Consider the following 57,671-nt stretch of genomic DNA (forward strand, 5'->3'; position numbering starts at 1 on the left):
TTTTATATTATATCAAAGTGTTTCATGTTTGTCAACAACTTTTTTAAATTATTTTTTGTCGCTTTTTATTTTTATCAGCGACAACCTCTATATAATATCATGTGTATTTTGTTTTGTCAACACATTTTTTGAGGTTTTTATTTTTATTTTCAAAGGCTACCTTACATTCCTTATTATAAATAAAAATCCATCACTTTTCCGTGACGGATTTTTATAATACCATTATCAGTTTCTATTGTCAAGCCTTTTATCTCAACATTGTTGCAATTTTCATAATTATATTATTATCATATAAAAAACTAAGGATCTGATCTTCTCTGATCATTCCCATTGCCTGCTTTCCTATCGTTGTTGTATACAGAAGCGTAATTACGATAAACAGGATCCCTACTATAATAAATGAAATCGTCGACCCTACCAGAACTCCTGCCAGCCTGTTCAGAATTCCCAGAACCGGAAGTGCTGTCACAAAATCAAGCGCAAACACAACCGCTCTTATCACAATGGTTGCAAACAGGAATGTTACCAGAAACGCGACAATCTCGATAACCAGCTTTGCAAAATATTTGCTTACATATTCCGCAAATGTCGTTACCCCAAGCTTCTGATAAACTTCACTGTTATTATTTTCCAGAAGAAGATTCTTAAATACATCCGGAAGATCTGCCCCCTCGATTGCCACTATCTGCATTTGCTTTGGAACCTCAGCCTCCATGATCGACTGCTCTACCTCTTCCGTTGACACATGTCCATCGAAGATATCTGGTGAAATTCCATACTGCTGCAGCATCTCATCTGACACATTACCATTTACAATATCTTCCACGGTAATTCCTGCTGCTTCCAATGTCTGCTCAGATACACCTGCCGCTGAGAGGATTCCCAGCACCTGCTCTTCCGTAAATCCCGAATTTGTATCCGCTTCTCCCGTGAAGGCTTTTGTCATCGTTTTTATACACTGCTGTTCTACCATCTCATCAATCGGTGTAAGCGAATAAATTGCTTTGCTGACATACGGCGTTGCAAAATACACAACCACCAGTGTAAGGATCGTCGCCCCAAGCGATACAGCAATCCTGACAGCACCTTTAGCAAATCCTACAATAGCTCCTATTGCTATAATGCCCCCGACAATTACCAATAAAATATTTACTTCCATACTCTACTCCTATTTTACAAGCCGTACCTCTGCAAGTCCGTCTGCATTCATCACAAGGTACTTATTGATTCCGAAAACCGGAATTACTTCTTTTATCTCATATTCTGTCGTTCCTTCAAATTGCTTCACACCAAGCTTGGAATAAATCAGGCAGGAAGTCCCATCATACATGATAACATTTCCATCTGCAATCTTTACATTTCCATATTCCCCGGTAAATGTTTTAGATAATTTCTGATTTCCTTCCATATCATATAGGCGAAGCTCATATTCTCCGCTTTCTTCTTTCAGTATGAACCCAAGATATTCATCGTCATGGAAAAAGCTTTTAATCTGCTTATCCAGCTTTACTGTTTTAGAAAGCTTCGGCTTGTCCGTTTCCTTATAGATCATAAACGACTGATCTCCGACCAGTACAGACTTCTTCTCATCTATAAAAAACGAAGTCGGAACAATTGTGTTTTTGTAAACATCATCAGCAACCTGATATTCTTTGTTTGCTTCTTCTGTATTATCAAAATCCAGGTATCCGACTCTTGTTGCCTCGACACCATCCGCTACACACAAATATGAAATCTGAAGTCTCGTTCCGTTCGGCGAAAGTGCGATTCCAATCGGGTATCCGGTTCCGGTAAGTGAAGCTCTGTGCTCTACCAGTACATTTCCTGTCGCATCATAGCACACAACCATTGGTGAATTTTCGTTATTTAAAATCGTACTGACAATTCCATTTTCCGCAACAGCTATCTTCTCGATCGGATAATTCGTATGGATTTCTCCCTTCGCACCTTTTTCATCCATAACATAAATATCATTTCCACCGCGCTCTGCGACCGCCATCGCTTTTCCCGACACATTGATAACCGGATCCTTAATCTGATAAGACTGGTTCCACTGCTCTACACCTTTTTTATTGATATACGCAATTCCATCCCGTCCGTATTTGAGCATTCCGTCTGCATATTGCAAATATTTCAGATCACTTGATTCTGTCTCTTTATTTTTATAGCTTTGCAGAGTCCGTAAGCTTGTATATGTCTGCAATTTCACAAGCAGATAACTGCTGATCAGTGCAAACACAAACGCCAAAATCGTTGCCGCCGTCTTTATTCTCTTTTTTACTTTGTACGCCTTTATCTTCTCTTCCAGGTTTTCTTCCGGATCACGTACCTTTACTATCACATCCATAACCTGTCCTTTTCCTGTCGTTAGTTTGTTGTTAGTATACCACAGTTTTTATTCATATGTACAGAAAACTACGGCAGAATCAATTTCTGTCCGATAAAAATCAGGTTTCCGTCCGACAACCCGTTCATTCTGCAGATCGCATCTACATGTCCACTGTCCCCGTATACTTTCTTGCTGATTTTGGCTAGCGTATCGCCTTTTTCTACAATATAAATATCTTCACTCATTTCCTGCATTGTGCTCATCGAAGAATCATCGACCTTTTCTTCCTCTGTCGAAGCAGAATCAGAGCCCTCTCCCTGCTGTGGCATCGGATCCTGCTGTTCCTCTGTCTGCGGATCATTCGTCTGCTCTGACTGAACGGTATTCTCATTTTGTTGCTCATTTGCTTCTTTTACTGTGCCACTGGTTTTCTGCGTTTTTTCCTCGCCCTGCTTCATGATCGAATTACGTATAAATTCTAGGGATGACTGGACACTTTTCATTTTCCCATAATTGTTCAGGGTTGTCACGCCCATGATCAGAACCACAATTACCAGAAACACGCTCGCCACATATGTCAGCCTGGAAGTTTTCTTCTGCTCCTGCGCCTCAAATCTTTCTTTTACAAGGTTGCGAAAGTCTTTTGCAGCCTTATCTTCCACAACTTCGCTGGGTGTCACGCCAATCTTTTTCCGTGCCGTAATCATATAACTCTGCATTGCAGCATTTTTTTCATAATAAACATAATGCCCGCCAATCTGCATCAGCTCTTTATATTTGTAACAATAATACTGTTCTTCCACCTCTGCATTATCTTTTAATATGAAAATAGTATTTTTTTCGGAAAAATATTTTTCATGGGTATTGAATATCTTCGTATCTATCACCATTCGCACGCCCGGTCTGCAGAGCATCCAGCCAATCATCGTACCCTCTTCAAAATATTCCTTTTTCTCCTGCTCTGCTTTTTCAAAATTCTCCTGTGAAATGATTTCATTTTCATCATCGGAAAATTCCATGCAGATCGCGCCAAAAATATAGAGACACTCCTGTCCTTCTGTTACTTCTTTTTTACCGACCAGAAATGCACCTGCCTGTTCCTTATCTGCTTTATCACAAATCTGATTCAGAAATGTATCTACATAATCTTCCACGTAAATCTTCGGAGTATCACTCACATTTCCTATCTGACGTACATTTTTTGGAAATTTGTTTTCCATAATACTCTCACCTCATTCTGCATATTTTGTAGTTTAGGCTATCGTATCATATGGAAAGCACACTTTTTATCGCTTTGTGTCTACTAAATAGGAAAATCGTTCGACAATCCTGTCCATTCCCCGTTTTTTCTTTACCGGATCGCTCTCCTTCCGCTGTGCAGTCTCAAAACTGCCGCAATACTTGTCAGCAAGTGTCGTAATCCATCCTTCTTTTGTCCGCGGCACAGAAAAAAGTGTAACCGGCCACATATGGTTGATGATAATATCCCGTTCGATGCTATTCAGATCAAAAAATTTCTCTGCGTTCATGAGCGCTCTTTTCGGATGCGTCATCCCATGAAAATGATCCCCTGTCCGCTTTGCATGGGTATGCCAGTCGTACAAAAACAAATCATGCAGCATTCCCGCACGCGCTGCTGACCTTGCATCCAGTCCAAGTGCCTTACACCAGATATAATTATAGTAAGAAACATGAAGGCAGTGCTGATAACAGTTTGTCACTCCATGATGCGGATAAAGCTTCATTCTCAGCACTACCGGATGGGTTGCGATATCTTTGATGCATTCATAAAACTGCTCAAATTCTTCATCCTGCTCCTCCGGTGTTTTATTTTCCTTTTTTAATTTATCATTTAATTCAGTTATCGTTTCCTGTAATTTTTCCATTTTGGGTATCCTCTTTTTTCTGCCGTGTTCCTTTTCCCGGCGTACTTTAAGTATACCAAAATTTCTTTTGTTCCACCTCATTCTTTTCTAAAGAATTCCTTATGATTTTGTGATGTTTCTGTGATTCATATTGTTTCTTTCAAATTCCTGGTATAAAATAGGGCGAAACAAAAATGAGGAGGCTGATTGTAACATGAAACAGATTTATGAAGACCTGTCAGACGATACTGACTTTGATATCATTGATCTGGATGACGTACCGGATCGGGATACCGTAAAAAGGCGTAAAAAGAAATCTCAAAGAGATGTAAATAAAACCAACAAAAGCGAGAAAGTAAAAAAGAAGGAACACTCTTCCTCCGAAGATCCTTCAGAGGATTCACGAAAGGAGCGGTCTAAAAAAGCCCGGAAACGTACTTCCGGAAACTCTGGAAACGGCAGTTCAAAAGCTTCCGGGAAAAAGCGTTCCACTCCATCCGCTTCGATCATCACCACTCCGGTGAAAAAGACCGTGCAGACAGGCGCAAAAATAACCGGCAAACTCCTGCAGACCGGAGCCCGTGGCGTAACGCTTCTGATGATCGCCGTAATTGCATTTAATATTTTCAAAAATTTCTGGAGCTGTTATCCGGTATATGGTTCACTTGCCACAGCGGTAAATGCCAAGAATTATACGCTCGGTGCCTTCCTTGGCGTCGCAGCATTTCTGCTGATTATGGAGATTATTTTCTTCCTGTGGGCGCTGACCGGACCATGTGCTTATGGAGACAGGGGAACAAAGCGTGTCGATACCGGACGGGGGCTTTTCTCTTTCCTGTTCATCGGTATAACTGTAATTGCTGCCGGAATGTTCTGGAATCTGATTCCTTCTTCTCCATCACCACTGACCGGTCTTGCCGGCGGTCTGCAGCTGTATGGAAGTCTGAAAGGAATCCTTCTTCCATTATGCGGAATTGGACTTGTAAGCTGTATTATACGGAAAATATTTTCCTAGAACGGGAAATATGCCACTCTCAAAATATAACTGGTTATAGTGCCACTGGTCTGGTGCTGTATTCTTCTCACTCCCACAGCGGATCAAGAACTTTCATCTATAACAAAAATGCCAGTCCCGATTTACACCGGTTCTGGCATTTTTATTATAGATTCTCAGAATCCTTTTTATTATTTTACAAATGCTTTTACTTTTTCGCAGATGCTGTCTGCATCAAGTCCGTACTTCTTGATCAGTTCAACTGCCGGACCAGATTCCCCGAACGTATCCATAACACCAATCTTCAGAACAGGTGTAGGAAGTTTTTCAGAAAGCACATCACATACAGCACTTCCAAGTCCACCGATAACAGAATGTTCTTCTACGGTAACAACTTTTCCTGTCTCTTTTGCTGCTGCAACAATAAGTTCTTCATCAATAGGTTTGATCGTATGGATATTGATTACTTTTGCATCGATTCCGTCTGCTGCAAGCTTTTCAGCTGCTGCAAGAGATTCGCTCACTTCAAGTCCTGTTGCAACGATTGTTACATCTTTACCTTCGCGAAGTACGATTCCTTTTCCGATCTCAAACTTATAATCCGGATTATCATTGATTACCGGCACTGCAAGTCTTCCGAAACGCATATATACCGGTCCCTGATGTTCATATGCTGCAAATACAGCTGCTCTTGCTTCTACATCATCTGCCGGGCTGATCACTACCATACCTGGGATTGTTCTCATAAGAGCGATATCTTCGTTGCACTGATGGGTAGCACCATCTTCACCAACGGAAATACCTGCATGTGTAGCACCGATCTTAACATTGTTCTTCGGATATCCGACAGAGTTACGAACCTGTTCGAATGCACGTCCTGCTGCGAACATTGCAAATGTACTTGCAAACGGAACTTTGCCTGTTGTAGCGATACCAGCTGCAACTCCGATCATGTTGCCTTCTGCGATACCACAGTCGATAAATCTTTCCGGGAATGCTTTCTTAAACATTCCTGTCTTTGTAGCTCCGGCAAGGTCAGCATCAAGTACTACTACATCATCATGCAGTTTTCCAAGTTCAACTAAAGCATTACCATAGCTTTCTCTTGTTGCGATTTTCTTTACTTCTGACATAATGCTTCACCTGCTTTCTCTAAATCTTCCATAGCGATCTTGTATTCTTCATCATTCGGAGCTTTTCCATGCCATCCAGCCTGGTCTTCCATGAAAGAAACACCTTTACCTTTTATGGTCTTGGCAATAATAGCTGTCGGCATTCCTTTTGTTTCTTTTGCTTCTTTGAAAGCAGCTGCAATCTGATCAAAATCATGTCCATCGATATTGATTACGTGGAAGTTAAATGCTTCAAATTTCTTGTCGATCGGGTATGGTGAGTTAACTTCATCAATACGTCCGTCAATCTGAAGGTTGTTATTATCTACAATTACTACCAGATTGTCCAGTTTTCTGAAGCCTGCTAACATAGAAGCTTCCCAAACCTGTCCTTCCTGAATTTCTCCATCTCCGAGAAGTGTGTATACACGATAGTCATCATTACTCAGTTTTGCAGAAATAGCCATACCTACTGCTGCTGAGATTCCCTGTCCCAGAGATCCGCTTGACATATCAACACCCGGGATGTGCTTCATATCCGGATGTCCCTGAAGGTAAGATCCTGTATGACGAAGTGTCTTGAGGTCTTCTACCGGGAAGAATCCTCTGTGTGCCAGCGCAGAATAGTATCCCGGAGCTGTATGTCCTTTGGAAAGAACGAAACGGTCGCGGTCTGCTTTCTTAGGATCCTTAGGATCGATATTTAACTCTTCAAAATATAAATATGTGTAGATGTCTGCTGCTGACAGAGATCCGCCCGGATGTCCGGATTTGGCAGCGTGTACTGCTGTCACGATGCTCTTACGGATTTCATTTGCAGTTTTCATAAGTTCTGACTTGTTCATGAAAATATGCCTCCTGAAATAGTTTATTTTTAGTCACTTTGTCGGAAGCGCAGATTGGTGCTCTTCCGACAGTAAATTATTCCGATTGTAAATTTTATTCTCCGAATACTGCTTTGTAATCAGCCTGGAATTTTGCGATACCAGCATCTGTAAGCGGATGATGTGTCATCTGTTCAATTACTTTGTAAGGAACAGTTGCAATATCAGCACCTGCAAGTGCACATTCTGTAACGTGCATTGGGTTACGGACGCTCGCGCAGATGATCTGTGTATCAATATCTCCGGCCGCTGCAAACATCTCAGCGATTTCTTCGATCAGTTCTGTTCCACGTACAGAAATATCATCCAGACGTCCAAGGAACGGCGATACATATGTAGCCCCTGCTCTTGCTGCAAGAAGTGCCTGGTTTGCTGTGAATACCAGTGTTACATTTGTCTTGATTCCTTCAGCTGTAAGAGCTTTACAAGCTTTCAGTCCTTCTACAGTCATCGGAATTTTAACTACCATGTTCGGATGGATCTTAGCGATTTCTCTACCTTCTGCAATCATACCTTCTGCATCAGTAGTTGTTGCTTTTACTTCTCCACTGATCGGTCCGTCTACGATAGATGCGATCTCTGCGATAACTTCTTTAAAATCACGTCCCTCTTTTGCGATCAGTGACGGATTTGTTGTAACTCCGCAGATAACTCCCATATCGTTAGCTTTTTTAATGTCTTCCACATTTGCTGTGTCGATGAAAAATCTCATTTCGTTTTCCTCCTTATGAACATGAAAATTCGTATTTCCCGTTATCAGGAATCCCTCTTTTTATCTGATTGCCTGACTTGGTTAAATTATATCGCAATTTACTCTGACAGGTCAATAGCCATATGTTTTTATTAGTAATTTTTCGCGTTAATATTAACTATTTTATTAGTAATTTTTTGATACCGTTTTTGGATAATCCTTTATTTTATAGCGTTTTCAGAGACATAAACTATGAAATATTACTAATATTTTTTGAATTTAAACTAATTTTTCCCTTTTTTTGTTTTCGCATAAGACGTCGTTCCACGCACGATCAGACGAGGTTCATATTCTACATGGTAGGTGCTGATCGGCTGGATCTCTGAATACTGGCTGTTCTGAGAAAGAATCTTTTTCATAATGATATCACAGGCATCCCGCCCTTTGAAAACGACAAAATGCTCGATCGTTGTCAGCGACACCTTATGCATCTTCGCAAACAGTGTATTATCACATCCCATTACGGAAATATCTGCCGGAACTTTATATTTTTCTTCGTGAAGTGCATCCAGGATTCCAAATGCGATCATATCATTTAATCCGACGATCGCAGTAATATCATTATGCTCTCTCAAAAGCTCTTTCGTCAGATCATATCCGATCTTATACTCCGAATCGATATTCGGGATGCTCATATCGATCGACTCATTTGCTGCCTTGATGATCACATTGTCTTTTAATCCAACAGCATCAAATTCTTTCAGAAATCCTTCCACCCTTTTGGAGCGCTGCTTCTGTCTGGTTGTAAGAGGTGGTGCAATATACGCTACTTTCCGATGTCCCAGATCCAGAAGATGCTTTGCCATCATCCTTCCGAGTTTGGAATTATCCAGTTCCACTGCATCTACATTCAGATGCTCATTCTGGTTATTGATAATTACGATCGGAATTTTTTCTGCCAACTCTTCTATCGTATCCATAAAGCAATGACTTGGATTGCAGGTATAGATAATGCCAAGCGGTTTCAGCTCATGCATCATCCTGAGATACCGCTCCTCCATCTTCAGATCCCTCTGGGTATTGCACACAAACAGTCCATATCCCTGCTCCTTTGCACGGGATTCAATCCCCTGAAGCAACATAACATAATAAGGGTTCGTGAGGTTGGAACAAAATACGACGATCAGTTTTTCTTTCCTGCTTTCTCTGCGTGTCTTTCTTTTCGGTACTTCGTATCCCATCTCTTCTGCGATCTGTTCCACTTTACGGATCGTTTCTTTTGAAAATGATACATTATATTTTTTATTCAGGATCATGGATACCGTTGCCTGCGACACACCTGCCGCATGTGCGATATCCGAAGAGGTTACTTTCTTCTTTCTCATATCTTTACTTCTTTCAAATGCATACGTTTCCGGCACTCCTCGCAGTCCTTAAGTCACGTTAAGTCACCTAAAGTGCTGTACGTCCTTCCAGTGCACGCAGAAGCGTCACTTCATCAATATATTCCAGATCGCCGCCGACCGGCACGCCGCTTGCGATCCGGCTGACCTTGATTCCTGTCGGCTTGATCAGTTTGCTGATATACATCGCAGTAGTCTCCCCTTCCAGGCTGGAATTGGTTGCGATGATCACTTCATCCACATCCCCCTGAAGACGCTCCATCAGCTCTTTTAGCCGGATATCTCCAGGTCCGATCCCAAGCATCGGGGAAATTGCGCCATGAAGTACATGGTACACACCATTATATTTTCCAGTCTTTTCATAAGCTGCAAGATCTCGGGAATTTTCCACAACCATGATCGTCTTATGATCCCGCTCCTCGCTGGCACAGATTGGGCATAATTCTTTGTCAGTAAGCGTGCAGCATTGCTTGCAGTATCTTACATTATTTCTTGCATCTACCAGTGTCGCTGCAAGCTGTTCTACCTGTTCCTTCGGCATATTAATGATATGAAAAGCCAGCCTTCCGGCTGACTTTGCTCCGATACCAGGCAGTCTTGATAATTCTTCGATCAGTTTACTGATCTGACTGCTGTAATAATCCATCTTTTACACTCCCGTTCTAGAACATTCCCGGCATTCCGCCAAGTCCGCCAGTCAGCTTGCTCATAGCGGAAGTATTTGCCTCATCGACCTGACGAAGTGCTTCATTGACTGCTGCCATAATCAGGTCTTCCAGCATCTCTACATCATCCGGATCCACAACTTCTTCCTGAAGTTTTACTTTCTGGACTTCTTTTTTACCGCTTACGGTCACTTCTACAGCTCCGCCGCCTGCAGTTGCTGTAAAACTTTTCTCTTCCATCTCTTTTGCCTGCTCTTCCATCTGCTTCTGCATCTTCTGAGCCTGCTTCATTAAATTTGCCATATTTCCCGGCATTCCGCCTCCTGGAAATCCTCCTCTTTTTGCCATAACTATAAATCCTCCTAATTATTATTCATCTTCAATCGTGATCTCCATATTGATCACTTTTTCTATATCCACAAAACTGTCTTCAAAATGGCGTCCGTTCTCCACCTGACGCACATCAATCTCCACAGTCTTGCCGATTTTTTTCTCAATCAGATCTTTTAATTCCTGCTTATGTTCTTCGCTTCCTACCACGCTGGCGCTGATCTCATCCGGCAGAACGATCAGAAGTCTGTCCTGATTGTCCACGCTGAGTCTTGCCTGCTTCAGATAGCCTCTAAGCATTCCTGATGCTTCGTTTGCAATCTTCCGGAAATTGGATGTCACCTGCTTTACATCTTCCTTCAGTGCTTTCGGAAGCTGCGGTTTTGGCTGTGGCTTCGGTGCTTCACCATTTACATAAACAACCCTCTCCTGCGGCTGCGCAACTGCAAAACTTCCTTCTTCTACCTGTTTTTCCAGTGCACGGATCCGGTCCAGAAGACTGTCCTTCGTACTCTCCATCTGCGGTTTGCAAAGCTTGATCAGTGTTACTTCCAGAAGCACTCTTTTCTGTGTTGCGTATTTGAGCTGATTTGTCAGCTCGGAAAAAATACGGATATACCGGAGCAGCACCCCGGATTCGATCATCTGTGCTTCCTCTTTCAGCTGCGCCAGATTCTCCGTCGATACATCCAGCACATCTTCCATATTATCCGAAGTTTTCACCAGAAGAAGGTTGCGCAGATACCAGGTAAAATCTGCCGCAAGCTGCGTCAGTTCTCTTCCCTGCATCACAAGCTCTTCTACAGTAGCAAGTACCTTTCCCACATCCTGGCTGATGATCTGTCTGAGAAGCCGGCTGAACACATCCGTATCCACCGCGCCAAGAACCTCAAGAACATGATCGTAGGTCAGCTTCTGTCCGAGGTAAAACGCAATGCACTGATCCAGAAGACTTAGTGCATCTCGCATGGATCCGTCCGCCGCTTTCGCAATATAGCGGATTGCTTTTTCTTCTACCTCAACTTGTTCTTTTTTCATCAGTTCATCCAACCGCGCTGCGATCGTATCGATCGTAATACGCTTGAAATCGTAGCGCTGGCATCTGGATAAAATCGTGATCGGAATCTTATGTGCCTCTGTCGTTGCAAGAATAAAGATTACATATTCCGGGGGTTCCTCCAAAGTCTTTAACAGAGCATTAAATGCACCTATTGAAAGCATATGCACCTCATCGATGATATACACCTTATATCTTCCCTCCGTCGGACGGTAGGATACCTCTTCCCTGATCTCACGGATATTGTCCACACCGTTGTTGGAAGCCGCATCGATCTCAATGACGTTCATGGAAGTACCGGCTGCAATATTTTTGCACATGGTACATTCCCCGCAGGGACTTCCGTCTACCGGATGCTCGCAATTGACTGCCTTTGCAAAAATCTTCGCTACTGTTGTCTTTCCGGTTCCTCTTGTGCCACAGAACAGATATGCATGTCCGATCCTGTCCGCCTTTATCTGATTCTTCAGCGTTGTGATAATATGATCTTGTCCTTTTACGTCTTCAAATTCCGCAGGACGGAATTTACGATACAGGGCAGTATATGACATGTTAAATTACTCCTTTACTCATCACCAAAACTGATTCCGACAATCTTGGCTTCTTTGATGATATCCGCTTTCGGATCTACCATCTTCAGCTTTCCGGCAACCTCTCCAAGCGGAACCTTGCGGATGTTGCCGTTCTTGATTCCTACCATATATCCGTAGTCCTCTTTTAAGATCAGGTCTGCTGCTGCTGCTCCAAGTCTGGTTGCAAGCACACGGTCATACGGACACGGGCTTCCACCTCTCTGCGTATGTCCCGGAACCGTGATACGAACCTCCTGATCCATACGGTTCTGGATCTTCTCTGCAAGCTCATATGCCACAGACGGATAGCCCTTCTTTTCCTGTTTTTCTTTTAATTTTTTCTTCGGAAGGGCTGCATCTTCTTTTGTGATCGCGCCTTCTGCAACCGCGATGATCGTAAAATGCTTTCCTGCCTCTGTACGGCTCTTGATCGCACGCACTACGTTATCCACATCATACGGGATCTCCGGGAGAAGAATAATATCTGCTCCGCCTGCGATTCCGGCATGAAGTGTTACCCATCCTACTTTATGCCCCATAACCTCTACAATAAATACACGGCTGTGTGAAGTTGCAGTTGTATGGATTCTGTCAATTGCTTCCGTTGCGATATCTACCGCACTCTGAAAGCCAAATGTCATATCTGTTCCCCACAGATCGTTGTCGATCGTCTTCGGAAGTGTAATCACATTCAGTCCTTCTTCTCTTAACAGATTCGCAGTCTTATGTGTTCCATTTCCTCCCAGTACTACCAGGCAGTTCAGGTTCAACTTGTGATAAGTATGCTTCATCGCTTCGACCTTATCGATTCCATCCGGTCCAGGTACGCGCATCAGTTTAAACGGCTGTCTGGATGTTCCGAGGATTGTTCCACCCATCGTCAGTATTCCCGAAAAATCTTTTGCTGTCAGCATCTCAAAGTTCGAATAAATAAGTCCTTTATATCCATCCTGAAATCCATAAATTTCCACATCGTTTCGTTTTGAACAAAGTCCTTTTACAACACCTCGCATGGCTGCGTTCAGTGCCTGACAATCCCCACCACTGGTAAGCATTCCAATTCTAAACATAATTGCCCATCCTTTCCCTGTTCATCTTTTCCAGATCAGTCTGTTATTTTCAGTTATAATCCCTTTGTATTATAACCGATTCCTGAGTCCTATACAAGCAATAGTTCTGCTGCAAAACTGATACATACCGCATCCTGGTCTGTCATTTTGAATCACATCTGGCGAAATGCACAGCACAGATTGACTTTTTGTTCCGGAATGGATATATTATAGAAGTGAAACAGTTAGTGCAGGCATACATCTGATTTTTTGTGATCACATCAGACTCTGCACGTAAAAATTTATAAAAGAAAGTCAGGTATTCTCATGGAAAGAAATGAATTGTGCTGGTGTGGCAGCGGAAAAAAATACAAAAAATGCCATCTTATGATCGAAGAAAAGATCGCATATCATGCAGATAAAGGAGAAATCGTTCCGACAAGAGATATGCTCAAGACCATTCCTCAGATTGAAGGAATCCAGAAAAGTGCAAATCTCAATACTGCCGTACTTGATCATGTAGCAGCCCATATCCACGCAGGCATGAGTACAGCCGAAATTGATAAATTAGTTTATGACTATACAACCGAACACGGTGGAATCCCGGCACCGCTTAATTATCAGGGATTCCCAAAGAGTGTGTGTACTTCTATTAACAACGAGATCTGCCATGGTATTCCGGATGAAAATATTATTCTGGAAGAAGGCGATATCATCAATGTGGATGTATCTACCATTCTGGACGGATATTTCTCAGATGCATCCCGTATGTTTATGATCGGCAAGGTCAGCGAACGTGCCGAAAAACTGGTTCGTGTCACACAGGAATGTGTCGAACTTGGACTTGCGCAGGCAAAACCATGGAATCATCTCGGAGACATTGCAGATGCGATCAATTCACATGCAAAAGCAAATGGCTATTCTGTTGTAGAGGAAATCGGCGGACATGGTGTTGGTCTTGAATTCCACGAAGAACCTTGGGTAAGCTATGTTACACCAAAGGGAAGCGAAATGCTTCTGGTTCCGGGTATGATCTTTACCATCGAACCAATGATCAACGAAGGCAGTCCGGAATTCTTTGTTGATGAAGACAATGACTGGACGGTTTATACCGAAGATGACGGACTTTCTGCTCAGGTAGAATACATGGTCCGCATTACGGATGATGGCGCTGTCGTTATGACAAAATAATAATGCATAAAAAGGATGCTGCAAAATCATGACCTGATTAAGCCGCATCCTTTTTATTATGCATATCAATAATGGAATCAAACTCTCTACTCCAGATCCCCTTCCCGGTAAACACGAAGCAGCATCTTCAGCCCTTCAATATCTTCTTTGATCTTCTTTCCGGTATCTGTATCTCTTACCATCAGACGTTCTTTCTCAGTCTCTACCAGCTCCGATTTTGACTCAATATCTTTATTTTCCGTCAATGCCGCAAATACACTCTGGAATGGCTGGTGTGACTTGATCCGGATTCCATGGGAATTAAAGATCAGCGTATAACCGGCAATGCCGGTCGTCTTGTGATAACTTTTGCAAAAGCCCCCATCGATCACCATCAGTCGTCCATTTGCACGCACCGGATGCTCGCCTTTTGAAGTCCGCACCGGTGTGTGTCCATTGATGATATGTGACCGCTCAGAATAAAGACCAAATTCATGCAAAATCATATTGCAGACCTTTTCTTCTTCATAGAACCGGTAATATGGGTTGGACTCCTCATGCCAGGTCGTTTCATCCTTCACATAAGTCCGCTCAAAAGTCTTGATATTTCTGCCTGACAGCGGTGATTTTCTTCCGCACCACAGATACCACATAAAGTCTTTGTCTTTTTCCTTCGCATCTTTTGACCATGCCCTTCTTGCAATGTGTTCTGCATAATCCAGATAATCTCTTCCGCAATAACGCTTCCTTCCAAATACAACGCCCTCAAAATTACCGCTTTCATCCAGTGGTACACAGCCATGATATAAAAGGTTATTGTTAAAGATCCGGTACATACTTCCTTTTTTGTACAGAAAATCAATGTGCTGGCGCAGACGGATGCTGTTCACAAATGCCATCTCAAGACCTTCGACTACCTGCTCTTCCTCTTCGGTGAGTTGGTATACATCCTCCAAATTTTCTGCCGCAAAATTGACTGTCGGGAAAGTCTCTTCTTTAATGTCATATTCCCTTCCGTCAATTTCCACCGTCTGACGTGCAACATCGACCTTGTGAAGCAGAAGCTTATCCTCCATTTTGTAATCCGGATTGCGCAGGATCACCTGCCCTTCCAGTTTGAAAAGAAGTACTGAAATCTCTTTTAAGGCGGCCTCCATTGGATCAATGTCCGGATAAATCTTCTCTGCAAATAAAGTCAGCTTTCGGAGACTGATTCCATAGCTGTTTTCAAGGATCTTCATGTTATCGTATTTCAGATTGTTCCGGATGACCGTTGCAATGCAGGCTCTGCTTCCTGCCGCTGCCCCCATCCAGAGAATATCATGATTGCCCCACTCAATATCGATGGAATGATAAGTCATCAGGAGATCCATGATCCGATCTGCGCACGGTCCCCTGTCAAAAATATCGCCGACAATATGTAAGTGATCCACCGCAAGACGTTTGATCAGACCTGCCAGTACTTCGATAAACTCGTCTGCATTCTGAAGCTCAAGAAGTGTATCCAAAATATTGCGATGATAGATAAGCTGATTGTCATCCTCATCCTTCTGCACATGAATCAGCTCGTCCAGGATATATGCATATTCCTTCGGCATCGCTTTCCTTACTTTCGAGCGGGTATATTTGGAAGAAAATAACCTTGCGATCTCAATCAGTTTTCCCAGAATCACACGATACCATTCTTCATTGTTCTTCCCTTCTTTTTTGATCAGCGCAAGCTTCTCAACCGGATAATAGATCAGGGTACAGATCTCTTCTCTGTCCAGATCAGATAAGGTATCTCCAAACAGCAGATCCACTTTTTCCCGGATCACGCCAGAACAGTTATTTAATATATGACAAAATGCTTCATATTCTCCGTGCAGGTCACTCATGAAATGCTCGGTTCCCTTCGGCAGACTTAAGATTGCCTTCAGGTTGATGATCTCTCGGCACACAGCCTGCTCTGTCGGGTACTTTTCTGCCAGAAGTTCTAAATATTTTTCATCTTTCATTTTCTTCCTCCATCCGGTTATTTTTTACTTTACATATCCAATAAATACATTTCCGCTTCCGCTTACAAGACCGTTCATCTCATCCGGCGTTGCGGAATGACGTTCTCCGTCTGCCGGATCCAGATAAGCATACTTCGCATCCGTGTATCCGATGACCAGTACCGCGTGATCCACACTGAGCATTGCGATCACCGGTGTCTCATGGCTGATCGTATAGCGGATTTCTTCCGGTGTACATCCGGTCAGATCAAACCCTTCTCCACCGGTTGCTTCTGTCAGGATTTCTGCCGGCGACTTTCCGTTTTCCAGCTCTGTTGATGCATTTATATCTTCTACGCCTTCTAGCTTCAGGATCCGGTTCAGGCACGCTGCAAGTGTACTCTCACCTTCTCCTGTCCGGAACTCATCCATATTATTTACTTCATAAATATCCAGCGTATTTCCGGACTCCCATACATATTCCTGTGATGAAGAAATGACCACACCTTTTATCTTCTCCGCTTCCTGGATCGCATAAGATGCTTTTTCATACACCCCCTGCAGACTGCCAAGTGCATATACATAATACTGATTCTTTACCTTCGGTTTGTCAAAGCTGACAACCATCGGTTTATCAAACAATACCTGCTTTGGTTTTAAAATTTTTGCTTTGCTGTCTTTGATCCCATTTTCATAAGTCAGACGAACCAGGGTTCCCCGCAGATCATCATTGTAGGTCTCAACTGTGATATTGCTCTCTTCCTTCTCCTGATTGTTGGTAATATAATCTGCCGTTGTTGAAATATAGGTATTCTCATTTCTGTTCACCCGATTAAGTGTCATCATATTGTCTGCCACATAGCCATCCAGAATGTAAAAATCCTGTACCTCATAGGTCTTGGCTATCTCCTGTTTCTGCGTGATGATATCCACTTTATACATCGGGTACACACTCTGTCCGGATATATTGGTTCCTGCATCGTTTCCACGCAGCGTGCCATAGGCAAAATCATTCCGGATAAATCCGATCGGTTTGACATATTCGTCTCCTTCGGATGTAATATCAAAGGATTTGCCCGTCTTCAGATTCAGCACGATAATTTTCTGCGACTCATTGATCTTTCCGCCCTCACTCTGGTAAGCAAGCAGATGTCCGTCTGGTGAAACCTGATACTGCCCTTCCTCCAGATCTTTCACCAGCACCTCTCTGGTGTTGTCCTTCAGATTCACAAGATACAATGTACCATCTATCATTACATAAAGATTTTCATCAGAATTGCTGTAATATACAAATTTACCCAGATCCTCTTTCATCAGATAATATCCGTCTTCGCTAGGGACAAATGCTTTTTCCGTAACGGAATTTTTTTCTGCGTCAAAATAATAGACTGCTACACCTACCTGCCCTTCATGTACACCGCGATTCATATAACCCACTACAGTAAATGTGGTATTGCCTTTTTCATCTACTGAAATCAGGCGGATATCATGCAGGTCGCATAATGTACGCACATCCATGTTTTCCGCATCTGCGAAGCCGAATACCAGTGACATTTCATCCTCTTTTTTATCATAATGCCAGAGCTGGTTATCCTCTATAAATGCTACAATGGTTCCATCTGTATTAGTCTCATACTCCAGGTCCGTCGGCGCAATCCCAACAAGAACACCCTTCTGGTTCAGCGCAGTTGTCTTACCATCAAATCTCTGATTCATCGTGCGATCATAATCAAGCAGATACTGTTGTGCATCTTCCCCGGTGCGGATCCGGAAGAATTCCTTTACACTGTAAAGCCGATCAGCATAATCAGTATCCCCGGTGCACTTTACCTGGTATTTGAGGACAAGTGATGTGTAATTCTCATTGCATTCCTTAATTTCCCAGTATACATTTCCCGATACCTGCGGTGCAAGCGAACCCCATGTCACCTGTGACTGTGTCGATGCAAGTGTGACCTCCTGATAGGTGGAGCTGTCCTCACTGGAATCTGTTTCCAAATAGCTTTCGACCTTATCACCCTGATTTTCGAGTGCCGCATTGTGGAAATCATTTGCGAAATCCAGGCTTTTCTTATAGTTGCAATCTGCCGAATTCTTGATCCTGGTATAAAAATAAATATTCTGATTATCCAGGTACAAGGTTACTTTCAAAATCCTCTCTTCTTTCAGGATCTTCGTATTCTTGAAATTTAAAGTTACTGTATCCTGAACATCTTTAATGGTTCCCTCCTGGATACATTTTTTCCCATTCAGTGTATATACCTGCCAGTAAACCTTCTGGATCTGGTTATCATATTTTGCAATGTTCATATCCAGCTGGTTATTTGTGACGGGTGTCAGTGTATCACGCATTGAAGTAAGCGTCATATCGCTTTTATATCCCGGCAGTGAGTTCACTTCATATCCTTCTGTCGTAAAGGATATTCTTGGCAATGTCGCACCTCCCATATCTGCACTCATATCAGTGTTGCCTCTGTTCGTCACATAACTGGATACGATAACTGCAAGAATAAATACAGTAGTCAGTACCCCTGTCTTTATTGCTATCTTTTTAAACATTGTAATTATAGTCCCCTTTATCTTAATCTGCTAAATTTATACTCCTTTTTCTCCCTCTTCATTCTGCTGATCCAATAATCTCCCCAGCATTGGATCGATGTGAAGCATTTCTTCACATGTGCGGATTGCCTCTGTATTTTTTCCTTTATTTCCCGTGTAAATGGCCCGTATCAAAATATTCTTCGGTGTATGCTCCATATCGATAAACTCCAGGATCTGTGTGTCATATCCCTCCCTCTTGAGATATTCTGCACGCATAGCATCCGTGACAAGAGCTGCCATTCGCTCTTTGATCAGTCCGTAAGAAAACAGCGGTGCAAGTGTTTCATTTGCAATCTGACGGTTCACTTCATGCTGACAGCACGGAACCGAAAGAATGACCTTCGCTTTCCAGCCAACTGCTTTTGCAAGTGCAAAATCGGTAGCGGTATCGCAGGCATGCAGCGTCACGACCATATCCACTTCATCAGAGCCGGTATAATCTGCAATATTTCCTTCCATAAACTTCAGTTTTCTATAGCCATATTTTTTTGCAAGCTGGTTGCATGCATAAATGACATCCGTTTTCAGATCCAGTCCGATGATCCGGATATCATAACCTTTTAACTCATGCAAATAATAGTAAATTGCAAATGTCAGATAGGATTTGCCGCATCCAAAATCCAGAATCGTTACTTCCCTGTCCTTCGGGAGCTCCGGAAGAACATCCTCGATAAACTCAAGGAAACGGTTGATCTGGCGGAACTTATCAAACTTTGTCCGCACGATTTCCCCTTCTTTTGTCATAACTCCCAGATCCTGTAAAAATGGAACTGCTTTTCCTTCCTCCAGGATATAATGCTTCTTCCGGTTGTGTGACAGATCAATCTCTTTGAACCTCCCGGTCTGAAGCCGTCTCTGAATCGTCATTTTCCCTTTTTTGCTGACCAGAACCTGATAGCGGAATTTTCTCGTCTCCATCTGCATCTGTTTGAATTCCTGCATGGCATTTTCAATATATCCTGCTGCTTCTTCTTCATTCAGATTGTGGTGAAATACCTGGTTGTTCCGGTGTTCTTCGCACTGGTACAAAATATTGTCTTTATGCTCCACAGGGCGGATCTTAATCTTTACAATTCCGCCTTTTTCACGTGGATTGCTGATTATTGCTGATAAAAATTCTTTATTTAAACTCTTTTTTAAGATATTATTCAATGATTCCATTTTAATTTCCCCTTACATTTTAGGTTATATGTACGAATCCAGTTTTTATTGTAAAGCGAAATAAAATAGAGCGCAAGGGAAATTTCCCTTACGCCCCATATTTACCTGTTACTGTTCGACTTCCTGATAGACATCTTCCGTTTCTTTTGGAACCGGGAAACGGATCAGTACCTTGAACAGATCTCCGTCGAGATATAACTCGAATTTTCCCCCTTGAAGCTTTGTCAGATTCTGTGCAATCGAAAGACCAAGCCCGCTTCCTTCCGTGCTTCTGGATACATCTCCGCGGATAAATCTTTCTGTCAGCTCATCTGCCGAAATATTCAGCGGCTGCTCTGATACATTCTTGATCGTAAACTGTACTTCCTCACCTGTCTGAACCAGATCCACGTAGACCCGGCTTCCCTCCATTGCATATTTTGCCGCATTGTTAAATACATTTGCAAGAACTCTCCACATTCGTCTGCCGTCTGCGTAGATTGTTGCCGGTTCGGTCGGAAGATTCATGATCATTTTCAGATTCCTTGCCTCAAATTTTTCTTCAAACTCTGCACTGGTCTGGTTAACCAGCTCAACCAGATTCAGATTCATCATTTCCAGGCTGATATTGCCACTGCTTACCTTGGAAGCTTCTACCACATCCTCGGTAAGTGTCTTCAGACGATATGCTTTTTCTTCCAGAACCTGAAGATAATTCCGGATCTTCGGATCCTCAAAATCCTCTCTCTTTAAAAGGTCCACATAATTAATGATTGATGTAAGCGGCGTTTTGATATCATGGGATACATTTGTGATCAGATCCGTTTTGAGGCGTTCATTTTTTACGCTCTCTTCTACCGCCCGGTCCAGTCCATCTCCGATCTTATTGATGCTGACTGCTGCTTCAAGCTGTCCGCCTTTGAGTCCATTTAACGGAATCTGATAATCAACCTGACCGTCTGCGATTGCTTTTACCCCTTTGATGATCCGCGCTCTTCCGATGGCTCTGCGCATCAGGCAGAAAAATGCCCCCGCCTCTGCCGCAAGCATTACGAACAGCCAGATTCCCGGCTCCCACATGGCGATCGCGATCCAGTGAACTACAACCAGTACTCCAAACAAAATCGCAGCTTTCCAGACCTCCCCCAGATGCCGGATTCCAATCCGGACGTATTTGATGATCAGACATAAAATACTGTTCTTCCACAAGGTCTTTGCCTTGATCCTTCTTACCATTCCAAGCCAGAAAGTAAGTCCTGTCATGCAAACGCTTACCGCAACAATCCCTGCAAAAATCAGTACCGATGTGCCATTGAAACCATCTCCGCTAAACCAGACTCCGTTCAGCAGACTGTAACTTAAACTGATTTCCCCGTAAATACATATCACCATAACTGCAACCGACAAAAGAATAAAGAGTTCTGTCTTCATTTTATCGACCCGATTTAACACAATGCCTTCTTCCCGGTTTGATCTGCCTGCAACAATTGTCAGCCATGCCAGAATTACAAGCATTGCAAATCCGGTTGCAATCGCAATCCAGAAGGTAAATCTTACCTGCGGTGCATACTCCTGATAAATCTTGCTCTCCTGATAAAAGTCATCCTGGATTGGATAGGAAGTATCTACCGCGAACACGCATTCGTAATTATCCATCCACATATTGCCACCGATCAGTGATTTCCACTGTGATCCGTCCATATCAATATCACTCTGGTACTCAGTAAGCTTTGGTGTGGCAACCGCATATACTCCCAGCTTTTTCATACTTTCCAGATTCTTTTCCCATTCATCAAATCTCTGATATGCAAGACGGTTGGTATAAACTTTTTTATTGTCCAGATCTACAATCATATATGCAAGATTGGTATTACCTTCTTTATATTCTTCCGTTACATACTGCCACGTCAAAAAATTATCCCGTACACTGTCCACAGTATTTCCAAGCATGGACATCGCATCACTTAACTTGCCGTTCCATCTGGAATCCTTGTTCACAACTTCCAGAAGATTCTTCGCGCCCACCGGTGCACAGTTTTCGGAAACTTTTTCTCCGTCATACCGCCAGCACTTTGTGTAGACCTGGCGATTTTCACTGTCCAGAATATTGCGGTAAATACTTGCGGAACTCTCGATCCAGTCATTGATCAGAGAATCGATCACTTCTCCGGTGCTTTCCAGTGAATATTCATCTTTTGCCTCATCCATATTACCAAACTGAAGGTTCCCGTTTTTAAATTCCCGACGAAATTCTTTTTCATAGTAATAATGGTAGGTTCCGTCATCCTTCTGGCAGACGATGATCTCATCATCATTGTCTCCATCTGCCATCTTGGTCCCGTCTGCGTAGTACATCTCCTGATCGTTTTCCCAGTAATTCACAAGATCACCAAGACGGTATGCAAGCCCATTTACATTTTCATTTGAAATCTTACGATCTGAATCATATTCTTTCAGATCTACAATTCTGTTTTCATCATATTTTCCTTCTGTTTCAAAATTGCTGTCGTATCCTTCCGCAGCCGCAATATCATTTGCAGCACTCATCAGCTTGTCGGTAAACCCTTTTGACTGTTCATACTTCTTATGTGGCTTTTCAAACAGGATTCCTGCCAGATTATCGCCCGGATAACTGAATGTAAAAACCAGACATGTGATCATCACCACCGCTAAAATATGCTCCAGTACGATCAGGATTCCTTTACATGGTGCGCTCTGATACCATTTGTTATTCATAAGACCTCCTAACCGATCTTCTCTACCTTATATCCGACACCCCATACTACCTTCAGGTAACGTGGCTCTTTCGGATTGATTTCGATTTTCTCCCGGATATGGCGGATATGTACGGCAACGGTATTGTCCGCTCCGATTGCTTCTTCATTCCAGATATTTTCGTAAATCTGATTGATAGAGAACACCTTTCCCTGATTTTTAACGAGTAACAGTAATATATTGTATTCAATCGGTGTCAGCTTCACTTTTTCGCCGTCCACAGTCACTTCTTTCAGATCATCCCTGATCACAAGTCCCCCGGTCCGGAACTCACTCTGGTTGTCAGATCTCGCCGTACTTCCAAGCTGGGTGTAACGTCTGAGCTGGGATTTTACCCTTGCTACCAGCTCCAACGGATTGAACGGTTTGGTTATGTAATCATCTGCACCGATATTCAGTCCTAAAATCTTGTCCGCATCCTCTGATTTGGCGGATAAAATAATAATCGGGAGGCTCATGTTTTCCCGGATCTTGAGTGTCGCCCGGATTCCGTCCAGCCGCGGCATCATCACATCCATGATCAGAAGATCAACTTCATTTCTTTTCAATACCTTGATTGCTTCGTCACCATCATACGCCTTCAGGACTTCGTATCCTTCCTGCGTCAGGTAAATATCTATTGCTTCTACAATGTCTTTATCATCATCACATACTAATATTTTCGCCATCTTTTTCACCTCCTCTATACTATACAAGATTAACAGAGATTTTTTAAGAGATAGGGCGGGATTTTCTTAAGAATTTTTTGAGATTTGAAAATGTGGTGCGAGATGATCTATATTTGTCAGATACAGATTCTTGTGCAAGCACCAATCTGCACCTGACTCATCATATAAACAAAAAAACTCCCGGCAAGTTTTACTTTACCGGAAGTTTTCTCTTGTGAGGTAATATTTATGATTTCTACTTTTCGTCTTCTCTGTGATCTGCTTTTATATTGCGGTATCCTGCGATCAGTCCAAACCCGATCAGTCCAACACCAACTATCAGAAACAGAATCGTCGCCACGATCATAACAAGCTGTTCATTACCATGACTTGTGGAAATCGCCTTGAACATCTGGTATGCCAGTGTCAGCAGATAAAACCCGGCCATTGCATAAATCGCCAGTCTTGCATTTTTCTTCCATCCGTCATTCTCCGGCATCTTATTCTCGTCCATAACATTTCCCAGCCTTTTCTTTTTATTTTCTTACCAGATATTTTCTCATATCAATTGCACATGCGATCAGAATAATCAGACCTTTGATCACATACTGCATATTCTGACTTACTGCCAGGAACTGCAGTGCAACGAAGATGATTCTCAGAATGAACACCCCTAAAACAACGCCGCTGATCTTACCGGTACCACCTACAAAAGATACACCACCGATTACACAGGCAGCAATCGCATCACACTCGTAGTTCAGACCTGTATTTGCCTGGTTGGAACCGATACGTGCAGATTCAATGAATCCAGTGATACCATACATGCATCCTGCAAGTGTATGTACCAGAATGGTTGTTCTCATAACATTTACACCAGATACATTAGCAGCTTCCGGGTTGGAACCAACTGCGAACATATTCTTTCCAAATGTTGTCTTATTCCACATGAACCACATGAATACAACTACAACACAAGCGTACCATACATAGTTCGGGATCGGAACGCCACGGATCTTTAAGAAACTTCCTGTTACAAAATTCTTAAAGGATTTGTCCAGTCCGGAAAGTGGCTGTCCGTTGTTACCGTTCAGCATAATGTACATCAGAAGAATTCCGTATACGATCAGCTGTGTTGCCAGTGTTACAATGAATGGATGTAAGTGGAATTTCGCTACGAAGAATCCATTTACCCATCCAACAATACCTCCGACTACGATTACGATCAGAATAACCAGTGGTATCGGAAGAACCGGAAGATCCGGGAAAATTTTGGTTGCATAAGTTACTGACTGCAAAAGTGATGCAGAAATACATGCTGTAAGACCTACAACACGTCCGGCTGAAAGGTCTGTACCGGTAAGTACGATCGTTCCTGCAATACCACACGCGATCGGAATGTTCGCTGCAGACAGCGAGATAATGTTAACAATAGATGCCACGCTCAGGAATCTGCTGTTCTGTGTGTAAGTGTAAATAACTGCGATAATGATCAGAAGATAAATCGCATTATTGATAAGTCCTTCTTTCCACGCTTTTGCCTTGTCTGCGGAATCCAGTGCTTTGTATTCTGCATAGCGTGATTTTATATTTGCAAATGCTTTCATCTGGGAAGCCTCCTTCTTTTTGTTTGAAAATTACACATACTTTGCTGCGTAAGTCATGATCAGTTCCTGCGTCGCCTCTTCAGCGTTAATCTCTCCGGCAAGTCTTCCACCGGACATAACCATGATACGGTCACAGATTCCGAGAAGCTCCGGCATTTCTGAAGAAACTACAATAACTACTTTGCCGCGGTTCGCAAGATCGATGATGAGCTGATAGATCTCATACTTTGCACCGACATCGATTCCTCTTGTCGGCTCATCCAGAAGCAGTACTTCCGGATCGGTAAGAAGCCATCTTCCAAGGATAACCTTCTGTTGGTTTCCACCGGAAAGTGCACGGATCTTTGTCTCCTGCGACGGTGTCTTTGTCCGCAGCGCATCAATATATTTCTGCGTATCTTCTTTCATGGATTTTTCACTCAGATAAAATCCTTTTTTGTGTCTCTTTAAGCTGGAGATAACGGTATTTTCACGAATGTTCAGGATGCCGAAGATACCGGTTGCTCTTCTCTCTTCTGTCAGAAGTGCAAATCCGTTCTTGATCGAATCCTGTGCATTCTTATTGCTGACTTGTTTTCCGTCAAGTTTTATCGTTCCTGATTTCCTGGTTGCAATTCCAAAAATTGTCTCCAGAGTTTCTGTACGTCCACTTCCGTCAAGTCCGGCAATTCCAAGAATTTCTCCTTTTCTCGCTTTGAAGGAAACATCATTCAGGATCGAATACATTCCGGAAAGGTGTTCCACTTCAAGCGCTACATCGCCCGGTTTATTTGTCTTTGGCGGGAACTGATTGGTAAGCTCACGTCCAACCATCAGACGGATGATATCGTCCATCTCCAGATCATCTGCTTTCTCTGTTGCTACCCAGGTTCCGTCACGCATGATCGTGATCTCATCTGAAATCCGTTTGATCTCTGCCATTTTATGTGAAATGTAAATGATTCCGCATCCTCTCTTTTTCAGCATCTCAATGATATCAAACAGATGCTCTACTTCCTGCTCTGTAAGGGAAGACGTCGGCTCATCAAATACGATGATTTTTGCATTCACAGATACTGCTTTTGCGATCTCTACCATCTGTCTCTGTGATACCGGCATCGTACTCATGATCCTTTTCGGATCTACATCAATTTTCAATTCTTCAAATACTTTTTTTGTGTCGTCATAGATTTTTTTCTCATTTACCATAACGCCGCCCACTTTCGGGTAACGTCCGAGCCAGAGATTATCCATGACGTTTCTTTTGAGCGCCTGGTTCAGTTCCTGGTGAACCATTGCAACTCCATTTTCAAGAGCTTCTTTCGAATTCTTGAAATTAATCTCTTTTCCCTCCAGCTCAATCTTGCCACTGTCTTTGTCATAAATTCCGAAAAGGCATTTCATCAGTGTTGACTTTCCGGCTCCATTTTCACCCATCAGTGCATGGACAGTGCCTGCTTTAACTGTCAGGGACACATGATCTAATGCTTTTACGCCCGGAAATTCTTTACAGATATCCGTCATCTGCAGTAAAACATCCTGTTTCATAGCTGTCCTCCTGTCTCTCATCTTCTAATCTCGCATACCTTTCGAACCTGCCACTATGCAGTTCCATCCGGCTGCGTCACAACTTTGGAAAAGGTGGCTGGCCAACCACCTGGCCGCCACCTTTATTTTTTACATTTTTATTTTCCTGAGTATTCCTGGTAAGGAATGAAGATCTTGTTGCTTACTTTATCAGAAATGTTGTAAGAATCTGTTCCATCCATCAGATCTTTTCCATCTGCTGCATTCTTAGCAAGATCTGCGATACAAGCTGCCATACCATCTGCATCCTGTTTAACAGTTGCTGTCATCTTGCCATCTCCGATCAGCTGTTTTGCTGCATCTGTAGCATCAACACCAAATACCGGGATCATCTTTCCGTCTTTGCCTGTTCCAAGGTTGTATCCCTTATCATTCAGAGCAGAGATTGCGCCTTCTGCCATACCGTCGTTGTTGCAGATAACAAGCTCGATCATGTTATTGCTTCCTTCGTTGTACTGGGAAAGGTTGGTTGTCATATAGTTGTTTGCTGCTGTTGCACTCCAGTTACCATCCTGGTCAACCTGGTATTTGTCACTGTTAGAAGCATCGAAATATTCCAGTGCCGGTTTGCCAGCTTCTGTGATGATCTTGTCTGCATCTTCTACAGCAAACTGTGTACGGTAAATAGCTTCTGCATTTCCAAGCTGTCCCATAAACATTGCATAAGAGATTTTTCCATCTCCGTTGAGATCCATTTCATCAAAATGTTCTACTACATAGTTACCGATCATTTCGCCCTGCATATGTCCTGCTTCCGGAGCGTCTGTTCCTACGAATGCACACTTGTCATAGCTTCCAAGTACATCTCCTTCTGTTTTGTCATCTTCGACTGCACGGTTAAAGAAGATAACCGGGATTCCTGCTGCTTCTGCTTTTTCAACGATCTGTGAAGAAGCATCTACAGAACCGGATGTAACGATGTTAACGATCAGTGCTGTAGCACCTGTCTGGATCGCTGTATCAATCTGTTCGTTCTGTGTTGTCTGGTTACTGTTTCCATCATAGTCCTGATATTCAACGCCCATCTCGTCAAGTTTTGCATCGAGTGCTGTACGGACAGATGCGATATAAGTATCAGAATAGGTATAGTAGAATACTGCGATATTAGCGTCTGATGATTTCTTATCACTGCTTCCACCATCACTGTCACTCTTACCGGAGCCCCCGCATCCTGCAAGCATTCCAAGTGCCATCACACCTGCGAGCATCGCTGCTACAATTCTTCTTTTCATAATTTCGTTCCTCCTTGTATAACGTTTACTTGATGATACGAGTATAACAAGAAGGGAATAAAATACCCATGTGAAAAACTACGAGGGGTTTGTGAATTTCAACGTTTATATAAATTTTTACTTAATTTCGTCCATAAATGTTTCAAATGCCCAATTCTTTAAAAAGCTGTAGTCCAAATATTTTTCAGACTACAGCTTCTATACTTCCGAGCAGCTACAAACATTCCACCCGTTACTTTTCTTCAAATGAAAACAGCGCCTTCTGGCTCTTATCATCATACATATTTTCTCTTGTCACCAAAATACTGCTGGTTGCCGTCTCTTTCTTTTCCGGCTTCTGACCATTCAGTAGTGTATTGATCTGCTCAATCCCCAGGTATCCCATCGCATATGGGTTCTGGACGATCAGCGCATCTACATTTCCTTTTTCCAGCATTCCAATGGATTTTACGTTACTGTCAAACGCAACAACCTGCGTCCGCTCTCCGGCGCCAAGTGCTTCTACTGCATCCCCGACTCCAAGTGTTGTCCATTCATTAAATGTCACGATCACATTGATCTGCGGATTGTCAAGCAACATCCTCTCGGTGCCCTCTCTTGCGTCGGTGATCGTAGACTTCACATTGATGGACGCCGTAATATTTGCCCGGTCATCATTAAGAACCGTATCCCGGAATCCCTTTTCACGAAGCTGCCCGTTCTCCGTACTCTTATCAAAATTTACGATTCCGATATTTAGATTTTCCGCCGGATTACCAAGCACTTCTTCTCCTGCCATACATCCGGCTTCATAATTGTCTGTACCAATATAGCATTCCACAGCCTCACTGTTTACCGGACTGTCCACAACCACAATTCTGATTCCTGCCTTTGCCGCACGGTCGATTGCTTCCGCATTCTTTTCAAAATCAATGGCAGAGAACAGAAGTGCATCTACCTGTTCCCGGATCGCCCGGTCTATCATTTCATTCTGCGCCTCATAATCTTCCTCACCGTCTCCATCCGGTCCTTCGCACACCAGATCCAGATTATATTCCGCACTTGCCGCACCGGCTCCCGCATATGCGGACTGCCAGAAAGAAGAATCCATGGATTTTGTCAGAAACACTACTTTTTTCTTCTCGATGACGCTATTTGTACTGCCTTCTTTTCCTTCCCAAAGTCCGTCACCCGTCAGGACAAAAAACAGAATTGCAAGTAGGATCACACCTGCACCAATTGCAATAAATGGTTTTCTTCTACTTTTTCTCATATTCTTCCTCCCTGACCTTCGGCATACGGATCGTCACACAGGTCCCTTCATCCAGCTCACTTGTGATATTCAGTCCATAATTGCTTCCAAAATAAATCTTGATCCGGTCATTTACATTCTTGATTCCGATTCCGGTACGGTCTCCCGGCTCTTTGCGCAGAATCTCCCGGCACTGTTCTTCCGTCATACCGATTCCGTTATCCTCCACCTGGAAAATAATATCTTCTCCGTCCTCAAAAATACGGATCCAGATCTCACCCTCATCGATCATCTGCTTTACACCATGATAAATTGCATTCTCGATAATTGGCTGCAAAGTAATTTTGTTACAAAGATACGAAAGACACGACTCTTCCACCTCAAATGAATAGGTAAATTTGTTCTTATACCGATAATTTTCAATCTTCAGATAACTCTTTGCATGTTCCACTTCTTTTTCGATCGGAATCAGCTCATGCCCTTTACTGATACTGATACGGAACAGCCTTGCAAGTGCCGTAACCATCTCTTCTGCATCTTCATTTTTCCCGTCTTCACACATCCATGCAATCGCATCCAGTGTATTATACAGGAAATGTGGATTGATCTGCGCCTGAAGCGCTTTCAGCTCTGTTTTCCGCAGTGTGATTTCTTCCTGTCTGACCTGCTCCATCAGCTTCTGGATCTTCACAACCATGTGTTCAAATGAGTTGGATAAAGTCGTGATCTCTGTAGTTCCCGCCATCGGCTCAAATACAAAATTTTCAGCATTTTTTTCAAACCGGTGCATGTCATCAGCAAGCTGCCTTACCGGTGCTGAGAACAGTTCTGAAAATGCCCATCCGAGAAGAAAGACTGCTCCCATAACCAGACACAGGACGATCAGAAGTCTGGATACCGCACTGCTTACCTTCTCCGTAATCATTTCATCTACATAGCAGACACCTACAATTTTCCAGTCACAGTTCTCCAGATTTTTCACAGTATAGATCGCCTGTTCCTGAATATGTGTCCCTTCTTTTAAATCCATTCCCTTCTCTTCTTTTAACCCGGAATAAATGAGCTGCTGCTGTGGATGATAGATCAGATTGCCTTTTTTGTCCGCAATATAGGCATAGCCGTGCTGCCCGATCCCTACATCATCAACATAATTGGCAATGTCAGAAAAACGGATGTCAATATTTACCTGTATACTGGTTCCGTCTTCTTTCTGAATCTTCTGGTAAACGGTTACAACCCATGGATAATATCCCTCAAACAAAGATTCCACATATGGTTTGGTTATACGCAGCCTGCCATCGTCATCTTCCATTTCGGTACTCTGAACAATGCGATAATTCTCTTTCAGCTTCTGCCCTCTGTTCCAGTAACGCAGAAGCTCCCCATCTTCACCACAGATTGTTACCGCTACTACATCGGAACGGATATTTACCAGATTCTGGATATATTCCTCAGAATGATTATTCTCATGACGCATTCTCGCCACGATCCCTTCCAGTATGATCCGCATATCCTGTGTATAATTCTCAACCGTATTCTGTACCTGTTCACAGCTCTGGGAACTGCTTGTCACTGCACTTTGCTCCATTGCATTCCGGTAAATCTGAACAAAAATAAGCGTTGCAGCCACTACCGAAGTCAGGACGATTCCCATTACCATTGCAATAAACACACCGGAAATAGATATATTCCATCCCTTGTGCTGATCTGCTTCTTTTTTACGCCTGTTCATGTTCCCTCCTGTATTTGTTCGGTGATACTCCAGTCAGCTTTTTGAAGCAGTGGCTGAAATAATACTGATCCTTATAACCACACAGCTCTGTAATCTCACCGATCTTCATACCGGTACACTGCAGAAGCTCCATTGCCTTTTCAATTCGTTTTTTCGTCAGGATCTCAACCAGTGAACTGCCTGTCGTCTTTTTTATCAGACTGCTGAGATAATTCGGCGACACCCCGATCTCTTCACTGATGATCATAACAGACAGATCCTGTTGGGCATAGCGGTCCTGTATGATCTGCACTGCCTGCTCGCAGATCACCTCGCTGCTCTTCTTTCTCTGATCCATAAGCATTTTTTTAGCCTCCATACACAGCATTTTTATGATCTGAAAATTCTCTGCCATACGTTCCATTTCACGCATCTGCTGCATGGAATATTTTTTCTGAAGAACTTCTACACCACATTCCCCGATTGCCATATAAATAACCTTATATACTGCCGCCCCAATCTCGGTCAAAAGTATCGTACTAAGTACCAGTGTATTCTTGCCTCCATTTCGCAGCTTCTTTTCCAGATCATCCAGATAAATCTCCAGATCCTCTGCCATTCCACCACGTAAAAAATTCTCCATCGTTGCTGTAATTTCCTGTATTTCTCCCTGTTCCAATCCCGATCCGTGCTCTGCATCGGAAATGAAATAGACACTGCTTTTATCCTTTCTGGAATAACTGAGCGCATTCATCGCCTCCAGATAGCTCTCTCTGCATTTTCCAAGAGTATTCACACTCCTGCTTACCCCGACCTGACAGCAATATCCCATAATACGCTCCACACTCTGAACAATTTCTTCTACAATAATATGTAAATACTTACCCATACCTCCCGGAGTCGTCGCGATCAGCGATACCACTCTTCCTTCCAGATGGCAACTTACATAATGAACATATTTTTTCAGGATCATATCAACTGCATTTACACTGCTATAGCTTGTCTGATCCTTTCCATTTGCATCACGGATTCCGGTTACAAGCACCACATACTGCATATTATCCGGCTTTGGATTACGGATCAGCTCACATTCCTCTGCCCGTTCAAGAAGTGCCTCTTCGGACACCCGTTCATTCTGAAAGCTGTCGAGCAAAAGCGGAATAAGGAATTGCGTCTTGCGGATGTCCAGCTTCTCTTTTCTTTCTTTTGTAAATTCTTCCACTCGCTGATCCATGGCTTTTTTAATCTTTATCAATTCCGCCTCGATCTCTTTTGCTGAAATTGGCTTCAGCATATAACTTACAATATTATATTGAATTGCCTGCTGCGCATAGGTAAAATCATCAAATCCACTTAAAAATGCGATCTGTACCATCGGGCAAACTTCCCTGACCGCCCGTGCCAGCTCAATCCCCGATAAAAATGGCATCTTGATATCGGTAAGGAGCAGATCTGGTTCCAGCTTTTCAACCAGTTCCAGCGCGTCTGCACCATTTTCAGCTTCCCCGACCACTTCAAAACCAATCTCTTCCCACTTTACCCTGCGAACAAGACTTCTGCGGATTTCCTCCTCATCATCAGCAACAACAACTGTATATTTCATATTTCTCCCTTTTTCCCTTACTGTCAAACTTTCATCTGGTTACAGTTTCTCTTTTTATATTATAGAAGATTCATATCCACTTTTCCATAAATATATCTCCACTCAAATTTGTAAAATTCTACGATTGTATACACAACAATAGTATAAAAAACGGACAGGCTGAATAGCTTTTCAGTCTGTCCGCTTTTTACATCTTCTTATGCTGTTTTAAAAATTACATTTTTATAACGATTCAATGCAGTATAAAGGACTAATCCAAGCACACCACATCCGACAACTTCTCCGACACCAACTGTCAACATCATAAACGGAATCGGAAGTGCTACTCCATATCCGTAACGAAGTACAAACGGAACGATTACTGTGTTAGCAATAATCGGTGGTAACGGTGCAAGGAAACGGTTTTTGTTACGAAGCTGATAAGTAAAAAATGCTCCGATCAAAGTTGCAATGCTTCCGAAAATGATATCCGGCAGGATTGCTCCTCCGAGAATGTTTCCAACAATACATCCAACGAAAAGTCCAGGAATCGCTGCCGGTGTAAATACCGGAAGGATCGTAAGTGCTTCTGCAATACGTATCTGTACTTCTCCGAATGAAAATGGTGCAAATACATAAGTAAGCACCACGTAGATTGCAGCGATCATCGCTGCCTGAGTCATAAATGCTACATTCTTGTTCTTCATATGAAATTCTCTCCTCTAGTTTTGTTTTACGAGTGGAAGGTCACGAACACTCGATTCATTTTACGCCGGGAATCGGCGAAACCCTTGTAAGACCTTGTTTTTAGGGGTTTTGTAACGGGTGTTAGTATAGCATGGTGGGGATGAAAAATCAAGGTAAGTACCAAAAAATTTACGACACTGGTAAACATTTCGTTCCCCCCTTGCGTCCTGCTGCCAGATATGCTATATTTAAGACATAAAGAGGGAAACCGCAAGCGGCTACCCGCAAATAGTGTCAACTATTACTAATGTCAGTCGTCAACTATTCCCAGTAGTTGGCGGCTATTTTCTTTTACCCTTGAAAATCTCATAACAAAGACCTACAAGGGCAACAATGAATATACTAAACTGAATCAGATCAGAATATGTAACCATCGTATCGCCCTCCTTTCTTTCGTCTGGAGGGTGTTTTTTATCCCTCCGTAACAGAGGGTAGCCGCCTGGCTTTGGTTTCCCTGTCTGTATCTTACCATGATGACAGCAGACAAGGCAACATGAGATTTTCAAGGGTAAACGAAATGTTTACCCTTATAATCGAGCCGACATTTTAACGTACCAGTCAAAAATGACTAAATTTTTCTCTATAAATCAGGAGCCCGGTCACCACTTTGGCGACCGGGCTCCTGATTTAAAACATAACAAAAGCGGGTGATGGGAATCGAACCCACGTATCCAGCTTGGAAGGCTGGTGTTCTACCATTGAACTACACCCGCGTGACTCTTATTATTATATTCATCATTCAACTGTTTGTCAACAACTTTTTTGTTTTTTTTATTTTTTTATATTTTTTTTCGTTATTTTTTTATTTTTCCACTTTTTCTTTCCCTTACTTCATTTTGATGTTATAATGAAGAAACTTAATGTACTGAGGAGGGATTAAATATGAAAATTACAGAAGGCTACATGCCTTATCTTGGATACAAAACCTACTACCGTATTGCAGGCGAATGCTCCGACAATAAAAAACCACTCATTCTGCTTCACGGAGGACCTGGTTCTACACATAACTACTTTGAAGTACTTGACCGGCTTGCTGATGAAGGTCGTGCAATTATTTCCTACGACCAGCTCGGCTGCGGTAATTCTTATGTAGAAGGACATTCAGAACTCTGGTGTTCTGAAACTTGGATGAATGAACTGATCGAACTCAGAAAATATCTCGGACTTAATGAACTTCATCTTCTCGGACAGTCCTGGGGCGGAATGCTCTCAATCGAATACTTATGCGATCACAAACCAGAAGGGATCAAATCCGTTATTCTTTCCAGCACCCACCCATCTGCCAGATTGTGGGCCCAGGAACAACACCGGATGATTAAATTCATGTCCCAGGAAGATCAGGACGCCATTGCCAAGGCTGAAGCAACCGGCAATTTTGACGATCCGGCATATCTCGCAGCCAATGAACGCTTTATGCTTCTTCATGCCGCCGGCGTACCAAAAGACACCGATCCTGAATGCCTGCGCCGTCCAAAAAAGGTTGGAACAGACTCTTATATCACCGCGTGGGGACCAAATGAATACACGCCAATCGGAAATCTCAGCAACTATGAGTACCGTGACAAACTGAAAAATATCAAAGAGCCGGCACTTATCATCAACGGAGCCAACGATCTGTGCACTCCACTGGTTGCAAAGACCATGTATGACAGTATCCCGAATTCACGCTGGGAACTTTTTGATGACTGCCGTCATGTATGCTTCGTTGAAGATACCGACCGCTATTGCAGGCTTTTAAATGAATGGATGGAGCAAAATGACTAAACCTGCTTATCAAAAATGCAGATCCCTTTGAAAATACAAATCTGCACTTAGCTCATCATATACGCAAAAGACGCATATGCCCGACAAAATTTTTGTTCAGGCATATGCGTCTTTTTGCACTTTTTACTGCTCTCTGAAAGTGATCTCACCCGTCTCACTGTCCATAGCTTCTACAATCGCAAGTGATTCCAGCGGATATCCAAGGTTGCGGATGATTCTTCCGCCGGACTGGAATCCTTTTTCGATCACAATTCCAATTCCCTCTACAGTTGCACCTGCCTCTGTAACCAGCTGAATCAGCCCCTGCAGCGCACATCCATTCGCAAGGAAATCATCAATAATGAGTACATGATCTTCCTCTGAAAGGAATTTCTTTGCTACAATTACCTGGTTCTTGCATTTGTGGGTAAATGATTCGACTTCTGCTACATACATCTCCCCTTCCAGATTGATGCTCTGTGTCTTTTTTGCAAATACAACCGGCACATGAAAATGCTTGGCTACAATACAGGCAATCCCGATACCAGAAGCTTCGATTGTCAGGATCTTGTTGATATTCTTATCTGCAAATCTCTTCTTGAATTCCGCTCCGATCTGGTCAAATAATTCAATATCCATCTGATGATTCAGAAAACTGTCCACCTTAAGAACATTTCCTTCTTTCACGATTCCATCTTTGACAATACGTTCTTCCAAAAAGTTCATCTTACGTTCTCCTCTTCCTTTAATATTCCATGTATTTTTTTCATTGTATCAGTCTGAGCCATGAAACGCAACCCTCTGCGCTATTTTACCAGAATCTTATAATCCTTTTCAAAAATATCGCCCGGTTCCAGTTCATTCCCCCACTCCCTGTTTTCCAGAATATGGTCAAAATCTTCTCTGTCACTTCTTCCATACCATGGCTCAATACATACGAAAGGTGCGTGTTTTTTTGCCGGAGACCAGATTCCAAAAAGCGGTGCATCAAATTCTACTTCCAGATAAACCTTTCCATCTGCATCCGCAAGACCGATCCTCTGTGCCTGATGATTTTCAATAATAAGTGCATCCTCATCAAATAAATGTTCCTCAAGCTTCAGACATTTTCCGAAAAGATTTAAGATTTTTGTCCGTGGACAAAGTGCACCTTCTTCATTCACGATGCTGCTCGTGAGCGGTCCTTCTGTATCAAATATCAACTGACAATCCTCCTGCTTTTCTCCTTCTTTCAAAGGACAGTTAAATGCCGGATGCCCTCCGATCGAAAAATACATCTTCTTATCATTTGGATTTTCTACTTTCCACATTACTTCCACCTGACGTCCGGAGAGTCTGTATCCTACTTTCAGAATAAAATGAAATGGATATTTTTCCAAAGTACTTTCTGTATCTTTCAGTACAAACCAAATCTCTTCTTCTGTCTGGCTCTCCAGATCAAATTCCATGTCTCTTGCAAAACCATGCTGTGACAGTGTATATGTCTTTCCTTCGTATACCGACTGCTTCTGCGCATAATTTCCTACGATTGGGAAAAGAACCGGTGATGTTCTTCCCCAGAACTTTGGATCTGCCTGCCACAGATATTCCTGCTCTGTCTTATTGTCTTTTAGCGATTTCATTTCTGCGCCTGCTGAAATAACAGTCAGTGTAAGTTCTTCATTTTTCAGTTGATATGCTCCCATTTTTATGCCTCCATTCCTTTCTGTATCTACTTTTCTGCCTCTACGCCGGCAAATTGCGTATTTAACAGAATCCCGGTTAAACAAAAAGCAGGAGAAATGCTGTAAATTCAACGTTTCTCCTGCTTTTCAAACACTGCCGCAGACCGGAATCGAACCGGTACGGGTATCACTACCCACGGGATTTTAAGTCCCGGGCGTCTGCCAGTTCCGCCACTGCGGCAAGAGATGCTCAAACGGTTTTTGCGAAAAGCATACGCGCTCTGCACTGTCTCTTCAACCTCGCATCAATGGGCGGAGGTGGATTCGAACCACCGAAGCAAATTGCAGCAGATTTACAGTCTGTCCCCTTTGGCCACTCGGGAATCCACCCATTTTGTCTCTCGACAATATCTATTTATATCATAAATAAAAGAAAAGCGCAAGGGAATTTATCCAATTCTCCTGCACTTTTTCCAAATTTTTATACCCAGAATGACCACGCTGCATTCATCTGATTTATAATTGTATTCAGATCCCATTTCTTACGGCTGTTGATCTTACTGTTCGGATCATTGATTAGTACCTTGCCCTCCTCTGTCAGCCCGGAAAGGACGATAAAATGTCCCTGGTTTGTAAAATCACCCGGTCCCATACTGCAGATGATCGGATGTCCTGCCGAAAGCTCGGACTTGAGAGTGTCTTCTGACCAGTTTGTAAGCTGTGCAGAGTTTATTCCAAGTTCTGAAGCTCCTGCAGTCATAAGCGTCCAGTCTGTTCCGACTTCATCTACATAATATCCCATATTGACACTCATATCTGCCACATACTTCGGTGTAAATGAAGTATTGCCTGTAAGTCCTGTCGCCACCATGGAAAGGCTGGTCGGTCCGCATCCACCCATTCCGATATTCTCGGAACCATAAGATGCATATCCCCATACTTCGCTCCACTGGAAATATACCGGAATATGGTTCTGGATTCTGTAATCTTTCAAATCTACCGCCTGAAGTCCCTGCGCACTGAGTTCTTCCTCTGATCGTGCTGACTGTTCCGGATAATCAATCACCCACTGCAGTGCTTCCTGATGATCAAACAGCCATGTCAGCAGATCATCGGAATACTTTTCTCTGTTCAGAATGATTTCCTTCGTCTCCGGGTTTTTCTTATATAATTCGCCCAGCTGGTCTTTATACTGGTCAGAATCCAGCACCTCCTGAACTTTCTCAGCTTCTATCTCTTCTGGTGTCTTTGTTTCTGTCTCTGTCTTTGTCTTGGCAGAGGATGTCTTTTTTGCAGATTTCTTTGCATTTCCACTTCCACAAAGCATCAGGATCACAGCCAACACGATAATTCCTGCTACTGCAAGAATGCCTGCTTTATATAGCTTTCTTTTCATCCTTTGTACTTCCCGCTTGCGCCTCGCTATTTTTTTCTGGCGCTGCTCCGCTCTTTTCCTGTCTTCTCTCATCATATGTCTATGGTTCTTCCTTCCTTAAACGACATCTCGTTAATGTTTGTTCCTTTTTACGCATATTTCAGCCTTACTTTAACATATTTCTTCATGAGAAAACAGTCTTTTCCGACAAGTTTAGAATTTTTTAAGTTTAAAGCTCTGTATAATTACTCTCCAGAGTTACCTCTGTTTCCTGATCTCCGATACAGATCGTATAAGATTTTCCGGAAAATCTGTGAAAAAAAATGAAACAAAAAAGCCAGGCATTTGCTGCAAGTTCTGACAGCAAATGCCTGGTTTTGATATGCGCCCCGCAGGGGCGCCCGCGATTTTATTTTTATTTTGCACAGAGGTCCTTCACTACTTCCCCTGCGATAATCAGTCCAACTACAGATGGCACAAATGCCACACTTCCCGGAATATCTCTTCTCTCCGTACATTTATGCTCTGCTCCTGGCGGACAGATACAATGGTTTCTGCAACTGATTGCCATGTCCTCGATTGGTCTGGTCGGTTTCTCTTCTGAATAAACAACTTTCAGCTTCTTAACATGACGCTTCTTTAACTCCCGGCGCATAACTTTTGCAAGCGGACACATCTGTGTCTTATAGATATCAGCCACTTTAAATGCACTTGCATCCAGCTTGTTTCCGGCTCCCATACTGCTGATGATCGGCACATTCATTGCCTGCGATTTCATGACAAGCTCAATCTTTGCAGTCACCGTATCAACTGCATCAACTACATAATCATACTCATCAAACTGAAATTCATCTGCATTTTCCGGAAGGAAGAAGCATTTGTGAATCCGCACATTCACGTCCGGATTGATCTCCAGCATTCTCTCCTTCATAACATCTACTTTGTATTTCCCTACCGTCTTTCTGGTTGCAATGATCTGACGGTTTAAGTTGGTCAGACATACCTTGTCATCATCGATCAGGTCAAATGCCCCGACTCCGCTTCGTACCAGTGCCTCACATACATAACCGCCGACTCCGCCGATTCCAAATACGGCAACTCTTGAATTCTTCAGTTTATCCATCGCCTCTTTGCCAAGAAGCAGTTCTGTTCTCGAAAATTGTGTAAGCATCTTCTTCTCCTTCTTCTCTCATAAAATACCTGTAAACTCTTAACCAATCCACTTCTTGTTTCATTGGCTTATTTTCAATCTTTAAGTTCCACAATCATTTCTCTTTTGTAAATATCTGTCATATCCAAAATATTTTCGTCAAAATTCGGATTCGTTGAGCACACCGCAATCCTTGCTCCATCTGTCTGATATTCTTTTAAATAATAAGTTTCCCGGATTTCTTCCGGCTGCCTTAAAAAAAACGGATCTCCCTGCTTCGGAATCTGGATCTCGCTGGTATTCAATCCCATCACAAGGCCTTTGCGCGTCGCTTTTAAAAAGCTTTCTTTTAAAACCCAGTAGCGGTAAAACATTTCCGTCTGCTCTGCTTCATCTGCATTCCGGATTCTCTCATATTCAGAAGAACAAAAATATTTTTCTGCCAGCCTTTGATGATATTTCCGCATGCATTCGATGTCGCAGCCTACCCGCTCTCCGGATACGCCTGCGCTGCACAGAACATATTTCCCAGAATGTGATAAATTAAAGGACTGCCCTGCATCTTGCGGTATCTGGTGTCTCTCCTGTATCTTCATCCAAAGATACCATGCACCCACGCTTTGAGCCTGATCCTCCCTGTGCTTCAGCCGGTCTGCTTTTTCCTGTCGGAACACCGGAACTTTTTTATAAATTTTTTGATAATTTTTCTCATCAAGCAGATCGGATATATCTGCCAGGAAAGTTTTTACCTTTTCCATTTCCCGGATTCCTCTTTTCTTTGTCGGCTTTTACGCATTTATCTGCATTTTTCACTATATAACACCTGTAAAAAATATGCAAGGAATATCCTACTGATTTTATTGGATATTCCTTTCCGGTTTTTTATCCCTTGTTAATCTTATATAGACTATGGTATAATAAATAAATCTACAGGCAAAATTAAGTTACTATAATATTTTTAATATGTATCAATTCAGAAAGGATGTGCAATTTATGTGTGGATTTGCAGGCTATTATGGCGCCGGCGATTTTAATAGAGAAGAAGTCATCGACCAGATGGGTGAACGCATTGCCCACCGCGGACCTGACAGCAAGGGAAGCTTTGTTGATGACTATGTAGCCCTTGGCTTCCGCCGTCTGAGTATCATCGACCTTGAAGGCGGATCTCAGCCGATTCACAGTGCAGATGGCAAACATGTCATTATTTTCAACGGAGAGATTTACAACTATCAGGAAATCCGTAAAGAACTGATTGAGAAACACGGATGTCAGTTCCAGACAAACTCCGATACAGAAGTTATTCTTCAGGGATACAAAACCTATGGCGAAAAAATTGCTTCTATGCTTCGCGGAATGTTCGCATTTGTAATTTACGATAAAGAAACTCACAACTTATTCGGAGCAAGAGACTACTTTGGAATCAAACCATTCTACTATGCACAGATGAATGGAAGCCTTTTATTTGGTTCTGAGATCAAATCCTTCCTGGCTCACCCACATTTCCATAAAGAGGTCAACAAAGATGCCCTCAAGATGTACCTGATTTTCCAGTACACCCCACTCCTTGAGACCATGTTCAAAGGTGTATTCAAACTGGAACCGGGAACATACTTCACTTATGATGGAAAAGAACTTAAGAAAACAAAATACTTCGATCCGACTTATGCAAAGAAAGACCGCAGCTTTGACGAGACAGTAAAACTCATCGGTGAGACCATTCAGGATTCTGTTGATTACCATCAGATTGCTGATGTAGAAGTAGGATCTTTCCTTTCAGGTGGTGTTGATTCAAGCTACATCGCATCTACTGTAAAACCGATGAAGACCTATTCCGTAGGATTTGAAGTCGGCGGATTCGATGAGACAACCTTCTCCAAGGATCTGTGCGATATCCTTCATATGAGCAATGCAAAGAAAGAAATCTCTTCTGACGAATTTTTCGATGCTCTGCCGGAGGTTCAGTATCATTCCGATGAACCACATGCCAACCTTTCCGCTGTACCGCTGTACTATCTGTCACAGCTCGCAGCCAAAGATGTAAAAGTAGTCTTAAGTGGAGAAGGCGCAGATGAGATGTTCGGTGGATACGAGACATATATCCCAAGCAAATCCGGTGATATGTACCGCAAGATCGTACCGGCATCTATTCGTAAAAAACTCGGAGACTGGGCAAAACACCAGCCAGACAAGAGAGGACTTAACTTCCTCAAGAGAAATGCAACTTCCGTAGAAGATTCCTACATCGGCCAGGCATTCATCATGGACAACGAAGAAGCAGATGAAGTACTCTCTCCTGCATATAAGAGCAAGATGCGCTACCAGGACGTAACCAAACCGTACTTCGACCAGGTAAAAGATCAGGACGACCTTCATAAAAAGCTCTTCCTCGATATGCATCTGTGGCTGCCACACGACATCCTGCTCAAAGCAGATAAGATGACAATGGCACACTCCCTCGAACTGCGTGTACCATACCTCGACAAAAAAGTCTGGGAACTCGCCCGCAGCATCGACAGCAAATACTGCGTAGACGGCATGGAAACCAAAAAAGCCTTCCGTACCTCCGCCCTCTCCCACATCCCAATGGACTGGGCAAAACGTAAAAAACTCGGATTCCTCGTACCATTCAGAGTATGGCTCCGGGAAGATAAATACTATAATAAAGTAAAAGAAATGTTCCAGAAAGACTTCGTATCCGAATTCTTCAATCAAGAATTACTGCTGAAATGGCTGGAAGATCATAAAAATAAAGTCGGAAATTATCATAGAAAGATTTATACCGTATATTCATTCTTACTGTGGTATGAACAGTACTTTGTCCTCAGATAGAGCAGTGCCAAAATAAAAGAACACGCAAATTTCATGCTCGCATGAAAATTTGCGTGTTTTTTTATTTTGATAGAGCGATAGCTCGCACAGCGAATGAACCGCCAGGTTCACGAGCTGTGGTGCACTGCTCCTCCCCTAAATCATTCGACCAACAAACCCCTTTTACCTACAACACACATCCATCCAAGGGGAACAGCGCCAGCGCCTTCCCCGCCCCTGGCACCATCCTCTCAAGCGAACAGCGCCAGCGCCTTCGCGCCCCTCTAACAGCAGCTCATATATAATGTATTTTTTTGTGCAATATATTGATATTTTCGTGCATTTGCCATATAATATCTATATCATAAAAAGAGGTGATTACTATGGCAAAATCAACAACAAGTAATATCAGCATTCGTATGGACAGCGATCTCAAAGCTGCAGCCGAAGCTCTTTACGAAGAACTCGGTATGAATCTCAGCACAGCTTTCAATATTTTTGTCCGCCAGTCTCTCCGCGAAAGAGGAATTCCTTTCAAAATTACAGAAGGAACTCCAAGTAAAGAAACCGTCTCTGCTATGCTTGAGGCAGAAAGGATTGCAAAAGATCCTAACATCAAAGGATATCATGATGTTAATGAACTTTTTGCAGATCTTGATTCATGACAAAATATGAAATCAAAAATACCACTCAATTTAAAAAAGATTACAAACTTGCAAAACGACGCGGTCTTAATTTAGAACTTCTAAAAGAAATCGTCACCAAACTTGCAAACGGCGAGAGCCTGGATCCTAAACACAAAGATCATCCATTATCCGGCAATTGGGTTGGACACCGAGAATGCCACATCTTACCAGATTGGCTGCTCATTTATCGCTACGATGATGATGTCCTTGTCCTCACTCTTACTCGAACCGGCAGTCACAGCGACTTATTTAATCTTTAAAAAATAGAAGCAACTAGTCAATGGTGTGCTACCACAATTCCCATTTTAACTAGCTGCTTCTATTTTTATTCTTCTTACACCAACCCAAATGACCTCAACACATCCAGCCACATCGTAAGCGTAAACGCACTCAACAACGTCGTCATCATAATCACTCCGGAACTAAGCGTCCCCTCATGTCCCATATTCCTTGCCATAACAAAACAGCTGACCGTCGTAGCAGATCCAAGCATCACCAGAATCGCAATCAACTCTTCATTTCTAAATCCAAGAACTGCTGCTACCGGCAAAAAAACCGCACAAAATCCAACTAGCTTCATAAACACTGCCACAATTGTCGGCTTCATTTTCGATGTCGCTTTCCTCAACTCAAATGTCGCTCCCATCGACATCAGACCCAGCGGCGTCGCTGTCGCCCCGACATTGGATACAACCTTATGTAAAATTGTCGGCATCGGAAGCTTAAGTGCAGACCAGACAAATCCCGCCACAATTCCAATAATGATTGGATTCGTTGCAATCCCCTTCAGCGTTTTCTTTACCAGCGCCTTATCAAAAGAATTATTCCCAGGTTTAAACACTGAAAGCACCACAACCGCCATAATATTATAAAGCGGCACACTGCCGATGATCATAAGCGGTGCCATTCCCGCAGTTCCGTAAATATTCTGGATAAAAGCAATTCCAAGAAGCGCCGCACTGCTCCGGTAAGTCGCCTGTATAAATTCGCCTTTAATGCTCCGATCTTTCCACAGCAGTGAAATCAAAGTTGATATCGTAATACTGATCGCCGTCACCACAAAACAAAAAAGAATAAACTTAATATCCCATACTTCCGAAAAATCCACGGTCGCCAGCTGTTCAAACAGCAACACCGGAAGCGGAACCAAAAATACAAACTTGTTCATCTTTGCCGCAAAGACTTCATCCATCCACCCCAGTTTTCTGAATAACATTCCAAGTAACATCATCAAAAAAATCGGAATCGTTGCATTCAAACTGAAAATTAAATTTTCCATAATCGTTCTTCATCCTACTCATTTATATTTGCATATCGTTATTTTGAACTCTTTCCAGAAACCTGTCAACAGCATTTTCTCACATCAAAAGAATGATTGAGATTTAAAACAATTTATACTATAATGAAATAACACTTCGGGGTATGGCTCAGCTTGGTCAGAGCGCACGGCTGGGGGCCGTGAGGTCGCAGGTTCGAATCCTGTTACCCCGATTTATAATTAAATTTTTACTTATCATATATAGAAAATAAGCCGGGACATTCGCCCCGGCTCAGCATGAATATGTAGTATTACATTTCCAATGCAACTATTATGAAAATTTTTTATTAGTCTTTCTGTTTGCTTTCTTCAATCTTCTGCTTAGAATCTTTCCTCACTTCATCCCGAAGCCTTTGGATATATTCCGTAAACTTACATTCTTCATTCCCATATGTCATCTGAAGATCATACTCCAACGGAATCCATGTCGAGATATCCGCCTCATTATGCTGGATCAGCGCCTCCAGCTTATCCAGTGATTTATAAAGCCTCGCCTCCTGTGTCTCCATCGCTTCCATCTCTTCAAATAATGCCTTCCATTCTGCACGGACCGGTTCCGGAAGTATATCCGTCAGCTGCTCCACCTTTTTATTCTCAACCTTTCGGTCTTTATCCGTCTTTTCAAATGCCGGAATATCTCCGGTGATCGCCTCACCCATATCATGGATCAGACACATTTTTATCACCTTATCCATATCCAGCTCCGGAAATTCATCCCCAACCAGCATTGCCATCAACGCCAGCCGCCAACTGTGCTCTGCCACACTCTCCAACCTGCCACTTGAAGTATACGAATGTCTGGTGTTACATTTCAGTTGTTCCGCTGTCTTTAAAAAATCCAGCAATCTTCTTATTTCCATAATTTTCTTCCGTTCCTCCATAATTTAAGATACCAGGGTCAAAATACCTCTTGACCCCAACATCTAATTTAATTTTCCATCATAAAATAAGACAATCGAGTAGGCTGACTCCTACTCGATTCGTATACTTTGTACACTATCTCGCTTAACTTGTGTACCATTTAGGTAATAACTCTGCTTTTCGCAGAAAATACCCTACTCTTTTTTCACTTTTTCGCGCTCTTCTATGTATTCCTGATAAAGATCCAGTGTCATCTGCGCTTCTTCCAGCGTCTTTCCTTTGAACTTGGATACTTTTTCGTTCTCATACCACTTTTCTTCGATACATTTTCTGAGCCATCCGACCAGATTATTGATGTATGCCTGCTCCTGTGACAGCTTAAAAGCTTTCCGGATCACATCCGGCTGGTTATCGGATACCTGAAGCAGCACCTTAATCTCCTGAATCGTGATCGGTTCATTTCCAAAAATATCGGCAACTTCTAAAATCAGTTTTTCATTAACCGGAGTTTTCTTTGCAGCCAGTACATTTGGCGCAATCTCTTCGCCCTCTTCTTCTCCGGATGGCATACGCTGGAGATCTGAATGATGGATACACTTCGGATTCTTCTTCACAAAGAAACGGATTCCTGTAACCTTTCCGCCCTTCCCGCTCTTAACCGGCTCATAATCAAAGCAGATCTCGGAATACTCGGATTCTTCCAGCTCTTTTTTCGCAACTTCAAGTACTTTTCTACGGAAATTACGCCAATCTTCAAACGGTGCATCCTTAATCTCTGCAAGCGCTTCTTCAAAACGTCCCTGCTCAACAAGACGTTTTACTGCTTTAGATGCATTTGCATCCACTACATTCAGTGTAAATTTAAGCTCTGCGATCGTGTATGGATTCTTCGGCGGTCTCGGTACGATCAGCTGGTCACACTGTTCCCTGTCAAAACGATAATACTGGGTTCTCAGGATTTCATAAACACGGGTTGTGAACAGGGATTTAAAAGAGCACAATACATCAAGACTCATACGGGTATAGTCTTTTTTCAGGTTATAGATATGAGGTTTCATCTCTTTAGTAAATCTGGTTGTAAACACACCATCCCTATATTCACATTTATTCACTACATTGAACATGATGAAGTTCTCTTTTTCGTCGTCCTCGATACTTACTACATGTCCCAATGTCTCTTTTGATACTTCTTTCAGACGGGAATAGATGGAGTTTCCTGTTATATGAAGATAATTCTTAACATCCTTGGTGGAAACCTTTGCGATCAGCTCACCGTCTTCTACATATGCTTTTGCGATTGCAATATTAAGAAGCTTTCTTTCAAATAATGATGTACTGGATTTACTTTCGATCAGCACATTGGACCGGGAGACCGTATCACGATCCAGCAGTTGTTTCTCTTTTGGTTTTTTCTGTGTTTCCTTCATCGCTCATACCCCTTAATTGTTTTCTTCTGTATTATTGTGTACTTTTGAGGTGTATTAAAATCCCCTCTACACCCCATATAATCCCTTATTGTGTACCATTCGGGGTAACCAACCCCTTTATATTGGGGATTTGTGTACCAAAAAGGAACACCCTCCCCTAAAAAGTACCCCATAAAATGGGGTTTCTGTCTTTTTTTACGTTTTGTGTACGTTTAAGGTGTGTATTGTTCTTTTCGTGTACCATTAAGGTACCTTTTTTGATAAAAATTGTGTACCAAAACGGTACGTCTAGGTTGATTATATACAAGAACCCCCCTCTTGTAAAGCCTTTTTTTAAATTTTTTCGACACTTGTGTACAGAAAAGGTAAAATCGCCAACCCTTCAAGTACACTGCGTAACCCCGCAAAGTAAACAACAATCCCCATATATGTACACCTCTTTGCCCTCTGAAGTAAACAACTTCCCCCGTTTCCGTACACAAAATATGCCCCGAAATGCGTCAACCACGGGCTTTTTCAGCCCTCCTAATATAAACAAAGGAATTTTAATAAGCTGTTGTTATCTTTAATATATATATACATGCAAATTTTTACCCCAAAAGGTACACATCTGGCGATTTTGTGTACTAAAAAGGGGAAAATTAAAATTATCAGGTGGTTTCGCCAATGAAAATATAAACAATCATAGACAATTTCCCAGTAATTCAGTATAATTCCTCTGTGGATATTCTGGAAAAAAGTTGTCCACAAGCTTGTCGAAAAATGGGGATAAGTATCATTTTGGCAAGTTATCCACAATTTAATAGAATGAGAGGATTTTTTATGCAACGAGAAAAATTTTCTTCAAGACTCGGATTCATCCTTATTTCTGCAGGATGTGCGATCGGTCTTGGTAATGTCTGGCGTTTTCCTTATATTGTAGGAAAATATGGTGGAGCAGCATTTGTTCTTATTTACCTTGCATTTTTACTGATTCTTGGACTTCCGATCATGGTAATGGAATTTTCTGTCGGAAGAGCCAGTAAAGTAAGTGCGGCGCTTTCCTTTGACCGTCTGGAGCCAAAAGGAACGAAATGGCATTGGTATAAGTATGGAGCTATGGCCGGAAACTATCTGCTGATGATGTTCTACACAACAATTGCAGGCTGGATGGTCCAGTATTTCATTAAAATGGCGACTGGTGAATTTGAGGGAAAGGATACTGCAGCTGTTGCAGGTGTTTTTTCCGATATGCTTGCAAAACCTGGAGCAATGACTTTCTTTATGATCATTGTTGTTGTTGGATGTTTTGCAATTTGTGGGATGGGGCTTCAAAATGGAGTGGAAAAGATCACAAAGGTTATGATGCTGCTTCTGCTTGCATTGATGGTGATCCTTGCAGCACGTTCTGTAACGCTTGATGGGGCTTCTGAGGGGCTTCGCTTCTACCTGGCACCGGATTTCCACAAAGTCGTGGAATATGGCTTATTTGACACGATTTTTGCCGCTATGGGACAGGCTTTCTTCACATTAAGCCTTGGAATCGGTGCAATTGCTATTTTTGGAAGCTATATCGACAAATCCCGCAGTCTTACAGGAGAAGCAGTCCTGGTAACACTTCTGGATACATTTGTTGCTTTGATCGCGGGTCTGATCATTTTCCCGTCATGCTTCGCATATGGGGTGGATCCGGGAGAAGGCCCGAGCCTGATCTTTATCACACTTCCGAATGTATTTAATTCCATGGCAGGCGGAAGAATCTGGGGAGCCTTATTCTTCTTATTTATGATTTTTGCTGCGGCATCGACCGTAATCGCTGTTTTTGAGAACATTTTATCCTTTGCCATTGATTTGACCGGATGCAGCCGGAAAAAGGCTGTAATCGTCAATATCGTGGTTGTGGCGGTACTTTCCATGCCTTGTGTTCTCGGATTTAATGTATGGAGTGGATTTATGCCGTTCGGAAAAGGTTCCGGAGTACTGGATCTGGAAGATTTCCTGGTAAGTAACAACCTGCTTCCACTTGGAAGTCTGATCTATCTTCTGTTCTGTACAAGCCGTTATGGATGGGGATGGAAGAACTTCCTGAAAGAAGCGGATACCGGAGAAGGATTGCAATTCCCGAAATGGGCGAAATTTTATGTAAGCTATATCCTGCCGCTGATTGTATTATTTATCTTTGTACAGGGATATATCAGTAAATTTATGTAGGATAAGAAAAAAACCACCCTAAAAGGTACACAAAAAAGATCATGTGTTCGAATTTCGGACGGTACACATGATCTTTTTTATATGTGCCTTGGCACATTCTTTGTCAGCAAAAAAATTTATTTAAAAAAATTTTAAAATTTATGAAAAAAAAGCTTGCATTTTTTATAGCTGTCTTATATAATAAATCTTGCGTTACGGAAAACCGAATAATGTATGCGCTTTTAGCTCAGTTGGTAGAGCAGTAGACTCTTAATCTATTTGTCCAGGGTTCGAATCCCTGAAGGCGCAGTATCAGCACTGTTTTTGATGAATTAGCATCGGGGACGGTGCTCTTTTTTTCACAATCTGTTTATACAGATGGAGACATATGTAAAAGTAATCGTTTATTTCATTTGCGGAAAGCTACTGGATCTGTGGAAAAATAAAGGAAAATCTATTTCGTGTACTAAAAAGGGGACTATTTTAGTCCCCTTCTACTACATCTTGCATAAAATATTGATTGCATCCTTGTTCAGGAGGCATTTTTCATGTTCATTCAGATAAGCTTCAGAAATTGCATCTTTTTCGACCATGCCACCGAATTCACCGGCGGATACGATGCGCTGAGCCTTTTTATTGCCGTCTTCTGTATTCGGAAAGTCTACCATCAGGTAGTAGACACCGTCATCTTTATACAGACGGCTTTCTGATGCCTGGCCGTATCCAAGGATCTTGCAGAAGTCGATTGCATTATCCAGACTTGGAAAGAGAATCTGCCAGCGAACGGTCTCTTTCTCACTGCTGTCAGGCTCGATCAGCATACCGGAAGCTTCAGAACCATCTTTTTGGATGGATTCCAGAGAATTCTCAGCCTGGCAGGAGATCGACAGCATCAGGCTCCGGTCAGGAAGAAATGCACCGTAAAATCCCTGGATTCCATTGTCTGTGTTAAGCCCAAGGACTTCTTTCCCTTTCTTGAGAAGAAGATTCAAAAATTCTTCGGTACGCTCCCTGTCCTGTGTCAGATCTTCCAGTGAGTAGCCAAGTGCGGCAATCTCTGCTTCTGTGATAAGGCAGTTCATTCTGGTGTCGGATACTTTCCAAAAAGTCATATGCTCACCCCCTGATTTGTAAAATCTATTGCTTTTGTAATCTTATTTGTTCTATAAGTTATATAACAAAACGGGTGTAGTGTCAATATATTTTCTATATTTTATGATTTTTTCAGAAATATTATTTGTTTTTCATTCGTTTGATCACTTTCAGTCGGGTAAATTCTTCCCGTTCCTTCTCTTCCAGTGCATTTGTAATCGTATATACGAGATTGTCATACATTGGAATCGTAATATTTTTCAGGGCATTTGCCCTTTTCTGTGTCTTTTTGATACTTGAAGCCAGCCGGTACGCTGCATTTTCTACCTCAGAAAGCTTGAGTGTCAGCTCTTTAACACGGCAGAATGCATCACGGGCGATATCGATGGATTCTCTGGAAGTACTGAATGCATAGGTTGGTCTGGTATTTTCTTTTTCGTACTTCACTTTCGGGATTTCTGTTCCCATAATGCTTCGCGTCTGGATGCGGATAGAATCCTCGATCGGAACTGTATAGGCAAGTTCTTCTACTGTACTGATCCCGTGCTCGATATTGGCCCTCTGAAGGCACTGATAGGCATAGGTGAAGGTTTTATCGATTTCTTCCTGAATATCCTTTGCTTCGTCGATTAAGCCCATCAGCTCGCGGATCAGAATGTTCCGCTTCTTGTCCATCAGCTCATATCCCTGTCTGGCAAGTGTCAGTGAATTTTTCGCAAGTATCAGATTTCCCTTGGTGGGAAATGAACGTGGATCCATAGACTTCCCTCCTTAGCCTTTGTAGTATACGTCAAGAATCTTGGTATCGACACGGTCAAGTTCTTCTTTTGGAAGGATTCTAAGCAGTTCCCAGCCAAGATCCAGGGTTTCCTCGATGGTACGGTTTTCATTCGGTCCCTGGCCGATATAACGCTCCTCGAATGCCTTTCCGAATTCCAGGTATTTCTTGTCAATCGGAGAAAGCTCGTCTTCTCCGATAACGGAAGCAAGATTCCGAGCCTCTCCTACTTTAGCATATGCAGAGAAAAGCTGGTTTGCCAGGTCCTGGTGGTCTTCCCGGGTATATCCTTTTCCGATACCGTCTTTCATCAGACGGGACAGGGACGGAAGAACGCTGATCGGCGGGTAGATTGCCTGTCCGTGAAGATTCCGGTCAAGTACGATCTGTCCTTCGGTGATATAACCGGTCAGGTCAGGGATCGGGTGGGTAATGTCATCATTTGGCATGGTCAGGATCGGGAGCTGTGTGACAGAACCATTTACTCCTTCTACGATTCCTGCACGTTCATATAAGGTGGCAAGTTCACTGTACAGATATCCCGGATATCCTTTACGGCTTGGGATTTCTCCTTTGGAAGAAGAAACCTCACGCATGGCTTCGGCAAAGGAAGTCATATCGGTAAGAATGACCAGAATGTGCATATTTTTTTCAAATGCAAGGTATTCAGCGGCGGTCAGCGCAACCTTCGGGGTGATCAGACGCTCGACGACAGGATCGTTGGCAAGGTTCAGGAACATTGCCACATGGTTTGCAACACCGCTTTCCTCAAAGGTTCTGCGGAAGAAATCAGCTACGTCATGCTTGACACCCATTGCGGCGAATACGATGGCGAAATCCTCATTCGTGCTGCCGCCAAGAGAAGCCTGCTTTACGATCTGTGCGGCAAGCTGGTCGTGCGGAAGACCGTTGCCGGAAAAGATCGGCAGCTTCTGTCCACGGATCAGTGTGGTCAGTCCGTCAATCGCAGAAATTCCGGTGCGGATATAGTTACGAGGGTATTCACGTCTGACTGGATTTAACGGAAGTCCGTTGACATCGCGCACCTCTTCAACCGTGATCGGTCCAAGGTCGTCGATCGGTTCGCCGATTCCGTTAAAGGTTCTTCCAAGCATTTCTTCGGACAGACCGATTTCCATCGGATGTCCGGTAAGTCTGGTGTGGGTATTGTTAAGAGACATATTTTCCGTGCCTTCAAATACCTGGATGATTGCTTTGTCCTTGTAGACCTCCACAATACGTCCCATTTTGTGTTCTTTGCCGTTTACGACAAAATCTACGATTTCATCATAAAAAGCATCCTGAACGCCTTCCAGCGCGATCAGAGGGCCGTTAATGCTGCTGAGGCCTAAATATTCAATTGCCATTTTATTTTCCCTCCTTACGCGTTCTTTTCCATGATGCGGTCATGGAAAGCATCAATGTCTGCCAGATACTGGTCAAGAAGCTGAAGATTGTCATTTGGAACATCGTATTTGATCGCAATGACACGTTCAAAAATATTTTCCTCCTTGAGGACAGACATTGGCATATTCATGGCTACCAGTTCGCGGCAGCGTTTGTATAAATATAAAATGATTTCCATCATTTTGTACTGCTTCTGCAGAGAGACACAGGTATCATCCTTGTGGAATGCATTCTGCTGCAAAAATCCGAGACGGATGACTCTTGCAATTTCCAGAACCAGCTTCTGATCGTCCGGAAGTACATCACTTCCGATCAGCTTTACGATTTCCATCAGGCTGCTCTCCTGGTTCAGAAGTGCCATGATGCGGTTGCGGTAGTCAACGAATTTGGGTGATACATTGTCGTGGTACCAGGCGGCGAGATCGGTCAGATACTCGCTGTAGCTGGTCAGCCAGTGGATCGCAGGAAAATGTCTTGCGTAGGCAAGGCTCTTGTCCAGGCCCCAGAAGCAGCGGACGAAACGTTTGGTGTTCTGTGTGACCGGCTCGGAGAAATCGCCTCCCTGAGGCGATACGGCGCCGATAATGGTCACGGATCCGTCACTGCCATTTAAGTTATGCATCATGCCTGCGCGCTCGTAGAAAGCAGACAGACGGCTGGCAAGGTAAGCCGGGAAACCTTCTTCTGCCGGCATCTCTTCCAGACGGCCGGAAAGCTCACGTAAGGCTTCTGCCCAGCGGGAAGTAGAGTCTGCCATGATCGCTACGTCATAGCCCATGTCACGGTAATATTCAGCCAGAGTAAGTCCGGTATAAATACTTGCTTCACGGGCAGCTACCGGCATGTTGGAGGTATTGGCGATCAGAGTGGTTCTGTCCATCAGCGGATTGCCGCTCTTTGGGTCCACAAGCTCTGAAAACTCTTCCAGCACCTGTGTCATTTCATTTCCACGCTCGCCGCAGCCAATATAGATGATAATATCGGCATCAGACCATTTGGCGATCTGGTGCTGGGTCATGGTTTTTCCGGTACCGAATCCGCCTGGGATTGCGGCAGTTCCACCCTTTGCGATCGGGAACATGGTATCCAGGATCCGCTGTCCGGTGATCAGAGGGACACTTGCCGGGAAACGGTAGCTTGTCGGGCGCGCCTTACGGATCGGCCAGTGCTGTATCATGTTGAGCTGTTTTTCTGTTCCGTCGGAAAGCCGCAGAGTGACAAGTGTATCTTCAATCCGGTATTCTCCGTCCGACGCGCAGCAGATTACTTCACCTTCCACATCCGGCGGAACCATACATTTGTGTACGATCGCACTGGTCTCCGGAACCTCCGCTATAATATCTCCGCCATGAAGGTAATCTCCTTTGGCCACAGTGATGTGGGTATCCCATAATTTGTCGCGGTCAAGCGAATCAACGCTGACGCCGCGGGTGATAAATGCACCGCCGCCCACATTTGCGATCTGCTCAAGCGGGCGTTCGATTCCGTCAAAAATATTGTTCAGGATTCCGGGTGCCAGAGTTACAGATACCGGACTTCCGGAAGCCTCTACGATTTCTCCCGGTTTCAGCCCGGAAGTCTCTTCATAGACCTGAACAGTCGTGATGTCTTTGTCCAGGGAAATGACTTCGCCAACCAGCTTTTCCTTTCCCACATAGACCATTTCCGACATCATGAATCCGGTGTCACCCTTCAGATAGATGACCGGACCGTTTATTCCATAAATAGTTGCTGTCTTATTCAATTCCTGCACCTCCTGCTGCAAAACTGAACTGATGATATTCATAATCGACTGCAGCCTGGAAGCTGTGATCGATCAGAATATTACGGCCTCGGATTACAGCACGCATACCGCCCATAAAATCATATTCACTGATGGTGATCGTCATGCCGGTACGTTTTTCCAGTTCTGTCTGTTTCTCCTTATCAGAAGGAGAAATATAAATGGTCATCTCCTCGCCATCTGCAAAGCGTGCGGCTTCGCGGATTTTGCTGCAGAGATAGTCCAGATATTTGTCTGTTTTTGTAAAGTCAGAAAGAAGCTCCTTTACTTCATCGAAAAGCCGGACCTTTAATTCATTCTGTGTTTTGCCAAGCGCTCTTTTCAGCTCCGTTTCAGCTTTGGCAGCGGCCTGATTTACCTGTCTTCTGGCTCTTAAGGTCTCGGATTTGATGCGGACCTCAGACTGGGCAGCTGCTTCTTTTTTATGTTTTTCAAATAAAGATTCAAGCGCTTTTTTGTGATTGTCAATGATCGCATTTCCTTCAGAACGGGCTTCAGTCATGACCGTTTCCTGTAAATGCGCTATTTTCTCTTCAAGCGTCATTGTCTCACCTTCTATGCCTTTCTAGTTAAAGTTTCAGTCCAATCGCTTCATTGACGTATGAGGTAATGAAATCCTTTTTACGTCCTGTTCCGTGTCTGTCCGGAATTTCGATCAGAAGAGGCAGCTTTCTTTTTAACTTGATCTCATCGATGAGATCCGGAAATTCTCTTCCAAAGCGTTCCGTCAGAAGAACGATACCGATCGACTTGTCGTTCATGGCAGTTTCCAGCGCATCACGCAGTTCCTGTTTTTCATGAACTACGACACCGTCCACGCCGGCAAGCCGCATTCCGGTATAAGTATCCACGTTGTCACTGATCAGATACATCTTCATGATTACAGTCTGCTGATGATCATGAAGGAGATGATAAGACCGTACAGGCATACACCTTCTGCAAGACCTACGAAGATAAGGGATTTACCAAGGACGCTGGAATCCTCGCTGATAGCTCCAAGGGCTGCGCTTGCTGCACTTGCTACGGCAATACCGCCACCGATGCAGGAAAGACCGGTAACAAGAGCTGCTGCAATGTAACCAAGACCGGTTGCAAGGCCTGCGCCTGAGGCTGCGGCGTCTGCTGCATGTACCGGTACACTTCCAAAGAGCATGATCCCTGCTACAAGGAAGGTTCCAAAGTAAGAAAGAACATTGAAGGCAAGTGCACATTTATAACGTCCTTTATTTTTTTCTCCGAGCAGGTAATATCCGAATGGAATGAAAATGCTTAAAACCAGTGCGGCAATGAGAATGAGTTTAGTTGCTAAAGTCATGATAATTTCCTCCTAAAATGAAAAACTAATTTTTTGCAGTACCTGTATAAGGTTTAAATTCGCGGCCACTGCCTTTGTAGAAGCGGCTGAACATCTCGTAATAGACAAGTCTCAGAACCTGGATTCCAACGATCAGTCCTTCGAATCCACATACAAACAGGTTGCCGAGTACGATCACTACCCAGTTAATATGCCCGCTTTCGGCACCGGCAAGCATCAGTACAACCTCCATGATGGAAGCGTGGCTGACTGCGAATGCACCGATACGGATAAAGGAAAGCGTATTTGAAAAATAGCTGAGCAGGGTTTCAAATAATTCAAAGAATGCCTGGGTGACAAACATTGCTTTGCTTTGTTCCATTTTTTCGGTTTTCTTTTTGATCTTGTTCGTCAGCGGCTCTTTCAGTGCGATCAGAAGAAGCGGTACTCCGAACATCACTGCAAGAACGATTCCACCCGGCAGAGAGTGACCTGTCATGAAAAGAACGATGCAGGTAACTGCTGCCCCGTAGAATATCAGCCCTGCCACGCCGTTTGCATCAAACCAGGTTGCTTCGGTATCTTTGGCACGGATGCCGTTGATAATATGGAAGATCATAGAAATCAGGATGATTCCCATACCAAAAGCAATCGATACGATAAATACAGTATTCAGCTTTCCGATAAACGGTAAGGTGGTCATATGATTGATTGGTCGGATCCATTTGGCTTCTATAATGTCTTCAAATCCAAACACACTTCCAAACATAAATCCAAAGAAGGTGGAGAAGATTCCGGCAAGTGATACGATTCCGGCAAGGTTCATTTTCTTTGTGAAATACAGGATCGCACCGCCGATAAAGAGCAGCAGCCCCTGACCGACATCCCCGAACATGGCGCCGAAGATAAAGCTGTACATGATACCTACAAAAATGGTCGGATCCATCTCACCGCTCTTGGGAAGTCCGTACATCTTGATGAACATTTCAAATGGTTTGAAAAGCTTTGGATTCTCAAGCTTGGTAGGAGGTTCTCCAAAATACTGTTCCCGGTCCTCTTCTACTACGATATAAACCTTGTCATCTCCCTGTGCCTCTTTGATAAATGCATTTGCATCTTCTTCGGACATCCAGCCGCAGAGGATGTAGTATTCTTCCTGCTCGTCTGTCTCGGTTCGTGCCGCAAATTTCCGAATATCAAAGTTATCGGAAAAACGTTCCAGCTGAATTCTTGCACCGAGTAGTCTGGAAGCGTTCTTGCGGAACATCTCCTGACGTTTATCCTTCACTGCCTGGATTTCATCGGTCAGATTCTGGACTTCTTTATCCAGGCTCCGGTAAGCTTCCAGCGGGGTTCCGCCAAAGTCTTCCAGCAGATCGACTTTTTCAAAGTGGAGAGACCGCATGATCGAATCGACCTTTCCTGCATCAGCATCCGATACAAAATAAACGCCATAGACATAAGAGGCATCTCTGGAGCCTTCCAGAAATAATGCATCAATGTCTTCAAGAAGCGCTTTTTCCAGCCGGTGATAATAATCCACATTGATTTTTCCAAATCTTGTGCGGATGTATTTGTACTGCATGATCTCATGCAGGTCAAAATCCAGAGAAGTAAAAGGTTCCAGGACTTTCATACGTGCCTGGATATGCTCTCTCTTTTTTTTCAGTTCTTCTTTTTGCTGCTGCAGATCCATGTAGTCATGATTGATAGAACGAATCATCTCAAGGATCTCGTCTTCGCTCTGATCAAAGGATGGCTCTGCTGGCATGTCTTTCATATATCCCAGAAACTGTGTCACTTTTGCGAGTGGATCACGGTAAGGGTTCATTTCCAGAAATGGCATCAGATTATCTACTGTCTTGAGCTCCGTGAGTGCATTTTCAAGCTGCATCTCATATTTGGAAAGATACCGGTTTGTCATGCGGTCGATGTCGGCGCGTGGTCCGGTAATGCTCAGGAACTTCATCTTAACAATCATTTCGCTGTTCCTCCTATATAAGTTAATGTCTCACGTGCAGGAAGTCCGTAGCGAACACATTCGAGCACAGTTGTAAGCTTATCAAGCTCCTCCTCTTTCAGAAAAAGATAGGTATTCACGGTTGCGATGGAATACGGATTACTTCTTCTGTCTGCCAGGTAGAGACGGTACAGGCAGTCTTTGTAAATCGTCTCGATGGACGCTGGTGTCTGAGTATCGGTGTGACGCAAATAAGGCGTTCTGGTAACCAGCTTTAAAAATTCATCGACAGACGGTGCTTCTACAAGATCCTTCAGCTGATCTACATGAATCCGGTAGTGTATCGGGATCAGCAGTGTGGAAATATCCGGCGGAAGCATGTTGTAATATTTTTTTGCACGGTAGATCCACTGCAGGTTCAGCAGGTCGATCTTTGCTCCGGCATCTCTGGTGAAAATTTCCAGTTCCTTATGCTTCAGAATCTTTTTGCGTTTCTTCCACATGGTTGTAAAATAGTACAGATTCAGTGCCAGATCGTAATCAAAAAGGGTAGGGTTCTCCGCATTTTCCAGACGTTTTAACGGCGCATAGTATTCTGTGCCCTTTAAATTTTCCACCAGCTCACCGATATTCCCCGAAGTGATCAGTTTATCGATGGAGAGATCCGAATATTTGTCGAAGAATATTTTCTTATGATCCAGATCAAAAGGCTTCTGATAGTGGTTGAATACAATACGCAGACAATAGTTGATCAGATTCATCTCGTAGCGCTTCAGATAAAGCTCCAGGAATTTTTTCTGATCCATTCCGGAAAAACGGTACAGGCGTGTATAATCACTGTAAAGTGACTGCACAAGAAGCTTCTCAATCTCACCGCGGTGAAGACGGTTTTCGTCCATATCTGCAAGGACATTCCGATATCCGGGATGTTCTTTGAGATAAGCAGCAACTTCGGTTACTGTATGAAATGCGGCGATGTTCCGGAAATCTTCATCAGTGAGCAGTTTCGCCTGCATGGCGCGTACTTTTGTTACGATGCCACTGTATGCAAGTAAATTTCCCATATGCTATCCCTCTATGATACGTCTGACAATTTTCTCGGCATATGCCGTATGCTTCTCTTCAAAATCTTTTTTAAGTTCTTCGATCGCTGTCTGGTTCTTACGGTTCTGCCTTGCAAGAATCTCATCCATCTGACGGTTTAATCCTTTGTGGATATC

51 protein-coding genes and 5 tRNA genes (1 of these 56 running past the window's edge) are annotated in these 57,671 nt (G+C 43.1%); 9 read left to right on the forward strand and 47 right to left on the reverse strand.

The features are described 5' to 3' along the window. Window positions 1-247: 247 nt before the first annotated feature. From PGW42_RS07930 to PGW42_RS07945, 4 genes are all read right to left on the reverse strand, one after another. Window positions 248-1,159 carry a CvpA family protein gene (locus PGW42_RS07930; RefSeq protein WP_270203561.1) on the reverse strand — a complete coding sequence of 304 codons (912 nt, stop codon included), beginning with the start codon at window positions 1,157-1,159 and terminating at the stop codon, window positions 248-250. Window positions 1,160-1,168: 9 nt separating this feature from the next. Then, window positions 1,169-2,347 carry a DUF5711 family protein gene (locus tag PGW42_RS07935; protein WP_270203562.1) on the reverse strand — a complete coding sequence of 393 codons (1,179 nt, stop codon included), beginning with the start codon at window positions 2,345-2,347 and terminating at the stop codon, window positions 1,169-1,171. 68 nt (window positions 2,348-2,415) lie between these two features. Next, a complete protein-coding gene (locus PGW42_RS07940) occupies window positions 2,416-3,549 on the reverse strand; it encodes a LysM peptidoglycan-binding domain-containing protein (RefSeq protein WP_270203563.1) in 1,134 nt (377 codons plus the stop codon). Between the two features lie 66 nt (window positions 3,550-3,615). Beyond that, window positions 3,616-4,215 (reverse strand): HD domain-containing protein, encoded by a 600-nt coding sequence (locus tag PGW42_RS07945; RefSeq protein WP_117559435.1) that lies wholly within the window; start codon window positions 4,213-4,215, stop codon window positions 3,616-3,618. Between the two features lie 193 nt (window positions 4,216-4,408). Here PGW42_RS07945 and PGW42_RS07950 point away from each other — a divergent pair, with 193 nt between their 5' ends. Then, entirely contained in the window at window positions 4,409-5,209 is an 801-nt protein-coding gene (locus PGW42_RS07950; protein WP_270203564.1) for a hypothetical protein, read from the forward strand. Between the two features lie 170 nt (window positions 5,210-5,379). Here the strand turns inward: PGW42_RS07950 and PGW42_RS07955 are convergent, their stop codons facing one another. From PGW42_RS07955 to PGW42_RS07990, 8 genes are all read right to left on the reverse strand, one after another. Continuing rightward, window positions 5,380-6,321, reverse strand: a complete 942-nt coding sequence (locus tag PGW42_RS07955; protein WP_022220697.1) for a transketolase family protein — start codon at window positions 6,319-6,321, stop codon at window positions 5,380-5,382. After that, window positions 6,309-7,145 carry a transketolase gene (locus PGW42_RS07960; RefSeq protein WP_055158468.1) on the reverse strand — a complete coding sequence of 279 codons (837 nt, stop codon included), beginning with the start codon at window positions 7,143-7,145 and terminating at the stop codon, window positions 6,309-6,311. Before PGW42_RS07960 ends, PGW42_RS07955 begins: the two co-directional genes overlap by 13 nt. Before the next feature lie 94 nt (window positions 7,146-7,239). Next, complete coding sequence (gene fsa / locus PGW42_RS07965; RefSeq protein ID WP_008370963.1) at window positions 7,240-7,896, reverse strand: fructose-6-phosphate aldolase; 657 nt, start codon at window positions 7,894-7,896, stop codon at window positions 7,240-7,242. 263 nt (window positions 7,897-8,159) lie between these two features. Next, window positions 8,160-9,260 carry a LacI family DNA-binding transcriptional regulator gene (locus PGW42_RS07970; protein WP_044998858.1) on the reverse strand — a complete coding sequence of 367 codons (1,101 nt, stop codon included), beginning with the start codon at window positions 9,258-9,260 and terminating at the stop codon, window positions 8,160-8,162. Window positions 9,261-9,327: 67 nt separating this feature from the next. After that, window positions 9,328-9,924: a recombination mediator RecR gene (recR, locus tag PGW42_RS07975; RefSeq protein WP_008370967.1), complete on the reverse strand. Its 597-nt coding sequence runs from the start codon at window positions 9,922-9,924 to the stop codon at window positions 9,328-9,330. A 16-nt stretch (window positions 9,925-9,940) separates the two neighbouring features. Continuing rightward, window positions 9,941-10,291, reverse strand: a complete 351-nt coding sequence (locus PGW42_RS07980) for a YbaB/EbfC family nucleoid-associated protein (protein ID WP_022220696.1) — start codon at window positions 10,289-10,291, stop codon at window positions 9,941-9,943. Window positions 10,292-10,312: 21 nt separating this feature from the next. Continuing rightward, window positions 10,313-11,881, reverse strand: coding sequence for a DNA polymerase III subunit gamma/tau (gene dnaX, locus PGW42_RS07985; protein WP_008370974.1), 1,569 nt, complete (start codon window positions 11,879-11,881; stop codon window positions 10,313-10,315). Window positions 11,882-11,895: 14 nt separating this feature from the next. Next, a complete protein-coding gene (locus PGW42_RS07990) occupies window positions 11,896-12,972 on the reverse strand; it encodes a 6-phosphofructokinase (protein WP_008370976.1) in 1,077 nt (358 codons plus the stop codon). 306 nt (window positions 12,973-13,278) lie between these two features. On the opposite strand from PGW42_RS07990, the gene PGW42_RS07995 reads away from it, so the two are divergent. Beyond that, a complete protein-coding gene (locus PGW42_RS07995; protein ID WP_270203565.1) occupies window positions 13,279-14,142 on the forward strand; it encodes a methionyl aminopeptidase in 864 nt (287 codons plus the stop codon). Window positions 14,143-14,228: 86 nt separating this feature from the next. On the opposite strand, the gene PGW42_RS08000 is transcribed toward PGW42_RS07995, so the two are convergent. The 15 genes from PGW42_RS08000 to PGW42_RS08070 all read right to left on the reverse strand — a co-directional run bounded on the left by PGW42_RS08000 (window position 14,229) and on the right by PGW42_RS08070 (window position 33,649). Beyond that, a complete protein-coding gene (locus tag PGW42_RS08000; protein WP_195509131.1) occupies window positions 14,229-16,118 on the reverse strand; it encodes a fructose-1,6-bisphosphatase in 1,890 nt (629 codons plus the stop codon). 24 nt (window positions 16,119-16,142) lie between these two features. Beyond that, window positions 16,143-18,656: a hypothetical protein gene (locus PGW42_RS08005; protein WP_270203566.1), complete on the reverse strand. Its 2,514-nt coding sequence runs from the start codon at window positions 18,654-18,656 to the stop codon at window positions 16,143-16,145. A 36-nt stretch (window positions 18,657-18,692) separates the two neighbouring features. Then, on the reverse strand, window positions 18,693-19,859 hold the full coding sequence (locus tag PGW42_RS08010; RefSeq protein ID WP_117824395.1) for a class I SAM-dependent methyltransferase: 1,167 nt from the start codon (window positions 19,857-19,859) through the stop codon (window positions 18,693-18,695). Between the two features lie 108 nt (window positions 19,860-19,967). Then, a complete protein-coding gene (locus PGW42_RS08015) occupies window positions 19,968-22,574 on the reverse strand; it encodes a histidine kinase dimerization/phospho-acceptor domain-containing protein (RefSeq protein ID WP_270203567.1) in 2,607 nt (868 codons plus the stop codon). Between the two features lie 8 nt (window positions 22,575-22,582). Further along, window positions 22,583-23,281, reverse strand: a complete 699-nt coding sequence (locus tag PGW42_RS08020) for a response regulator transcription factor (RefSeq protein WP_055261879.1) — start codon at window positions 23,279-23,281, stop codon at window positions 22,583-22,585. A gap of 235 nt (window positions 23,282-23,516) precedes the next feature. Further along, window positions 23,517-23,774 (reverse strand): hypothetical protein, encoded by a 258-nt coding sequence (locus PGW42_RS08025; RefSeq protein WP_215634627.1) that lies wholly within the window; start codon window positions 23,772-23,774, stop codon window positions 23,517-23,519. 22 nt (window positions 23,775-23,796) lie between these two features. After that, window positions 23,797-24,867 carry a galactose/methyl galactoside ABC transporter permease MglC gene (locus PGW42_RS08030; protein WP_117824392.1) on the reverse strand — a complete coding sequence of 357 codons (1,071 nt, stop codon included), beginning with the start codon at window positions 24,865-24,867 and terminating at the stop codon, window positions 23,797-23,799. Between the two features lie 30 nt (window positions 24,868-24,897). Next, window positions 24,898-26,394, reverse strand: a complete 1,497-nt coding sequence (locus PGW42_RS08035; protein ID WP_195251226.1) for a sugar ABC transporter ATP-binding protein — start codon at window positions 26,392-26,394, stop codon at window positions 24,898-24,900. A 137-nt stretch (window positions 26,395-26,531) separates the two neighbouring features. Continuing rightward, complete coding sequence (locus PGW42_RS08040; protein ID WP_117824391.1) at window positions 26,532-27,665, reverse strand: galactose ABC transporter substrate-binding protein; 1,134 nt, start codon at window positions 27,663-27,665, stop codon at window positions 26,532-26,534. A gap of 232 nt (window positions 27,666-27,897) precedes the next feature. Continuing rightward, window positions 27,898-28,917 (reverse strand): substrate-binding domain-containing protein, encoded by a 1,020-nt coding sequence (locus PGW42_RS08045; protein ID WP_118219331.1) that lies wholly within the window; start codon window positions 28,915-28,917, stop codon window positions 27,898-27,900. After that, window positions 28,904-30,628 (reverse strand): sensor histidine kinase, encoded by a 1,725-nt coding sequence (locus tag PGW42_RS08050; protein WP_118219329.1) that lies wholly within the window; start codon window positions 30,626-30,628, stop codon window positions 28,904-28,906. The genes PGW42_RS08045 and PGW42_RS08050 overlap by 14 nt, the downstream gene beginning before the upstream one ends. Then, window positions 30,615-32,210 (reverse strand): response regulator, encoded by a 1,596-nt coding sequence (locus PGW42_RS08055; protein WP_117824388.1) that lies wholly within the window; start codon window positions 32,208-32,210, stop codon window positions 30,615-30,617. Before PGW42_RS08055 ends, PGW42_RS08050 begins: the two co-directional genes overlap by 14 nt. 197 nt (window positions 32,211-32,407) lie before the next feature. Then, the gene (locus PGW42_RS08060; RefSeq protein ID WP_008371036.1) at window positions 32,408-32,896 is read right to left on the reverse strand and encodes a QueT transporter family protein; all 489 of its coding nucleotides are present in this window, start codon (window positions 32,894-32,896) and stop codon (window positions 32,408-32,410) included. Window positions 32,897-33,217: 321 nt separating this feature from the next. Further along, entirely contained in the window at window positions 33,218-33,310 is a 93-nt protein-coding gene (locus tag PGW42_RS08065; protein ID WP_227120655.1) for a putative holin-like toxin, read from the reverse strand. A gap of 268 nt (window positions 33,311-33,578) precedes the next feature. Further along, a tRNA-Gly gene (locus tag PGW42_RS08070) sits at window positions 33,579-33,649 on the reverse strand. A 169-nt stretch (window positions 33,650-33,818) separates the two neighbouring features. Between PGW42_RS08070 and pepI the strand changes: the two genes are divergently transcribed. Beyond that, window positions 33,819-34,700: a proline iminopeptidase gene (pepI, locus tag PGW42_RS08075; protein WP_270203568.1), complete on the forward strand. Its 882-nt coding sequence runs from the start codon at window positions 33,819-33,821 to the stop codon at window positions 34,698-34,700. Between the two features lie 123 nt (window positions 34,701-34,823). Here the strand turns inward: pepI and PGW42_RS08080 are convergent, their stop codons facing one another. The 7 genes from PGW42_RS08080 to PGW42_RS08110 form a co-directional block, all read right to left on the reverse strand. Then, window positions 34,824-35,405, reverse strand: coding sequence for a xanthine phosphoribosyltransferase (locus PGW42_RS08080; protein WP_022220300.1), 582 nt, complete (start codon window positions 35,403-35,405; stop codon window positions 34,824-34,826). 80 nt (window positions 35,406-35,485) lie between these two features. Then, window positions 35,486-36,364, reverse strand: a complete 879-nt coding sequence (locus tag PGW42_RS08085) for an aldose 1-epimerase family protein (protein WP_118199829.1) — start codon at window positions 36,362-36,364, stop codon at window positions 35,486-35,488. Between the two features lie 134 nt (window positions 36,365-36,498). Further along, a tRNA-Leu gene (locus PGW42_RS08090) sits at window positions 36,499-36,584 on the reverse strand. Between the two features lie 68 nt (window positions 36,585-36,652). Next, window positions 36,653-36,734 (reverse strand) — tRNA-Tyr (locus PGW42_RS08095). Between the two features lie 90 nt (window positions 36,735-36,824). Then, on the reverse strand, window positions 36,825-37,739 hold the full coding sequence (locus tag PGW42_RS08100) for a C39 family peptidase (protein ID WP_270203569.1): 915 nt from the start codon (window positions 37,737-37,739) through the stop codon (window positions 36,825-36,827). Between the two features lie 394 nt (window positions 37,740-38,133). Further along, window positions 38,134-38,889, reverse strand: coding sequence for a tRNA threonylcarbamoyladenosine dehydratase (locus PGW42_RS08105; RefSeq protein ID WP_270203570.1), 756 nt, complete (start codon window positions 38,887-38,889; stop codon window positions 38,134-38,136). 74 nt (window positions 38,890-38,963) lie between these two features. Next, window positions 38,964-39,626, reverse strand: coding sequence for a 4'-phosphopantetheinyl transferase family protein (locus PGW42_RS08110; RefSeq protein WP_270203571.1), 663 nt, complete (start codon window positions 39,624-39,626; stop codon window positions 38,964-38,966). 235 nt (window positions 39,627-39,861) lie between these two features. Between PGW42_RS08110 and asnB the strand changes: the two genes are divergently transcribed. The 3 genes from asnB to PGW42_RS08125 all read left to right on the forward strand — a co-directional run bounded on the left by asnB (window position 39,862) and on the right by PGW42_RS08125 (window position 42,622). Continuing rightward, the gene (gene asnB / locus PGW42_RS08115) at window positions 39,862-41,697 is read left to right on the forward strand and encodes an asparagine synthase (glutamine-hydrolyzing) (protein ID WP_022221050.1); all 1,836 of its coding nucleotides are present in this window, start codon (window positions 39,862-39,864) and stop codon (window positions 41,695-41,697) included. A gap of 362 nt (window positions 41,698-42,059) precedes the next feature. Beyond that, window positions 42,060-42,341, forward strand: coding sequence for a type II toxin-antitoxin system RelB/DinJ family antitoxin (locus PGW42_RS08120; RefSeq protein ID WP_055155989.1), 282 nt, complete (start codon window positions 42,060-42,062; stop codon window positions 42,339-42,341). Continuing rightward, the gene (locus PGW42_RS08125) at window positions 42,338-42,622 is read left to right on the forward strand and encodes a type II toxin-antitoxin system YafQ family toxin (protein WP_118219318.1); all 285 of its coding nucleotides are present in this window, start codon (window positions 42,338-42,340) and stop codon (window positions 42,620-42,622) included. The genes PGW42_RS08120 and PGW42_RS08125 overlap by 4 nt, the downstream gene beginning before the upstream one ends. A gap of 74 nt (window positions 42,623-42,696) precedes the next feature. On the opposite strand, the gene PGW42_RS08130 is transcribed toward PGW42_RS08125, so the two are convergent. Then, complete coding sequence (locus PGW42_RS08130) at window positions 42,697-43,641, reverse strand: AEC family transporter (protein ID WP_117559345.1); 945 nt, start codon at window positions 43,639-43,641, stop codon at window positions 42,697-42,699. Window positions 43,642-43,778: 137 nt separating this feature from the next. Here PGW42_RS08130 and PGW42_RS08135 point away from each other — a divergent pair. Then, window positions 43,779-43,853 (forward strand) — tRNA-Pro (locus PGW42_RS08135). A 114-nt stretch (window positions 43,854-43,967) separates the two neighbouring features. Here PGW42_RS08135 and PGW42_RS08140 read toward each other — a convergent pair. Both PGW42_RS08140 and PGW42_RS08145 read right to left on the reverse strand, forming a co-directional pair. After that, entirely contained in the window at window positions 43,968-44,540 is a 573-nt protein-coding gene (locus tag PGW42_RS08140; protein ID WP_270203572.1) for an HD domain-containing protein, read from the reverse strand. 195 nt (window positions 44,541-44,735) lie between these two features. Then, on the reverse strand, window positions 44,736-45,968 hold the full coding sequence (locus PGW42_RS08145) for a replication initiation protein (protein ID WP_117558134.1): 1,233 nt from the start codon (window positions 45,966-45,968) through the stop codon (window positions 44,736-44,738). Window positions 45,969-46,790: 822 nt separating this feature from the next. On the opposite strand from PGW42_RS08145, the gene PGW42_RS08150 reads away from it, so the two are divergent. Then, window positions 46,791-48,158 carry a sodium-dependent transporter gene (locus tag PGW42_RS08150; RefSeq protein WP_270203573.1) on the forward strand — a complete coding sequence of 456 codons (1,368 nt, stop codon included), beginning with the start codon at window positions 46,791-46,793 and terminating at the stop codon, window positions 48,156-48,158. A 215-nt stretch (window positions 48,159-48,373) separates the two neighbouring features. Further along, window positions 48,374-48,446: transfer RNA gene (locus PGW42_RS08155), tRNA-Lys, on the forward strand. 188 nt (window positions 48,447-48,634) lie between these two features. Here the strand turns inward: PGW42_RS08155 and PGW42_RS08160 are convergent. The 10 genes from PGW42_RS08160 to PGW42_RS08205 all read right to left on the reverse strand — a co-directional run. Next, window positions 48,635-49,249, reverse strand: a complete 615-nt coding sequence (locus tag PGW42_RS08160; protein ID WP_008371107.1) for an adaptor protein MecA — start codon at window positions 49,247-49,249, stop codon at window positions 48,635-48,637. A gap of 121 nt (window positions 49,250-49,370) precedes the next feature. Further along, entirely contained in the window at window positions 49,371-49,988 is a 618-nt protein-coding gene (locus PGW42_RS08165; protein WP_008371109.1) for a V-type ATP synthase subunit D, read from the reverse strand. Window positions 49,989-50,000: 12 nt separating this feature from the next. After that, a complete protein-coding gene (locus PGW42_RS08170) occupies window positions 50,001-51,374 on the reverse strand; it encodes a V-type ATP synthase subunit B (RefSeq protein ID WP_008371111.1) in 1,374 nt (457 codons plus the stop codon). Between the two features lie 14 nt (window positions 51,375-51,388). Beyond that, window positions 51,389-53,200 (reverse strand): V-type ATP synthase subunit A, encoded by a 1,812-nt coding sequence (locus tag PGW42_RS08175; protein WP_082421065.1) that lies wholly within the window; start codon window positions 53,198-53,200, stop codon window positions 51,389-51,391. After that, window positions 53,151-53,741: a V-type ATP synthase subunit E gene (locus tag PGW42_RS08180; protein WP_195502422.1), complete on the reverse strand. Its 591-nt coding sequence runs from the start codon at window positions 53,739-53,741 to the stop codon at window positions 53,151-53,153. The genes PGW42_RS08175 and PGW42_RS08180 overlap by 50 nt, the downstream gene beginning before the upstream one ends. A 25-nt stretch (window positions 53,742-53,766) precedes the next feature. Further along, window positions 53,767-54,075 carry a V-type ATP synthase subunit F gene (locus PGW42_RS08185; RefSeq protein WP_118199496.1) on the reverse strand — a complete coding sequence of 103 codons (309 nt, stop codon included), beginning with the start codon at window positions 54,073-54,075 and terminating at the stop codon, window positions 53,767-53,769. Window positions 54,076-54,077: 2 nt separating this feature from the next. Further along, on the reverse strand, window positions 54,078-54,512 hold the full coding sequence (locus PGW42_RS08190) for an ATP synthase subunit C (RefSeq protein ID WP_008371120.1): 435 nt from the start codon (window positions 54,510-54,512) through the stop codon (window positions 54,078-54,080). 25 nt (window positions 54,513-54,537) lie between these two features. Beyond that, on the reverse strand, window positions 54,538-56,472 hold the full coding sequence (locus PGW42_RS08195; RefSeq protein WP_195479694.1) for a V-type ATP synthase subunit I: 1,935 nt from the start codon (window positions 56,470-56,472) through the stop codon (window positions 54,538-54,540). Then, entirely contained in the window at window positions 56,469-57,515 is a 1,047-nt protein-coding gene (locus tag PGW42_RS08200; protein WP_055297447.1) for a V0D/AC39 family V-type ATPase subunit, read from the reverse strand. Before PGW42_RS08200 ends, PGW42_RS08195 begins: the two co-directional genes overlap by 4 nt. Before the next feature lie 3 nt (window positions 57,516-57,518). Beyond that, a protein-coding gene (locus PGW42_RS08205) for a hypothetical protein (RefSeq protein WP_008371126.1) crosses the window boundary here: on the reverse strand, window positions 57,519-57,671 show its end. 159 nt of this gene lie beyond the right edge of the window; the window shows 153 of its 312 coding nt (coding positions 160-312); its start codon lies off the right edge, out of view — the gene reads right to left on this strand; the stop codon is at window positions 57,519-57,521.

Source organism: Coprococcus sp. TM115-187 (genome assembly GCF_027679115.1).
Taxonomy (GTDB): Bacteria; Bacillota; Clostridia; order Lachnospirales; family Lachnospiraceae; genus Allocoprococcus; species Allocoprococcus comes.

What these genes read in the sequence shown, in the direction of transcription:
- PGW42_RS08000 (WP_195509131.1), bottom strand. Translation starts at nt 16,118, where the DNA reads ATGAAAGATGAAAAATATTTAGAACTTCTGGCAGAAAAGTACCCGACA.
- PGW42_RS08170 (WP_008371111.1), bottom strand. Translation starts at nt 51,374, where the DNA reads ATGGCAATTGAATATTTAGGCCTCAGCAGCATTAACGGCCCTCTGATC.
- PGW42_RS08180 (WP_195502422.1), bottom strand. Translation starts at nt 53,741, where the DNA reads ATGACGCTTGAAGAGAAAATAGCGCATTTACAGGAAACGGTCATGACT.
- PGW42_RS08130 (WP_117559345.1), bottom strand. Translation starts at nt 43,641, where the DNA reads ATGGAAAATTTAATTTTCAGTTTGAATGCAACGATTCCGATTTTTTTG.
- PGW42_RS08105 (WP_270203570.1), bottom strand. Translation starts at nt 38,889, where the DNA reads ATGCTTACACAATTTTCGAGAACAGAACTGCTTCTTGGCAAAGAGGCG.
- PGW42_RS08120 (WP_055155989.1), top strand. Translation starts at nt 42,060, where the DNA reads ATGGCAAAATCAACAACAAGTAATATCAGCATTCGTATGGACAGCGAT.
- PGW42_RS07955 (WP_022220697.1), bottom strand. Translation starts at nt 6,321, where the DNA reads ATGTCAGAAGTAAAGAAAATCGCAACAAGAGAAAGCTATGGTAATGCT.
- PGW42_RS08055 (WP_117824388.1), bottom strand. Translation starts at nt 32,210, where the DNA reads ATGAAATATACAGTTGTTGTTGCTGATGATGAGGAGGAAATCCGCAGA.
- PGW42_RS07940 (WP_270203563.1), bottom strand. Translation starts at nt 3,549, where the DNA reads ATGGAAAACAAATTTCCAAAAAATGTACGTCAGATAGGAAATGTGAGT.
- PGW42_RS08200 (WP_055297447.1), bottom strand. Translation starts at nt 57,515, where the DNA reads ATGGGAAATTTACTTGCATACAGTGGCATCGTAACAAAAGTACGCGCC.
- PGW42_RS08150 (WP_270203573.1), top strand. Translation starts at nt 46,791, where the DNA reads ATGCAACGAGAAAAATTTTCTTCAAGACTCGGATTCATCCTTATTTCT.
- PGW42_RS08020 (WP_055261879.1), bottom strand. Translation starts at nt 23,281, where the DNA reads ATGGCGAAAATATTAGTATGTGATGATGATAAAGACATTGTAGAAGCA.
- PGW42_RS08110 (WP_270203571.1), bottom strand. Translation starts at nt 39,626, where the DNA reads ATGGAAAAGGTAAAAACTTTCCTGGCAGATATATCCGATCTGCTTGAT.
- PGW42_RS08185 (WP_118199496.1), bottom strand. Translation starts at nt 54,075, where the DNA reads ATGAAGATGTATCTGATCAGTGACAACGTGGATACTTATACCGGAATG.
- PGW42_RS08160 (WP_008371107.1), bottom strand. Translation starts at nt 49,249, where the DNA reads ATGACTTTTTGGAAAGTATCCGACACCAGAATGAACTGCCTTATCACA.
- PGW42_RS08030 (WP_117824392.1), bottom strand. Translation starts at nt 24,867, where the DNA reads ATGAAAGCATTTGCAAATATAAAATCACGCTATGCAGAATACAAAGCA.
- PGW42_RS07960 (WP_055158468.1), bottom strand. Translation starts at nt 7,145, where the DNA reads ATGAACAAGTCAGAACTTATGAAAACTGCAAATGAAATCCGTAAGAGC.
- PGW42_RS08010 (WP_117824395.1), bottom strand. Translation starts at nt 19,859, where the DNA reads ATGGAATCATTGAATAATATCTTAAAAAAGAGTTTAAATAAAGAATTT.
- PGW42_RS08080 (WP_022220300.1), bottom strand. Translation starts at nt 35,405, where the DNA reads ATGAACTTTTTGGAAGAACGTATTGTCAAAGATGGAATCGTGAAAGAA.
- PGW42_RS08125 (WP_118219318.1), top strand. Translation starts at nt 42,338, where the DNA reads ATGACAAAATATGAAATCAAAAATACCACTCAATTTAAAAAAGATTAC.
- PGW42_RS07930 (WP_270203561.1), bottom strand. Translation starts at nt 1,159, where the DNA reads ATGGAAGTAAATATTTTATTGGTAATTGTCGGGGGCATTATAGCAATA.
- PGW42_RS08165 (WP_008371109.1), bottom strand. Translation starts at nt 49,988, where the DNA reads ATGGATCCACGTTCATTTCCCACCAAGGGAAATCTGATACTTGCGAAA.
- PGW42_RS08015 (WP_270203567.1), bottom strand. Translation starts at nt 22,574, where the DNA reads ATGAATAACAAATGGTATCAGAGCGCACCATGTAAAGGAATCCTGATC.
- PGW42_RS07980 (WP_022220696.1), bottom strand. Translation starts at nt 10,291, where the DNA reads ATGGCAAAAAGAGGAGGATTTCCAGGAGGCGGAATGCCGGGAAATATG.
- PGW42_RS08060 (WP_008371036.1), bottom strand. Translation starts at nt 32,896, where the DNA reads ATGAAGAACAAGAATGTAGCATTTATGACTCAGGCAGCGATGATCGCT.
- PGW42_RS08175 (WP_082421065.1), bottom strand. Translation starts at nt 53,200, where the DNA reads ATGAATATCATCAGTTCAGTTTTGCAGCAGGAGGTGCAGGAATTGAAT.
- PGW42_RS07990 (WP_008370976.1), bottom strand. Translation starts at nt 12,972, where the DNA reads ATGTTTAGAATTGGAATGCTTACCAGTGGTGGGGATTGTCAGGCACTG.
- PGW42_RS08190 (WP_008371120.1), bottom strand. Translation starts at nt 54,512, where the DNA reads ATGACTTTAGCAACTAAACTCATTCTCATTGCCGCACTGGTTTTAAGC.
- pepI (WP_270203568.1), top strand. Translation starts at nt 33,819, where the DNA reads ATGAAAATTACAGAAGGCTACATGCCTTATCTTGGATACAAAACCTAC.
- PGW42_RS08065 (WP_227120655.1), bottom strand. Translation starts at nt 33,310, where the DNA reads ATGGTTACATATTCTGATCTGATTCAGTTTAGTATATTCATTGTTGCC.
- PGW42_RS08025 (WP_215634627.1), bottom strand. Translation starts at nt 23,774, where the DNA reads ATGGACGAGAATAAGATGCCGGAGAATGACGGATGGAAGAAAAATGCA.
- PGW42_RS08035 (WP_195251226.1), bottom strand. Translation starts at nt 26,394, where the DNA reads ATGAAACAGGATGTTTTACTGCAGATGACGGATATCTGTAAAGAATTT.
- PGW42_RS08040 (WP_117824391.1), bottom strand. Translation starts at nt 27,665, where the DNA reads ATGAAAAGAAGAATTGTAGCAGCGATGCTCGCAGGTGTGATGGCACTT.
- PGW42_RS07950 (WP_270203564.1), top strand. Translation starts at nt 4,409, where the DNA reads ATGAAACAGATTTATGAAGACCTGTCAGACGATACTGACTTTGATATC.
- asnB (WP_022221050.1), top strand. Translation starts at nt 39,862, where the DNA reads ATGTGTGGATTTGCAGGCTATTATGGCGCCGGCGATTTTAATAGAGAA.
- PGW42_RS07970 (WP_044998858.1), bottom strand. Translation starts at nt 9,260, where the DNA reads ATGAGAAAGAAGAAAGTAACCTCTTCGGATATCGCACATGCGGCAGGT.
- PGW42_RS07935 (WP_270203562.1), bottom strand. Translation starts at nt 2,347, where the DNA reads ATGGATGTGATAGTAAAGGTACGTGATCCGGAAGAAAACCTGGAAGAG.
- PGW42_RS08145 (WP_117558134.1), bottom strand. Translation starts at nt 45,968, where the DNA reads ATGAAGGAAACACAGAAAAAACCAAAAGAGAAACAACTGCTGGATCGT.
- PGW42_RS08050 (WP_118219329.1), bottom strand. Translation starts at nt 30,628, where the DNA reads ATGAACAGGCGTAAAAAAGAAGCAGATCAGCACAAGGGATGGAATATA.
- PGW42_RS08100 (WP_270203569.1), bottom strand. Translation starts at nt 37,739, where the DNA reads ATGAAAAGAAAGCTATATAAAGCAGGCATTCTTGCAGTAGCAGGAATT.
- PGW42_RS07995 (WP_270203565.1), top strand. Translation starts at nt 13,279, where the DNA reads ATGGAAAGAAATGAATTGTGCTGGTGTGGCAGCGGAAAAAAATACAAA.
- PGW42_RS08140 (WP_270203572.1), bottom strand. Translation starts at nt 44,540, where the DNA reads ATGGAAATAAGAAGATTGCTGGATTTTTTAAAGACAGCGGAACAACTG.
- dnaX (WP_008370974.1), bottom strand. Translation starts at nt 11,881, where the DNA reads ATGTCATATACTGCCCTGTATCGTAAATTCCGTCCTGCGGAATTTGAA.
- recR (WP_008370967.1), bottom strand. Translation starts at nt 9,924, where the DNA reads ATGGATTATTACAGCAGTCAGATCAGTAAACTGATCGAAGAATTATCA.
- PGW42_RS07945 (WP_117559435.1), bottom strand. Translation starts at nt 4,215, where the DNA reads ATGGAAAAATTACAGGAAACGATAACTGAATTAAATGATAAATTAAAA.
- fsa (WP_008370963.1), bottom strand. Translation starts at nt 7,896, where the DNA reads ATGAGATTTTTCATCGACACAGCAAATGTGGAAGACATTAAAAAAGCT.
- PGW42_RS08045 (WP_118219331.1), bottom strand. Translation starts at nt 28,917, where the DNA reads ATGAGAAAAAGTAGAAGAAAACCATTTATTGCAATTGGTGCAGGTGTG.
- PGW42_RS08085 (WP_118199829.1), bottom strand. Translation starts at nt 36,364, where the DNA reads ATGGGAGCATATCAACTGAAAAATGAAGAACTTACACTGACTGTTATT.
- PGW42_RS08005 (WP_270203566.1), bottom strand. Translation starts at nt 18,656, where the DNA reads ATGTTTAAAAAGATAGCAATAAAGACAGGGGTACTGACTACTGTATTT.
- PGW42_RS08195 (WP_195479694.1), bottom strand. Translation starts at nt 56,472, where the DNA reads ATGATTGTTAAGATGAAGTTCCTGAGCATTACCGGACCACGCGCCGAC.